Source organism: Agrobacterium leguminum (assembly GCF_015704895.1).
GTDB classification, from domain to species: Bacteria; Pseudomonadota; Alphaproteobacteria; order Rhizobiales; family Rhizobiaceae; genus Agrobacterium; species Agrobacterium leguminum.
In genome coordinates, this window is record NZ_JADQWB010000006.1 from 1 (window position 1) to 56,990 (window position 56,990).

Genomic DNA, 56,990 nt, shown 5'->3' on the forward strand with positions numbered 1-56,990 from the left:
CGGTGCGTCTGGCGCAGGGGTCGTCGGATCGCAACCACATCAACGACTGGGCGCGGCGTTTTTCCTATGTCTCGGGCCAGCGTGCGGGTGCCGACTGGAATTTCGAGACGCCGGGCATGGTGCCGGGTACGATGACGCCGTCGCTGGTGCAGATGCCGGATGCGACGAAGCGCGAGCTTTACGAATATCCGGCCCGCATCAAGACGGTGGAAGAGGCCGAGCGGGCGCAAAAACTGCGCACCCAGTCCATCGAAGCCGATCATGACCGGGTTTTCGGTTCGTCGACCGCGCGCATTCTGGAAGCCGGCCGCCGCTTCACGCCTTACGAGGTCGCCCATCCCGAACATGCCTATGAAGAGCATGTGATCATCAGGGCAAGCCACAGCATCGTCGACCTCTCCTATGAGACCAATGGCAACGAGCCGGAATACCGCAATCACTTCGAGGCAATCCCCGCCCGTGTGCCGCTGACGCCGCACCGGGCGACGAAACGCCCGCGTATCGAAGGCACGCAGGTGGCGATCGTCGCCGGCCCCGAGGGCGAAGAAATCCATCCTGACCAATATGGCCGCATCAAGCTGTGGTTCCCGTGGGACCGCAAGGCGAAGAAGGATGGCACGGATACGTGCTGGGTTCGTGTTGCGCAGAACTGGGCCGGCTCCACCTGGGGCGGCCAGATCATCCCGCGCATCGGCATGGAGGTGATGGTCGCCTTCGTCGACGGCGATCCGGACCGGCCGCTAGTGACCGGCGTCGTGCCGAACGCACGTCAGACCGTTCCTTATGATCTGCCGGCGAACAAGACGCGCAGCACATTCCGTACCAACACGCACAAGGGGTCCGGATTTAACGAATTGCGGTTTGAGGACGAGGCGGCCAAGGAGGAGGTATTTCTCCACGCCCAGAAGGATACGAATTTTGAAATTCTGAACGATTACTCCAAGCGTGTGGGACGCGATAAATCGGAACTCGTGGCCAACGACAAATCGACGGAAGTTGGTGGCGACCATGACGAGGTCATAGCGGGCAACATGTCGATTGCTGTCGGCGAAAATGCCTTGTCGAACCTTCTGAGGGACAAGACGAAGCTCGTCTTTGACAAGGTTGGAGCCGCATTGGGCAAACTCAAGATCCCGGACCCTTTCAATTTTGCAAAAGGAAATTTCCAGCTTTTCGTGGAGAAAAATCACTCGCAGGTCGTCGGTATTGGTTCTTCTGAGGTTGTCGGCGGGGCGAAGTCAACGGTCGTCGGACATACCTATCAAACGACGGTGGGTAAGTCTCACAGTGTCATCGTCCGGGGACGCTCCGACACAGATATCGGGCGTATCATGAACATCCGGGTGGGCGAACAATTGACGATCAAGGTGGGAGAGAACTCGATGCTGACGATGTCGCGCGAGGGGCATATCGTGATTCAAGGGAAGCATATTCATTTCCAAGCCGACCAGATTACACAGAACTGAGTGTAGGCCATGGCTGAGAAACCGTCAGGATTGCCGCCGTCTCGCATGCTGGGTGTGCCGTTTTCCGCATACGACGACGACAATGTCCTGGAGATGTTGAAAACCGACCTGTCGACATTCAAACGTCACCCGTTTTTTCCGGTGTCTCCGGGGATCACGCCGCCATTTCGCGCGGATGCTCCCCAGCAGTCGTTCAATTCCAATGGCGGATTATGCGAATATATACCCGCTGTGAACGAGACCGTGCTTTTCGGACGATCGTCCAGCGCAAACAAACTCCTTCCTCAAAAGGAGCGTGAGAACGAGAGCAAGGAAAGCGCCTGGAAATTCGGTGAACTAAGCAAGGACTACAAGGACGCTGGCGTCGGCAAGAAATATCAGCGTGGCGTCAGGGAGTATCTTGCTTCGGGCTATACACGCCGCAACCCGGACGGAAAGACCGACCATGACACCGACTGGCGCGGCAAATGGAAAGAACGGAATTTCCAGGTTGCTGAATATACCTGGTGGAAAGCCGACAAAAAACTGGCTGGAGACAGTTTTGGTGATCCGGCAAAGGATTGGGCTTCAGGAGAATACAAGCTCGGAGCACTGGAAGGTGACGGAAAGGCCGGATTTTCTGTCACCAAAGGCGGAATTGATGCCAAATTGAGCGCAAAAGCCAGTGCCGCCGCTGCCCAGGGCAAAGTCGAAGTTCTCAAGGATCAGGTCATCTCTGGAGCCGCAAAAGGCGCGGTGCTGAAAGGAGAGCTGGAGGGGGAGGTTGCTTTTGTCGGTAACCCTGAAGAGGTGACGGGGACCCTGAAACTTGCCGCCAAGGCAAATGTCATCGAGGGCTCGGTCAACGGAGAACTCTGCCTGACGCCAAGCCGTGTCGGCAATCCTGTCATCAAAGCGTGGAACTGGCTGTTCGAAGAGCACAACCAACTCATTGAGGACAAATGGGATATAGGTGTGTGCCTTGGCGGTGAGCTGCAGGGAGCCGTTGGCGCTCAGGCTGAGGCATCTGCGGAAGCAGGCGTGAAAAAGGGAAAGGCGCGTGCCGAGGTCGGCGCCAAACTTGGTTTCGGCCTGGGCGGCGGCGCTAAAGTGTCCGGCGGCTTGACGGGTCTCGATAAGGCAGCAGACCTCATCAAGGGATGGCCGGGAAAATGATACGGAGAACCGAACGTTGAAGCCTCTATTTCTGGTGCTGCGCCGAATGTCTTTTTCGGCGATGGTTTTAGTGACGACCGCAATTGGATTGGATGTTATGGCCGAAGATTATACGAGTCGTTTGACCCTCGACAGCACGGCGAAGGCATCGGAGCCATATAGCTTCCAGGAAGCCAAGGATCTTAACTTTCACTCGGTCAAGATCGATAAATTTATGTGGTTCAAAGAAAAGCGGGCACTGTCCGAATGGGATAAGTACGAAACCTTCGACAATGTGACCCTGCAGACGATCGGTTATGATCCTGCCAATCGCGATCATTTCGAAATCCAGATCATCACCGCCGAGATCAAACCGGAAAAGGTTGCGCGTGGGGTCGATTACGCCCGGCTCTTTGCGAAAGAGTGGGCACCTTCGGTCGCCGCGATGAAGGAATATGGTCGCGACGCTGGCGATGTGTTTGCCCTCGGGCCGGATAATGGGTTCAACCGCCGTGAGAGGGTCGCGGTTTGGCGCGAGGACAAGTCTCTGCTCATCGTGCGCGCTGGCTACGCAGAAGAGGAGGCCGCCCGCGTCGAACCCCAGATTGCGCAATTTTTCGGAGCTTTGAAGCTCGACAACGAGACGACTGACAGCATTGATGGCGCGATGCATCTGGAAAAGCTGCCGTCGAGCGGTGGCGCCGCCTACTCCGCACGCCTGCCGGACGGATGGAAAAAACTGACGCAGAACAGCGATCCCAATCCGTCCTATACGGGAGCGATATTCACAAATTCCAATGATCCGGACGGAAACGCGGCTGTATCCCTGTTCGTCTTTCCAACACCCAAGTCGGATATGTCGCCAACTGAGGATCAATTGCGTCAGCTTGCCGCGAAGGTGGTGGAAATCGAACTGCAAAATCTCATGCCGGAGGTCGGCTTTAAGCTGGACGAGGACGTCAGCTTCGTTCCCGGCGAAAAAGTTGGCGATGTGGATAAGGGCTTCATCGACATCGTTACTCTCCAGGGTAGCGAGCAAAAGATACGCGCCAGAACCGTATTAAGCTTCCGGAAGGGCGTTGTCGCCGCAGTAGCTTCGCTCACGGCGTTTCCCGCCACGCCAAAAGACGTTGCAACAATGATCCATACCGATTTCGTCACACGCACCATCGGGGAGGGTTTGGCGGATCAACTGAAATGAAATCTTTGGTCGATGGGGCGCCGCTCATTTTGGGATCGGCCTTCCACCTGGGTGAATTTAGAGGGAGTTCGCACGATATGAACCAGATACCTGATCGTAAAGCGCTTTTAGGGGACGCTCTTCCGTTGCCGGAGGATGCATGGGGGAAGCTTCTGAAGCTCGCGACGATGATCGAGTTCGATGGCTCCGGGACGCTGACGATCCGAAACGGCGAAGCCCGAATCTCATTGGGCTCTGACGGCGTGGTGAGGGTGGAAGGCAAGAAGATTATCCAGATGGCTCGCCAGAATATTGCGCTGGACGCTGCGTATATCGACCTGAACTGACCGGCATGTGGGCTGTCAGCAATAACACACCTTTCTCCGCGGACGGCTATTTCATTCGCGACCGCGATGGAAAGGAACATTGGTGTGTCGCCGTGCGCGGGCGGTTTCGCGCGCGTCCGGACGGTATGACGGATCTTCTTGAGCCGCAGCCCATCCGGCTCTCTCCAGCCTATCGCGATGCCGAGGCAAATGAGCTCTTCGCGGATGCTGATTTCGCGCCTTTCAGGCCTGCCGCAGATATTCTTGTCAATGGCTCAGCCGTTGCGCTTGACGAGAAGCCCATAGACCGTATCGATGTCACGGTTGCTGTGGGTACAATGACCAAGAAGGCCGCCGTCACGGGCGAAGCGCGCATGGTCAAAAAAAAGCGCGGCTGGGAGGTTGCCGAAAAAGAGCGGGCCTCACGCGTCGAACTGTCATGGAGGCGTTCGCTCGGCGGAAGCGATCTCTTTGTGGATGATGATGGGGCCGAGTGCGAAGCCAATCCAATTGGCCGGGGCTGGTCACGTCATTTCGAGCGCGCGCCGGAGGGCGCGGAGCTGGCTATGCCGCAGATTGCCGCTCCCGCCGATGTCTTTGATCCCGGTCGTCCGCTTTCGCAGCCGGTCGGGTTCGGTGCGATTCAGCCGGCCTGGGCAACGCGGCGTATTCATGCCGGCACCTATGATGAAGCGTGGATGAAACACAGGTCTCCGCTTTTGCCTTCCGATTTCTCGGAAAATTTCCACCAGACCGCGCCCGTCGATCAAATCTATTCCGGCGAGTTGCGTGGTGGCGAACCGGTGCGACTGGAAGGGCTTCATCCGGAAGGCGGTTACGCATTTCGTCTGCCACAATGTATCCTCGAAGCGGACACTCGGATCGCCGGCAAGACGCTGACGCACAGGTTCAGGCTTGTTCAGGTGGAAATCACTGGCGATGAGCGTCTCGTGGATCTGGTATGGAATGCCCATGTGCCCTGTGGCGGGCGCGATCAGGACGTTGAAGTCTCTTTCCTTCGACTGAGGCAAATGGCCGGGGTCGTCGCATGAGGGCGGCGGTTTCAATTCTGGCGGCCGGCCTGACATGTCCGGCGGGCAAAAATTTTGAAACGGCAATTGCCGCCTATTCGCGCGGCGAACGGTTCACCGAGAAGGACCGCAGCCTGGTGATGGCGGACGGGCGACCACCGACCCTTGCGCCGGTCTATCCGTTGACGGAAGAGCGGGACTATGTCGAACGGCTGCGAAAATTACTCGCCTGCGCGCTTGCCGATTGCGTTGCGCAATTGGCGAAGTTCGGACAGGAAAGCGCGGATTATGCGATGCTTCTGCTGCTGCCCTATTGGATGGAGGACGGACCTGTCGCTGAGGACTTTAATGCCCGGATCCGCCAATTCCCTCTGCCGCAGGTGACGAACCTCTTCGTTTCCTTTGGTGGGCAGGCTGAAAGCCTGCAGCTTGTTGGCAGGGATGGTCCGGAAATCGTGAGGAGAACGGGGAGAATTGTTCTTGTTGCAGTCGTAGACAGTTATATCCACTCAGACATGCTCGACAGTCTGGCTTATCACGGTGAACTGCTGACACGTGACAACCCCTACGGCATGGTTCCCGGCGAAGCTGCGGCCGTGTTCGCACTTGGGCCGGAAGATGACGCGCGGCTCGGTCGAATTGCGCGCCTTTCTACCATGGAAGAGCCTGAAAACCCGATTGATCCCGAGCGCGGATTGATGGGCCGCGCCCTTGCGAGCTGTTATGGGACGCTCCTCGAAGGAGGCTTTTCTCCTGATCGCTTCATTGTCGATCTCAATGGCGATCGCGTACGCGCTGAGGAATTTGGATATGCGATCACCACCAATGCTGCGCAAATGGCCGACCTGTCCGACAGGGCAGAAATCCCCGCGCTTCAACTGGGTGATCTTGGGGCCGCGAGCGGGCTTGTGATGGCGGCGCTTGCGCTTGGGCCTGCCCCTGGATCGCTCGTAGAAAAGACAGAGCCGGGGGGCGAGGAATTTCTCTACAGCCTTCTGTCCGCCAGTTCCCGCGACGGGCTGAGAGCGGCAACAATTGTGGAAAGCGTCCAGCGCGACATAAAAACCGGCAGGATAGATGCATGAAGGAAACAATCCGCATCAATGGGATTACGCTCTGCCACAAAAACTCGAATGGCTATGTCCGCTCGACCTTACCGGATGTTTGCCTGACCCCACCCAAGCCTGTGCCCGTGCCATATACGAATACCGCATTTGCCCGCGACCTTGCCGACGGGACCACCACGGTGTTTTCGCATGGCGGGGCGATGAATGGCGTGCGCGGCTCGCGGTTCGCCAAATCGATCGGCGATGAACCGGGTTCGTCCGGCGGGATCAAATCCGGTACGCATCTGCATGAGGCCACTTTCCTGTCCTGGTCTCCCAACGTGTTCATGCAAGGCCGCGCAGTGACGCGCCTTACCGACAAGATGCTCCTCAACAAGGGCAACAGCGTATCGGTCGGGGGTTACAAAACCGACCTGCCCGAAGGCCATCCCGAGCGCTATCTCTGCGAAGTGGGCTGCCGCTGCTATGCGCTGCATCGTCCGAGAAACAGCGTTACCGAGGGGCTTGAATGGGTCGATCAGGTTTTACCACGCGACGACGAGGCCAGCCCGGGGCGTTATCAGCGCTGTGTCGATGCAACGATCCAGGCGCAATATCCGAACACAGTCCTTGGCAGCAGCATGCCGGTCGGCGATCCGCGCACCAATTACGGCTATGTTTCCGAGCTTGGGTTCTGGGATCCCAACAACCCGAACAATCAGTTCCCGGACAAGCCGCCCGGCAATGTCATCCTGCAGGGAGAGGAACACGACATTCCAAAGGTTCCCCGCCGGGCGCCCTGGGGCGGCACGCGATGGTTCAATGTGCGTGGCTCCCGGTGGCTGGATGTGGTGAAAGTCGAAAACGGCCAGATGACCCACATGTATGACATGAAGTTTCCGGGGGACAAGTTTCCAAATGATCCCACGAAGAATGCTGCTTATGAGGCTATCGCATTGCGTCACAGGGCCAGATACAGGGAATTCGTGGTGCTGGATGAATGTGACAATTGCGAGGAATCCGTAAGGCAGCGCGAACAGGAACGTCAATGGGAGGCCGAAGAACGATGGCGACAGCTAAAAAAAGGCCTTGAGAATGGCCCGCCGATCTGGCTTCCGTTGCCAGGCCCCCGGCTTCCTGGCGGACGCCGACCTCCGATACCAAGCTGGTAAGGATAATGTTATGAATTTAAACGAACTCGTCGGCACGATGGCCATCCTCGAAGAGCGCGGTGAACTCGATAAATTGGACGAGATCGGTTTGCCACCGGGCAACGCGATTCAATGGCTGTTTGGCCTCACTGCTGGTTTCTATTTTGCAGGTGGTGAAACACCACGGATACGACGAGCCGCACTCGATCTCGCCGCGCGTTACTACGATGTGACGACAGGAAACACCAATCTGCTGACGGTCGGTGAACGTTCGCGCCGCCTGTCTTCGAGAGATGACATTGAGCGACATCTAGCACAAAGCAATTACCTTGATGAGAAGGAGACCGCAGGCTTTTATATAAGACACATGCCTGCCCAAGCTCTGCGGTCGACAGATCCGGTCCACGACTATTTGACGGCGCTTCTTCCGGGCATTGGGTACCGTGGCGGCAACGGGCACCTGATGTACCAGACGAGGTTGTCAGAACTATCGCGAGATCCAGTAGGTGTTGTGCGTTCCTTCGTTGACGCCTGCCGTGACCTTCAGGTCTTTTATGCCGTTTCGGGGATGTCGCTTTTCTTCTATTCCTATGCGGCAGGCGCAACCGAACGGGCCTATCCTCTGTTTCGCAGATTTCCGGGCCTCCTCTACGAAGATGGCATCCGTTTTGGGTTAATCATTTCGCAGCGCACTGATGTGATTCGTGACGTTAATTGGCTTACGGCCGTCAACGATGAGTTGCTCGCGCGCGTCGGTGGTCTTGAGAAGGCAAGAGAAGTACTCGGAGACGATATCGTCCTCCATCCCTACGAAGGGGGCGTCGTTTTCCAAGCGGGTGAACGGCCTGTGCTGGGTGACTTGAATAAGGGGCGGGTGCCGGCGGCCTATCGCGCGGTCAATGATTTCCTCAAGCCCCTGCGCTACGAGAACTGGGATTATCCTTATCTGCGAGCACCCTACGATGTCGATGAGATGGAGTATACGCAATGGTGGACACATCGATTTGACGATGTTGATCGTTAAGGTTGCTCAGTCTCGTGAAGTTACACGAACTCATCACTATAATGGCCACCCTCGAAGAGCGCGGTGAACTCGAAAAACTGGACGAAATCGGCCTGCCACCCGGCAATGCCATCCAATGGCTGTTTGGGCTGACATCCGGATTCTATTTTGCCGACGGAGAAACGCGTCAAATACGCCAATCTATGCTGGGTTTGGCACTGCGTTATTACGATCTGGTAGAGGGTAACACCAATTTATTGTCGTTGAATGAGCGGACACGCCGTATTTCAGCAGGAAAACAGATTGAGGAATATCTGTCGCAGGGCGAATATTACGACGAGAGGGAGACCGCGAGCTTCTATATCAGGCATATGCCAAAACAGGCGTTGCGTTCGACCGATCCGGTTCACGACTACTTTACTGCTCTTCTTCCTAGTGCCGGTTATCGCGGGGGAAATGGTCACCTCATGTGCCAGACGAGGCTATCGGCGCTGTCGCGCGATCCGGCAGGTGTGATCCGTTTCTTCGTTGACGCCTGCCGCGACTTGCGGGTTTTCTATGCCGTGTCGGGTTTGTCGCTCTTTTTCTATTCCTATGCGTCGGGCGCAACTGCAAAAGCCTATCCTCTGTTTCGCAGGTTTCCTGGGCTGCTTTACGAGGATGGCGCGCGTTTTGGATTGGCCATACGAGACCGGACGGACACTATCCGCGACGTGAACTGGCTGACAGCCATCAACGATGAACTGCTCTCGCGGGTTGGTGGTTTCGACAAGGCACGAGCGGCACTCGGCGAAGAAGTCATCCTTCATCCTTACGAGGGTGGTGTCGTTCTCCAGGCTGGTAAACGGCCTGTGCTCGGCGACCTGAACAAGGGGAGGGTGCCCGCAGCATATCGCGCGGTGAACGATTTCCTCAAACCCCTGCGTTACGAGAATTGGGAGCGCGCCTATCTAAGAGCACCATACGATGTCGATAAGATGGAGTACACCGAATGGTGGACACGCCGATTTGACGATGGCGAGCGCTAGGATGGCGTCTTGGATATAAACGAACTCATCGTCAGAATGGCGCTCCTCGAAGAGCGCGGTGAACTCGAAATACTGAACGAAATCGGCCCACCACCCGGCAATGCCATCCCGTGGTTGTTCGGGTTAACGGCCGGGTTCTATTTTGCGGATGGTGAAACACGGCATACACGCCAAGCCATGCTGGATCTGGCGCTACGCTACTACGACCTTGCGGAAGGCAACACAAATTTGTTGTCCTTTAACGAGCGCGTACGCCGCATCTCGTCACGGGAAGACGTTGCGCAAAGTCTGTCACAAGACGAGTATTTTGACAAAGGGGATACCGCGAGCTTCTATATCAGGCACATGCCAAAAAAGGCGCTGCGTTCCACCGATCCGGTTTACGACTACTTTACTGTCCTCCTTCCAAGCGCCGGCTACCGCGGCGGCAATGGGCGCTTAATTTATCAGACGCGGTTATCGGAATTATCACGCAACCCGACTGGCGTGGTTCGCCTCTTCGTTGACGCTTGCCGCAATCTCCGGGTTTTTTATGCCGTTTCAGGGATGTCGCTTTTTTTCTATTCCTATGTGGCGGGTGCAACTGAAAGAGCATATCCTCTGTTCCGTCGGTTTCCCGGCCTTCTTTACGAAGATAGCAGTAATTTCACTCTGGAAATATTGCGTCGCACCGATGTGATCCGTGACGTGAATTGGCTTACAGCCGTCAACGATGAGTTGCTCGCGCGCGTCGGTGGCATTGAGAAGGCAAGAGAAGTACTCGGAGACGATATCGTCCTCCATTCCTACGAGGGGGGCGTCGTTTTCCAGGCGGGTGAACGGCCCGTGCTGGGTGACTTGAATAAGGGCCACGTGCCTGCAGCATACCGAGCGGTCAACGATTTCCTCAAGCCCTTGCGCTACGAGAACTGGGACTATCCCTATCTACGGGCTCCCTACGATGTCGATGAGATGGAGTATACGCAATGGTGGACACATCGATTTGACGATGGTGAACGTTGAGTTTGTCCAGCCTCGTGAAGTTAAACGAAACTTATTGCCATCATTTCGTCTCGACGCTGCCTTCCGATGCAGCTGGCTGCGTCGCGACCGTTTTGGAAAATGCGGGATCGTCGTTATAAGGCGTGCTGCGGAAGAAGGCGGTTGAAAGGCGCTGGATCGCGGCGATCCGCTGGGGCCGTTCGTCGTCTCGCGCGCCTCATAACCAGGGATGTCGCCAAGAGCATGCCCTATCGATTAGGCGGGTGGAGTTGCCTGAGAATGACTTATCGCGGAGACGCGCATCCTACACGAATTTGCGCTTTCGACCGGTATCGATACCGACGGTTCTGCGTAACTTCCACGTAATTTTCGGTGTCCATACGTCTCCGCCTTGGTGCGTCGCAACGGTCGACGGGCGACCGTAGCGGCGATGGCTCGAAAGGACAGACATGAAAAAGATCATTTCAGGCGTACTCGTTTGCTTGACGCTGACAGCGTGCAGCCAGACGGAAAAGGGCGCCGGCATTGGTGCGGCGAGCGGCGCTATCATCGGTGGGTTGGCGAGCGGCACTTGGGAAGGCGCTGCAGTGGGAGCCGCCGCAGGCGGCGTGGGAGGGGCAGTGGTAGGCAACATCAGCGAACGTAACGACAGGAACCTCCGCGACCGCTGGGAACAACGGGACCGCCGCGACTACGGATGCAGATACCGGGATCATTACGGTCGCTGCCGATAAAGATTGCGGCCTGAGAGGCGCACGTCAAAGGCGAGATGGATATCGGACGGACTTCGGTTTCTCCGGTCTCCCACGTCCGCAGCAGTTTCATGATGTCCCACAACCTGACGGTCAGGACATCACGACTGTTGAGTTTATCTGAACCAGAGCCGTAGTTTTGCTGTAAAGACTATCGGGAATGATAGTCCGAGACTGGACTGATTAGGCCACTATGAAACTTCTACTTATCGAAGACGATCCGGAAATGACGGATGCGTTGAGGGTGGCCCTCTCGCAGCATGGCATCGTATTTGATGCTGTTGGAGATCTGGCGACGGCGCGGGAAGCAATCGCTATGGCGGATTATGATATTGTCCTTATCGACCGGCAACTGCCGGATGGTGATGGCAGTACCTTCCTCGCCGATTTGCACCGCACGGGTTCAAATACGCGATCGATCATCATCTCCGCTCTGAGATCGACCGACGAGCGAATTTCCGGCCTCAATGACGGCGCCGATGACTATTTGCCGAAGCCGTTCGAAATTCCCGAGCTGATTGCCAGAATGAGCGCTGTGCTGAGGCGGGTGCCGACAGCCGGCCCATTCGTCCTGTCGGCAGGAAACGTTACCTATGATCGGGTTTCATGCGATGTGCATGTCAACGGTGTCAGGCTTGCGCTCACCCGAAGGGAACTGCTCATCATCGAAACTCTTTTGAGAAACCGTGGTCGTACCGTGTTGCGCTCGTCCCTTGAGGGGCAGGTCTATTCCTTTGACGACGAAATCCAGTCGAACTCACTGGAGTCCAACATGTCTCGCCTGCGCCGAAAGCTTGGCGAAGCGGAGGCCGACATTGTTATCAAGAACATTCGTGGCATAGGCTACTACCTTCATGAGCAGAAATAGGATGACCAGCACATCCCTTCGCTGGCGATTTACTTTTGGTTTTATTGTCCTGCAGCTCTGCGCGGTCATCGCCTCGCTCAGCCTGGTTTTCTATCTCCTTTCTGGCCTCAAGCCCGATGTGGCGATCACGTCCATCTGGCTGTCTCAGGAAATCGCAGACTCGGTCCGTCTCGAGCCGAATGGCCGACCCCATCTGGTTCCGACGGCCGAGCTTAAAGAGATTATGGAGGAAGCGCCTGACCTGTGGTTCGTGGCAGACCTTGGAAAAGATATCGTCCTTGCACACGGCGCGCCTCCCGGGAAAATTGCCGACAACATGCCATTCCTGCGGGCGTTCAGAAGTGTCGAACTCCATGGTGACCTGAACGATCCGCTGAGTGTCGCCCGCATGGAGCGTTTCGACACAGAGGCCGGTGAGGCAACGATTTTTGCCGGCGGTGTTTCGATGTCCCAATATGGTGTGACCGTGCTGTTGGGGAACCTTGCCATCGGCGTACCGGCGCTGATCCTCGTCGCCATTTCCCTGATTGGCGTCCCGTTTGTCACACGCTGGGCTTTGCGGTCCTTCAGCGACCTGACCAGGCGTCTCGACAGGATCGATCTCGACACACGTGGCGCCCTGGTGGAAGAGCGGGGCCTGCCCACTGAGGTGCTTCGTCTGGTGCGCGACATCAACAGGGCGCTGCGTCGTCTCGATAGCGGCTTCGAGGCTACGGAGCGCTTCTTTGTCAACGCGGCCCATGAACTTCGAACGCCGATTGCTGTCCTGCAGGTGAGAATAGATACGCTTTCACCAGGTGCGGACAAGACACACCTGCAGACGGCCATCAAGCGACTTACAGCAATCGCGAACCAGCTTCTCGACACCGAGAAGTACCGGCAGAAGCCCCAGCAGAATGCACCTGTCGATCTCAACAGCATTGTGTCGAAGGTGGTCGCCGACCTCGCGCCCCTGGCGATCGCCGAAGGTTACGAGATTTCGTTCGATAGCGATGCGGAAAACCTGTTCGTTCCCGGGGATGCCGAAGCTCTGGAGCGTGCATTCGTCAATCTGGTTCGTAATGCAGTCCAGTACGGAGGCGGACGAGGACAGATATCGGTCAGTATTGAGGCTGACGGCAGCGTGACTGTCGCCGATCAGGGCTGCGGAATTGCCGGTGACAAGCAGTCGCGCATATTCGAGCCGTTCTACCGTGTCAGCCCTCACGGCTCAGGTGCGGGGCTGGGGCTCAGCATGGTCAACGAGATCGTCACCCGTCACGGCGGCTACGTTGAGCTTTCGTCCGCTCCAGGCAAGGGCAGCACATTTGCCGTACGCTGGCGCGAGAAGCGCGTTTTCCAGCAGCGGTAGGTCCGTCGCCTGCGCCAACAGGTCAAGGCGTTTTCATCCGTCGATGTTGGCTGAGCACGGTCGCGATCGCTTGATGTCGGGCGGGCAATCTTTGGGATGCCATCCACATTGCAAGCCCTCTTTGCCGATCGGTTGATCTTACAGCGCGTGCCAAACGGATCAGGCGCGACGACCGCTCTCCGTAATTTTCAGGTAACTCTCGTGACAGAGAAAGCCCGCAAATTTCAATAGCATGGGCCACGACTAAATGACACGACACATTACCCGCAAGCGTTTCATCCTGGCGGCGGCAACCCTTGTCGGTCTGCTGGTCGTCTGGCTGCTGTTTCTGCGTCCGCCGGCGAAGCCTGAACTGGTGACCGCGCAGGCGCGAACGGGTGACATTGAAGAGGTGGTGCTGGCGACCGGGGTTCTCGAACCGCTCGAGCTGGTGCGTGTCGGCGCCCAGGCCTCGGGTCGCGTTGAGCATCTGGCTGTCAAGATCGGTGATATCGTCGAGGCTGGCCAATTGGTGGCCGAGATCGATTCCCAGACCCGGCGCAACACCTTGCGGGACCGCGAGGCCGCTTTGGCCAATATCCGCGCCGTTCTCGCTGCGCGCAGGGCCGGTCTGGTGAAAGCCGAGAAGGATTTCGAGCGCGAGCGTGACCTGCTGGCAGGTGGTTCCACGCCGCGCGCCCAGTATGACGCCGCGGTTGCGATGCGAGACACCGCGCGGGCTGAGGTTCAGTCGCTGCATGCTCAGGTCGCCCAAGCGCAGGTCGCGCTGGAATCTGCGGGTATAGAACTGGACTATACGCGCATCACTGCCCCAATTGCCGGCACGGTGGTCGCGATCGTCACTGACGAAGGCCAAACCGTGAATGCCCTGCAGACCGCGCCGACCATCGTCATGATCGCCCGATTGGACACAATGACGGTGCGCGCGGATATCTCCGAGGCTGACGTCGTGCGTGTAGGGCGCGGCCTGCCGGTCTGGTTCAGCATTCTTGGCGATCCGAAGCGCCGTTTCGATGGGGAGTTGCGACAGGTGGAACCGGCCCCGGCCTCCATCGCCAACGAGAGCAACGCCGCCGCGAGCCGGATTGGCGCAACCAACGGCGCGGTCTATTACACCGGGCTGATCGACGTGGCGAATGCCGACGGGGTCCTGCGGCCCTCCATGACGGCGCAGGTGTCCATCGTTTTGAGCCGCGTCAGCGGCGCCGTGCTGGTTCCGCTCAGCGCAGTGGAAGGCGCGCTACGGGCCGGGGACACGGCGCGTGTCCGCGTATCGGACGCGATGGGCGAGGTCCAGATCCGGCAGGTCCAGGTCGGCATCGATAACGGCGCGGACATCCAGATCCTCAGCGGTCTTCAGGCAGGCGAGACCATCGTCCTGGGGGCATCCACGGATGAACGCACCGATGGCCAGGCTCAGCTGGCCGCGGCGAAGCGATAGGGCGCGCTATGACGGAACCACTGATCCGCGTACGTGGGGTATCCCGCGCTTTCCCCGCAGGCGACGAGATGGTGCGGGTGCTAAAAGACGTTGACCTCGACATCGAGGCCGGCGAGATGATGGCCATCATCGGCGCTTCTGGCTCCGGCAAGTCGACGCTGATGAACATCCTGGGCTGCCTCGATCGTCCGACGGACGGCAGCTACTGGATCGAAGGACGCGAGACCTCGAAGATGTCCGTGGACGAACTGGCGGCGCTGCGCCGTGAGCGTTTTGGTTTCATCTTCCAGCGCTATCATCTGCTTGGCGATCTCAGCGCGGCCAGCAACGTCGAGGTGCCGGCCATCTATGCCGGACGCAACCGATCCGACCGGCACAAGCGAGCGATCTCCTTGTTGACCCGGCTGGGCCTCGCCGAGCGGACGGGCAATATCCCGGGCAAGCTTTCGGGCGGCCAGCAGCAGCGGGTGTCGATCGCCCGCGCCCTGATGAATGGCGGCGAGATAATTCTGGCCGACGAACCGACCGGAGCGCTGGATACGCACAGTGGCGCCGAAGTCATGAAGATCCTGCGCGAGCTTCACGCCGAGGGGCACACCATCATCCTCGTCACTCACGACAAGAAGATCGCCGAACACGCGGATCGGGTCGTGGAGATCAGCGACGGCGTTGTCATTTCCGACGAGCGCAATATATCCAAGTCCGCCGCGACGGTCCGTCCTATCCGCGAGCACGCGCCGGGCGCTGGCTGGCGCGGCGCACTTGACCGGATGACTGAGGCCTTTCGTATGGCGGGCGCGGCAATCTGGGCACACAAGATGCGCTCGCTTCTGACCATGCTCGGCATCATCATCGGTATCGCCTCGGTGGCGGCTATCTCGGCACTGGGAGCCGGCTCGCAGCAACAAATCCTGAGCAGTATCAGTTCGCTCGGCACCAACACGATCGAGGTGCGGGCCGGCAAAGGCTTCGGCGATCTGGAAGCGGGCAAGATACGGACGCTGGTTCCCGCCGACGCAGAAGCGCTGGTGAACCAGCCCTATGTCGACAGCGTGACACCAACCGTCACGACGAGTGTAACTGTCAAGCGCGCCGCCGTGGCCGTCAATGCGTCAGTCACCGGAGTTGGCGCGGACTTCTTTCGTGTACGGGGCCTCGAGCTGGCGCATGGACAATTGTTCGACGCCCAGGATGTTACCGCCTACAGCCAGAATGTGGTGATCGATGCAAACGCCGCGCGAGACCTGTTTCCAGACCGGGTTAACCCGGTGGGGCAGGTCATCCTTCTGGGCACAATGCCGGCGAGGGTTGTGGGTGTGACGAAACGGGAAAACTCCTTCGGCCCGGCGGTTGATACATTGACGGTTTATGCGCCTTACACAACCGTCATGGGCCGCATGCTGGGTCGTCCGAATGTCGACGGCATAACGGTCCGTATCAGAGACGATGTCGACCCGGGCAATGTCGAAGCCGCAGTTTCCCGCCTTATCGAGCGTCGGCATGGCGCGAAAGACTTCTTCCTCACCAACTCGGCGACCATTCGCGAGACTATCGAGACCACCACGCAAACCCTGACGTTGCTGATTTCGTCAGTCGCCGTGATCTCGCTAATTGTCGGCGGCATCGGCGTGATGAATATCATGCTGGTGTCCGTGACCGAGCGCACCAAGGAGATCGGGGTTCGTGTGGCCGTCGGCGCGCGCCGCAGCGATATTCTCTCCCAGTTCCTGATCGAGGCCATTCTGGTCTGCCTTGTCGGCGGCTTCATGGGAGTGATGCTCGCCCTCGGGATCAGCGCTCTTTTCAATTTGCTGAGCCCCGACTTCAAAATGATCTTTTCTTCGGGCTCCATCATGGTGGCCTTCGCCTGCTCAACCCTGATCGGAATCGTCTTCGGCTTCCTTCCCGCTCGCAATGCGGCAAAGCTGGACCCGATAGAAGCCCTGGCGCGTGACTGATGACCCGCAAACATCTACTTGGTAGCCGTTGCGGTTCGCTTGTTATGATTGAGGCTGACGTAGTTTCACTAGGCCGATGGTCGCAAGGCTGCATCGAGCAGCTTGCGCCCATTGCCAGCGAGCCAGGACCTCAAAGTGAGAAGGTCGGGGTTAATTTCGCGCATGACTTTCAGATCGACGAGCTCGGCGAGCGGCCCGTCTACCAGGCTCTCTGCCATATGCGCGAGATCCGTGTTTGCAGCGAGAACGTCATCGGGAAACCGTTCATAGGTTATCGAGCGACCGGCTGCTTCGCTGAAAGCGACCTCAAGTTCATGCCCGGTCAGTCGATCGCTCGCGATCTTAAGTGTTGCGCCGCCAAAGCGTGACTTGTCGGCAAGCACGGCAGTGACAAACCTGCCGATGTCTTCCACGGCGGTAAGCTGAATGGAATGGTCGGGTCGGATCAGGGACACCAGCCGGCCCTCCTCCAGGCCGAAGCCAGGTCGCACCAGCATTTCCATGAAAATCATCGGCCGGATGATGGTCGTAGCCATGTCGAGCTGTCGAATATGGGCTTCGATACGAGGCTTGGCGTCGAAACGCGGAACGCCTGTCAGTTCATTCCCCACGCTGGCGCCTGAGGAATAAACAAAATGGTTGATGCCGGTTTCGGCAGCGATATCCGCAATCGATATACCATGACGGACTTCGTCTTCGGCAGCCAGACTGGCTGGCAGTACGCTAAAGACACCGTAAGCGTCTTTCATCGCTGTGCGGACTACTTTGGTCTCTTCAAATGAACCCTGCACAAGCTCGACACCTGAATTCCGCAATTGCAGCGATGCAGCTTTGGTGGAGTCCGGAACGAGTGCGCGAACAGGCCATCCCGCCTTCAACAAGGCTTTGGCGACAGATCCTCCCTGCCTTCCGGTAGCGCCGAAAACCAGAATGGGGTGCTTGCTATTGGTCACTTGAAACCCTCGCGTTAAACAAGGACCGTCTATATATACGAATGTAATTCTGCCGGAAGACGGCACATTTTTCAGCATCAGGCACAAGGATGATACCCTTGGAAGAACAGATCGATGCCGGCCCATCGCGCGGATCAGAAAACGACAGACACTTCAGACCCATTCCGTCAAACGGAGTCTGCAGCCTGCTGAGTGACAAATGGACTTTGCCGGTTCTTTGGCGTCTTTCTCTCGCGGAAGATCATCGGCTCCGCTTTTCGACATTGAGAAAAGAGGTCGGTGAGATCACCCAGCGCATGCTGACGCTCACGCTGCGTAATCTCGAGCGTGAGGGATTTGTTGTGCGTCACTATTTTCCCGAAGTGCCGCCGCGTGTCGAGTACGAACTGACGGAGATCGCCCATGGAGCTTTGCGCGCCCTTGAGGGATTTAACTTCTGGGTCCACGAAAATCTGGAAACCATCAGAGCACGCCGGCGCGCTTACAATCAGGCGGAGTTGTAAATCCAGGTGACCGAAATTGGCTGAGAAGGTCAGATGTCGGTCCAGGTTAGCAATGTTTGGCTACGCCCGCTTTCCTCAGCAGCTATTTCGTCCCCCGCGTCCAGGATTGGACGATCTGCTCGCGGTCCCAAATCAGTCATTCGAGCATGGCCAGATTGTTGGCTTGCCTATGAATCTTCCGCCATCGGACTTTTGTAATGACAGTGGCGTTGGTTCGGGTTCCTGCGTGGCTGCGAAATGATGGTTCGGAGGTGCGTATCTCTTCAAGAGCAACTCGATATTTCTTTTAGCCACTGCGGGTGAGCAAATGGCGGTCTCAGAGCATGGGAAGGCCATCGGTGTCTTTCGCGTGGTGCAGTTAGTACCTGTTCCTGCTGCTTTCCTCTGGATAACGCAACGTTCAACTTTTCTCTGGTTTTGGTTGCTGGCGAAGGGCGTTCCCCTTTGAAATGCCAGGAATGCCAATGCCGAATGTTGCCCTCTATGCTCGATACTCCACCGATCTCCAGAACTCACAGTCGATTGACCTCAACTCAACCTTTGCCGCCAGTTCGCGGAGCGTCGGGGGTGGAAAGTCGTCGGGTACTATCGCGATGAAGCAATCTCTGGCGCCAACATCCGCGGCAGGAATGGAAACGTGGGGAGGGATCCTTTACGGCTGTGCGGAGCATTACCGGCGAAAGACCTGTGGTAACGGCAAGACGGTCCAACGAAGGGTAATGGAAGTGGCGGTTAGGGATATTCTTGCCGAGACTGCCATGTTGATAACCACTCACGCGGACGCGTTGACTGACGACGAGCAGGTGAACGCCGATGAGCAGAGCCGCCAGATGCAACGGGATCGGTTGCAGCTTGAGAAGATTGACCGACGACTTCAAGGCCCGATGTCCGCTATTGAGATGGACTCTATACCGCAACCTTGAAGGTGCGCTTTCAGCAACTTGAAGATCGGCCGCGAGCTTACGAGCGAAATTACACGTCAGCGGTCGGATGCTGGCGCCATTATAGCGGGAACCTGGGTGGAAGTGGAATCAGCTGCAAGCTCTGATCACCAGATTAGAAACAAGCGACGCCGAATATGATGTCTTGCAGTTCAAGCAGTTGGTCGGAACCATTAACGTCATTCCCGGGGCAGCTCGCAGCGCTTGCAGGTTCTCGCCGGCGTGGCAGCTATTCAAGCCTACTGCCAAATGAGCGTGGCGGTACAGGTTCGAGTCTCAGCTGGCGGAAGAGGGGCGAGGACGCGCTACCGATAAGTAATTCGCCTCAATAGCGACACATATCCGTCGTCGTAAGTGCCGGGCAGCACCTTTGGGTGAGGGGTTAATTTCGTTTTCTCTCGATGAGTATTTGTCGCCAAGTTCCTACGCGGTGGTACGAAATAGACCACTATGGTCGCAGGTAGGAAGAGATTTTAGTGGAACATGGGGCGGTCGCGACGATCGCAAGTTAAGATGAAAGCAGGCCCCCGCAACCAAACATCACTACGCTATATCAAAGGGCTCCGAGGAAACTCGGAGCCCTTTTTGCAGTCGCTGTGGTTGCTCACAACATCAATCGCGCTACCTGCTGCCACGACCAACTCCATCTTCGGCATTGCCATCGATCCCAAAACCGTGATGATGCACAATCATTCCACTTCGGATAAAAACCGCCGTGACCGCTGATCCCTTGCATATACTCAAGACCGCCTATGGCTACGATGCATTCCGCGGAAGGCAGGCCGACATCATTTGGCATGTAATGGCGGGAAACAATGCCTTCGTTTTGATGCCGACGGGCCTTCGGACAGGTCCGATCTTTGCCAGTCGCACCGAGGGGCAGCTCTAGGATATGCCGGATCGAACTCTTTGCCTGACCGCCGTGTTTCTGATGATCGGCTGCTTCGCGTTGATTGCTTCTAAAGCGGTTGCTGCGCCAAAGCGGGACGATCAAGTCCGTACCGATGTCGGTGGATTCAAGCTTAATAGCGTCCTGGTTGAGACTGGTCGGAAGCCAGACTTGCCACCAATCGTCTTTATTCATGGCGCCAGCGCCAGCCTTTACGATCCGATGTTCTCGTTTCGGACAAAGCTGCAGGAACGGGCCAAGCTGTTGTTCGTCGATCGTCCGGGTCACGGCAATTCCGACGTCGGTGGTGAGCAGAACATTTTGCCCGACGGTCAAGCCGACTCCATTGCCGCCCTCATGCAGGAGCGAGGCATCAACCGCGCTATTATTGTCGGTCACTCCTTCGGGGGAGCAATTGCCGCGTCCTTCGCCGTTCGCCATCCGGATATGGTCTTAGGCCTCGTCTTCCTGTCTCCGGCGGTCTACCAATGGAATAGCGGGATCGCCTGGTACTACGAGGCCGCCAGCGCCCCGATCACAGGCACTCTATTCAGCACTCTTATCGTGCCACCTATCGGGCTTATGACGATCGATAATGCCACGAAAGGCGTCTTTGCTCCGAACCCGGTTCCCGCCGGCTACATCGACAAGACACGTGCCCTGCAAGCGTTGCGGCCGCTCGCATTTCGGCACAATGCGAGAGAGGTTGCGGCTTTGAGCGACTGGGCCAGAGCGGCTTCGGTGAATTACCACAAAATCAAAGTGCCTACGGTCATCATCACTGGTGATACTGATAGTATCGTCTCCCCTGAGGTCCACTCCCGTCATCTCGCCCGCGATATTCGTGGTGCTCGTCTGATCGTCGTGCACAATCTCGGGCACAAGTCGGATTTCGTCGCCAGCGATCTGGCAATCGCGGCGATCGAGACGGTTGCGGGCCGCAAGTCGGACCTCAACGCCGTAAAAAGGGATGTCGAGCAGAGGATAGCACGTGACGGCAAGGATTGATGTCTGGCAGCGGCGCTGCCAGTGGGGACTATCCGGCGTCTATGGTCTCGCGGGCATTCTGCATCTCGTCCTGCCCAAACCTTTCCTCGGTATCACGCCTGCCTGGGTTCCTGAGCCGGAGGCCGTTATTTTCCTGACCGGTCTGTGTGAGATTGCCGGTGCGGTCGGACTTCTGGTGCCACGGCTGCGGAAAGCCGCCGGTATTGGCCTGGCACTCTATGCAATCTGCGTATTCCCGGCCAATATTAAGCATGCCATCGACAGCCTTGGTGCAGCGACTGTTTCGCCATGGCAATGGTCCTACCATCTCATCCGATTGCCTTTGCAGCCTTACCTGGTGTGGTTGGCGCTCTTCGCGGGAAACATCGTCGTCTGGCCATTCAGGCGTGGCGAAAAATAACTTTGATATCGTCTGACGAAATTCGCAAAGTTTCATCGTCGCCGGATGCCTTGTGAAGGCCAGGGAAAGCATGGGCACGATCACGCTCACCGACGAAATGGGTGTGTTGCGCACGTGACGATCGCCGACGTCAAACAATCCAACGGCGTCATTTATGTCATCGACAAGGTTCTTCTGAGCAAGATGTGGTCCGGGGTCATTCCATCATCAGAAAGGCCGGCGACACTTGAGGGCCGGCCTTTCCAGTTTCATCGTTGAACGTCTGCCGAATTACATGTTCGGCAGAACGGCGATGTCTCGCACTTCGTTGTCGAGCCCTGTGATCGGGCCGACTTCGCTTGCCGCGCCGGTTGCGAGGTTAACCGTGTAGAGCGTCTTGGATGCGGCGAGATAGGCCACGTTCTTGCCGTCCGCCATGCCCTGAATATCAAAGGCATAGGCCGCAGGCTTACCTTTGAGGCCGAGCTTGCCGATTGCTTTCAGCGTGCCGTCATTCGGCTTGGTCTGCTGGATCAGCGCGCCGATCGTGGCATCGATATTATACATGGCGGTCTTTTCAGGCTTGCCGACGGAGTTGGTATAGGCAGCAGCGACGATGTTCGGGGTCTCGCCCTTGTGCATGTCGCCCTCCTCGAAGGCAAGCACACCGTCAACCGTTACAGCGCCAGTATCCGGGTGGACGCGATGGTTGGTCGTTCCGGTCATGAAGCGCAGCCGATCGGCCATAGGGTTGAAGTCGACCACGACAGGGGCTTGCGTCATGGTCAGCATCTTGTCCATCTTGGCAACATCGGTGGCGACGCCTGTTTCGAGATTGATCGAGACGATGCGATGATCCGGGGTGATGCCGATCACCGTCTTGTTGCCGGGGCGGAAGTCGATGCCGACAAGCTTGTCGACGCCAGTCACGTCCATCTTTTTCGTCACCGCCGGTTTCTCCGTATCGAAGATGACGAGCGTTCTGTCGCCGGTCAGGCCGAGGACGGGGGCCGCGAATGCGGTCGATGCCACTGCGATGGAAGCAGCGGAGGCAATCAGTGCGAAACGAATGATCTTCATGTCTTTCTCCCGTGTTGAACCGTTCGGAAGTCGTGTAGCGCTCGGCGCTCGGCTCTCGACGCTTCCTGAACTGAAGACACGCCAGCCATGCCGTTTGGATGCAGCCTGCGAAAAAATAATTTCGACTTGCATCCATTCGTCGATCCAGCGGGTATAGCTTTCAAAGCCGACAGTCTTCTTCGTCGGTGTTGGGAGAAGGTATTGATGCTGATGGGCTCTACGCCGGACGATCTCGATACGGCACTCGCTGCCTGCGCCAAGGGTGATCGCAACGCCCTGCGTTTGATCTTTGATCGGGAGGCGGAACGCCTGATCGCGGTCGCCGAGCGCATTGTCCGGCGTCGCGAGCTTGCCGAAGAGGTGGTGCAGGACGCCTTCATCCGGATTTGGACCCATGCGCATCAGTACAGGGCCGATCACGGCTCCGCCCGAGGCTGGATCTATGCCATCGTCCGCAACCGGGCACTTAATCTCCTGCGGGACGGAAAACGCGAGCATACAGTCGAGGAAGTGGAGGCCCTGCGCGAAAGCGATCAGGTGGATGAGGTCATGGCGGCGTGGCACAGGCTGGACCGCAATTCCCGGCTCTACGATTGCCTCGGCGGTCTCGATGAGCGCAAGCGGAGCGGCATTCTTATGGCCTATATCGGCGGCTACTCGCATGGCGAGATCGCCGGGAGGCTGCGCATTCCGCTCGGTACGACCAAATCCTGGATCAGGCGTGGCCTTGCAGCTCTCCGGGAGTGCATGGCATGATCTACGATCGCAAGGATATCCCTGCTATTGCCGATGAATATGTCCTGGGCCTGATAGAGGCCACGGATGCTGCGGAGCTTGAGGTTGTCATGGAAAGCGATGCTGAACTGCGTGCCGCAATTGCTGCCAGCCGCGAGCGCTTCCTGCCACTCGACATGAGCGTGGCACCTGCTACCGTCACCGAGCAGCTTTGGCAGCGCATCGAAGCGGCCTTGCCGCTCCAGGATCATACCGGCGTTATGCCTCTGATCTCAAATGCCAATGACAACCGCATGAACGGTTGGCGAATGGCCGCGATCTCGGCCGTCGCCGCCGCCTTTTTGCTCGCGATCGGTCTCGCTTACAGCCTGACCCGGACGGTGGAGCCGCTAGTCGTTGCGGTTCTAATCAATGATGCTGGGGAGGTGCAGGCCGTCATCGAGGATTTCGGCAACGCGCAGGCGACGATCCGTATACTGGCCGATTTCAACATCCCCGGGGATAAGACGATCCAGGTTTGGACCCTGCCGTCCAAAGACACAGGGCCCGTATCGCTTGGCCTGATCGACGGTGCGCGCTCGGCGCATCTGGCTGTTCCGGAATTGCCAACACCAAGGGGGGACCAGCTCTACGAGATCACCCTGGAAGACGCTGGCGGATCTCCAACCGGGCGTCCGACTGGACCGATCCTCGCTAAGGGCCTCGCGAAGTTGCTGCGATAACAATCGCGCCAGATATCTCCGTTTGGTGCTTGTATGGTAGCTTAATATTTTGATGATTTGAGTTATAGAAAGGATGGCTATAACTCATGTGACGTGTGTACTGGTCTGCTTACCAGGCAACCTCGTAGATATTGGCGGCATCCGATAGCGACATGGTACGCGGGTTGTTGACCAGCAGGCGGGTCTGATCCATCGCACTTTCGGCGAGCAGAGGAATTCCCTCCTTTGGAATTCCGACATGCCTCAGCTTTACGGGAAGATTAAGGCGCACTGGAAGCATCGTTAGTCCGTCGATGAAACCGGAGAGCCGTCCGTTCTGATCGGCAGGCTCAAGGTGAGGAAAGAGACACGGCGCCAGCTCCGCGTAGGCATCACCACACACCGTCGCGTTGAAGCGCAAGACGTGCGGCAGTACCAGACTGTTGGAAAGACCGTGGGGAACGCCGTAGCGGCCTCCGATCGGATAGGCGAGAGCATGAACGGCAGCGACAGGCGAATTAGCAAAGGCTTGCCCCGCCAACATTGCACCCAGCAGCATCGCCTGTCTGGCGGCAAGGTCGGTTCCATCCCCGACGGCGATCGCGATATTCGCTCCGAGAAGCCGCAGGGCTTCTTTGGCAAGGGCACGGGAAACGGGATTGTTGTTTGCACTGGCGGACGTGAAAGCCTCGATGGCGTGGACCATTGCGTCGATTCCCGTCGCCGCGGTCACGGCGGGAGGAAGTCCGATGGTCAGGTTCGCGTCGAGAAACGCCACGTCTGGCAGAAGTACGGGTGATACTACGCCCTTTTTCTGGTGTTCGCCCGTGGTGATGATCGAAATCGGCGTGACTTCCGATCCGGTACCGGCCGTTGTTGGCACGAGCGCCAGCGGCAGACGCTCCCCCGTCACCTTGCCAACGCCGTAGATAGTGTCGAGCGCTTCGCCGCTTTTGGCAATAAGCGCCACAAGCTTTGCGACATCGAGCGACGAGCCGCCGCCGATGCCCAGCACACCGGTTGCGCCAAACGTCACCGCCTGTGCCGCAGCCGTATGGATGATGGCTTCCGGTGGATCAGCGACAACGCCGGTGAAGATTGATGTTTCGGCGCCGGCTTCTGTAAGACTGGCAAGCGCCGGCTGAACGAGCCCTGCCTTGACGACCCCATCGTCCGAAATCACCATAACGCGCGGACCGAGCATGCTCCTAAGCTCCGAAAGCCTTGCGATACAGCCCGGTCCCGCAATGATCTGCGGGACGGTTGCGAATGTGAATGTGGACATCTTATCGGTCTCTCACTGATGCCATTTGACGAGAGGCTGATAGTGATGTGGCTGGCGCATGACGACAAGATCCTTTCGCCGGACGATGTTCGTGGGATAGGGCGTATCGAGATTGGTGGTGTTGACGGTCGCACCGGCAATCCCTTCCTCGTCCAGTATCACCGATTCCTGACGCGGAAAGGCAAAGGAGTCCGGCCCGAACACGGCACTCTTGCCCAGATATCCCCGTGGCTCATCAAGTACATTGGCGAAGGCGAAATAGACGTTGTTCTCGCCGCCGCGAACCCGCAGAGCGTGCCAATGAAAGGGGTCTGCTCCCTTCGGGATGGGATAGTTGTGCGGGATTTTTGTTCCCGCATGGCTGCCGGTGAAGGTACCGGCAATTGCTGAAGGGCAGGCCACCAGATCGCACCCCATAAGCGAGAGCGAACGAATGGCTTCCGGATATAGCGCGTCGTGGCCAATCGCCAGGCCCACTCGGCCGATGGCAAGATCGTATATTTTCCATTCGTCGCCCGCCGTTGCCCAACTGTCGGCGACGCCCAGATGCGTTTTGCGATAGCTTCCCACCAGCCCCTCGGGACCGGCGAGCACTGCTGTGTTATAGACTTTGTCTCCGTCCACCTCGGCAAATCCGGCGACGAGATAGAAGCCGAGCTTCATTGCCAGGCGCACGACGGCGGAGACCGTTGGGCCTGAAAGCGGTTCCGCCCGGGTGTGGGGAGCCTCAAGCCCGGTCAGCGACAGTTCCGGGAAAACCAGAATGTCCGGCGCTGTCGTCGCCTTTGCTTCTGTGGCCAGCGCGGTGATGCGGGCGATGTTGTCTGCGATCACGGAGGAGGGGGCGAACTGGGCAACGGCCGCGCGCGATTTGCGCCCGCGCGGGATGGGCTGATAGCCATAGAGGCGGAAGTAGTCGCCCGGATTCCAGGTGAAGCTATTGGTCATCATGTTCATGTAAAGCTCGGGCCGGCGCGATTTGAAGACCGGTTCGCTCAAGACTTCGCGGCGGCGTGCGCGGGCAAGATCGACCTCGCCATAGGCGATCCCGTCGCCTGTATCGATGGATGCGGCAACCGTTCCGTCGGGCTCGATCAGGCAGCTTCCCCCGGAAAACTGCACGGTTCTCTCCAGCCCCCACCGGTTGCTTTCGATAAGATAGCAGGCGTTTTCAAAGGCACGGTTGATCCAGTAGGGCGCCGGCGCGCGTTCCTGCAGCCAGTTGGATATGTGGCAGATGATGTCCGCACCGGCCAGAGCCTCCAGCCTTGCCGTCTCGAAGAAGTGCAGATCCATGCAGACCAGCATCGAAATCCGGCCGATCTCCGTTTCGAAGACCTCATGGACGATATCGCCATTGGCGGCCCATTTGGGCTCGGCGATATAGGGATGCGACTTGCGATGCCGACCGATAACGCCATCGGGACCGATCAGAACGGCGGTGTTGTAATAGAGATCGCTCGCCGGTTCGACTTCCGGCATGCCGATGACGATATAGCAGCGGTGTCTGCTGGCAATGGCCTGAAAAACATCGGTTGTCGGTCCGGGAATGGCTTCCACGAAAGGCTTTACTTCGGCCCTGTCAAACCAGCAATAACCTGTCGTGCCCATTTCCGGCGTGACGATCAGGCGTGCACCTGCTTCTGCCGCTTCTTCGCAAAGGGCGGCCAGCCGCGCGATATTGCGCGCCTTTTCGAACATGGTCGGCTCGAACTGGATGGCGGCAGCGGTGTAGCTCTGTGTCGATGTCATGATGGTCCCCATTTTCTTTACCAAGGATTTCAGTCCGTTTCAGACAGCCATATGCCGATGAACAAGTGCATCGGAGAGCGTGTCGATGGCGCCCGCCGCGACCACGGTTCCCTTCTCCAGCATGGCGAACTGGTGAGATGCGTGCCGCGCAAATGCGACGTTTTGCTCAACGAGAATGATCGTCATGCCGATCTCGCGATTGAGCCGTATAATGATCTTTTCGATCTCCTCGACGATGGAGGGCTGAATGCCTTCGTTTGGCTCATCGAGAAGCAGCACTTTCGGATCTGCGGCCAGCGCACGTGCGATGGCGAGTTGCTGTTGCTGGCCGCCTGAAAGCACGCCACCCGGTCGATCGAGATTGGCCATCAGATACGGAAAAAGTTCGGGCACCAGCGCTGGAATTTCGCGTTTGCGATCGGCACGCGCAAAAGCGCCCATCAGGATGTTTTCGCGTATGGTAAAATCGGGAATGATCTCCCTGCCCTGGGGGACATAGGCGATCCCCGCCCGTGCTCTCATATGCGTCGGGGCGGCGGCGATATCTTTTCCCTGCAGATGCATTTCACCCGTCACCCGGTCGGTCAGCGCCATCAGGGTTTTCAAAAGGGTCGTCTTGCCGGTGCCGTTGCGGCCGAGGATGCTCGTCACCTTGCCGGCCGGTACATCGAGGGTGATGCCGTGCAAGATGTGGCTGCGGCCGTAATAGCTGTGCACGTCTTTCAATGTCAGCATCAGGATATTCCTTTCGAGCCGAGATAGGCTTCCCGGACTCTCGGATTGCGCTCTATATCCCCGACGCTTCCTTCGGCCAGAACCTCTCCCAGATGAAGGACGGTGATGCGCTCGGCGATTTCACGAACGAACCCCATATCGTGTTCGACGACGAGGATCGTATGTCGGCCCTTGAGATTGTTGATGATCTGCGCCGTCTTGCGGGTTTCGGCCTGGGTCATTCCGGCTGTTGGTTCATCCAGCAAAACCACCTTCGGGTCCTGCACGATGAGCATGCCCAGTTCCAGCCATTGCGTCTGGCCATGACTGAGATAGGCGGCCGTCGTCTGCTGTTCCGTTTCAAGCGCTGTGAGAGCAAGAACGTCATCGACGCGCCTCGCTTCCGCCCGCGAAAATCCGAAACGGAGATTTGCAAGCACCGATGGATTGCGGCAATTGGCCACCTCCAGATTTTGCCGCACGGTGAGATCGCGAAAAATGCTCGGAATCTGGAATTTTCTGCCGATTCCGGCGCGTGCGATCTTATGTTCGGGCCAATTTGTGATGTCGGTGTCGTAGACGAAGACCTTGCCCTGCGTACTGCGCGTCTTGCCGCTGACCAGATCCATCAGGGTCGTCTTGCCGGCGCCGTTCGCGCCAAGCAACACACGCAACTCACCATCGCAGACGGTGATGCTGACTTTGTTTACAGCTCTGAACCCGCCGAAATCGACACCGAGACCGTCGAGGGTCAATGCGATTGCACTCATATCACGATGCCTCGCTCTGTTGTTGCAATGATGAAGACGCCGCACCCGGTTTGAGCCTGCGGATAAGCTGTCGCAGCACATCATGCGCGACGCCGCCGAGACCACGCGGCATGAACAGGACGACCAGCACAAAGATGAGACCGATGATTGCTTTCCATGCTTCGACAAGCGCTTCGGTCTCGCTGACCTGAGCTTCGATCATGTTGATCAGGATCGCGCCGATGCAGGCGCCGAGCAGGGAGGAACGGCCGCCGACGGCCGCCCAGACGACCATCGTCACCGAGAAGGATAGATCCATGAAGGTCGGAGAGGCGAACTCCGCAACGACCACATAGAGCATACCGGCAACGCCGGCGATCCCGGCTGAAATGGCAAAGAAGAACACCTGGTAGAGCGAGACGTCGAAACCGAGATAGCGGGCGCGAACATGATCGTCACGGATCGCTTGCAGGATCATGCCCGCGCGGGTTTCCACGACAAGACGGGCGGCGATGAGTGACAGCGACAGGCATACGGCGCACAGATAATAGGTCGCCCTGCTGTAGGGATCGAACTCTATGCCGCCGATCGTCAGCCAGCCAAGATCTGTCAGGCCGTTAAAACCGTTTGTCACCGGTTGAGCATCGACCACGACGAGACGTACGAGCAGAACAAGCGCCAGAGTGATGATCGAGACGAATACGCCGGAAATACGCTTGCGGAAAACCAGCATGCCGAGCGCGCCGGCGATCGCCACGGGAAGCACGAGGCCGAGTACGAGACCAACAGACTGGCTTTGAAACGGAAGCCAGAGGAAAGAGCCCTTGTTGATACAGCACAGTTCCGTGGGTGCACCGGGTTCGGCGTTCCAGAGCATGAAATCAGGAACGGGCTTGTCGGAGCCCTGTTGCAGACTGGTCAGGCTCGACAGTTTAAGAGACATGGCGAGCATGTAGGCGCCGAGACCGAAAAACAGTCCCTGGCCAAGGTTGAGAATGCCGGCATATCCCCATGTCAACGCGATGGCGACGCCCAGCATGCCGTAGACAAGATATTTTGAAATACGGTTCAGCCAGAATTCGTCACCGAAAACGGGCGCCGCAAAAAGTAATGCTATGAAAATGACGTAGGCGGCGATCTGGAATTTTCGTTGGATACTCATGTCAGCGCCCCTTGAACGAAAACAGCCCGCTGGGCTTGACGAGAATGACAAGGATGACGACGCCGAAAACAACCGCGCGCGCCAGAATGTCGTTCGTGCCGATGGCCACCAGCGCATTGACCTCCCCCAGTAACCCCGAAGACAGGATGGTGCCGAACAGGCTGCCGACGCCGCCCGTGACCACGACCATGAAGCCGTCAACGACCATCGTCGTGCCCATGTCCGGGAAAACGGTCTTAAAGCCGGACATCATGACGCCGGCGACGCCCGCAAGACCGGACCCAAAGGCGAAAGTCATGGCGTTGACGCGTTTCACGTCGATACCGCAGGCTGCGGCCATTTTCGGATTGCGGATGATCGCGCGAACCTGCATGCCTGCCGTCGTCCGATAGAGAATGAACCACGTCACCAGCGTCAGCGCGGCGGTAACCGCGATGATGAAAGCGCGGTAAGCATTGATCTCCGCGCCCGCCAGGCTGAATGTACCCTGCAGATACGAAGGCACGCCGACGTTTTGCAGGCCGGCTCCAAGGCCTTCGATATGAATGCCGAAAAAGGACAGGCCGAGTTCGAGCCTCACGGCCTGCTGCAGAAGGATGGCGATGCCCCAGGTAGCGAGAAGCGTATCCAGCAAACGACCATAAAGTCGCCGCACGACCAGCCGTTCGATCATCAGGCCGAGCAACGCGGTCACGATGAACGCCAGCGGTATCGCGAGCAGCAGGCTTGTCTTGAGCCATATGCCGGAGAGGACGGCGACATAGGCGCCGATCATGACCATTTCGCCATGGGCCATGTTGATGACGCCCATGGCGCCGTAGGTTATGGCGAGACCGAGCGCCACCAGAAGAAGGATGGAGCCGAGACTGAGGCCGATAAAAAGAATGTCGAGCATGAAGCCACCGTTCGTGAGAAGGGCGGGTCGGATTTTCCTGCTTCGTGCCAATCCGAAAGCGGATTGGCGTCGCGCAGAAGAAAAGCGCAGATCCGCCTTGCCGAGACATGGTCCCGCCAGGCATGGCTGGCGGGACAACGCGGAGGATGGGTCAGCCCTTGAGTTTTGCTGCGTCGAGACCCTTGGCGGTGCAGAACAGGTTGCTCTCCGTTTCGCCATAAGCCGAATAGGGAAGCGGCTTGATCGGTGCCGGATAGGCGTTGACCACCTTGCTCTGGCCGTCCGGCTGCCACTGTCCGATGCGTGGCGTCAGCCAGCAATGCAGGTTGTCGGGGTCGGTCGTCACCTTGCCGCCGGGCGCGTCATAGGTCTGGCCGCGAATGCCGGCCCGGATCGCGTCGGCTGACAGATCGCCGGACTTCTCAACTGCCTGCTTCCACAGAAACACCTGAAAATAGGCGGCCTCCAGTGAATGGTATGTCACGGCCTTGGGATCGTTGACGAAGGTTCTGAAACGGTCGATGAAGCTTTTGTTCGCCGGCGTTTCAATCGACATGAAATATGGGAAAGAGGTGTAGCTGCCTGCCGCGTATTCAGCCCCCATGGCCGCGATCTCGATTTCGGAAGTTACTGTCGCGCAGATTGGGATAACGTCCTGCGAAAGGCCCTGGTTCTTGAATTCGCGGTAAAAGGCGATGATCGAATCGCCGACCACGTTGGAAAGAACCACGTCCGCTCCCGATTCCTTGATCTTGCTGACCATCACGGCCCATTCCGAGTGGCCGAGTTCCAGATATTCGTCCGCTACCCATTCCGCGCCGGCTGCCTCGATCAGTTTTTTGGAAACCTTGGCCATCTCGCGCGGATAGACGTAGTTCGAGCCGACGATGAAGAACTTCTTCTTGCCCAGTTTCTCGACGATCCAGGGAATGTAGTTGGAGAGCTGCTGGTTCGGAACGGCGCCGGAATAGACGACGTTGCGCGAGCACTCGAAGCCTTCATAATGCGTCTGATAGAACAGCATCGCGCCGCGCCGTTCGAAGATCGGCAGCACGGCCTTGCGGCTGGCGGATGTGTGGCAGCCGAATACGGTTGAAATCTTGTCCTTGAGGATCAGCTTCGAAGCTTTCTCGCTGAAGATCTTCGGATCGGAGGCTCCGTCTTCAACGACAACCTCGACCGGACGGCCGAGAACGCCGCCGGCCGCATTGATCTCGGCCACGGCCATCATGACACCGTTGGCGAGAAGTTTTTCGGCGACGGAAAGCCCACCCGTCTGGGAGTAGAGCGCACCGACCTTGATTGCGTCGGCTGCAAAGGCCCGGCCGCCCAGCGCCGGCAGGGTGAGTGCGGCGGAAGCGGTGGCTGCGGTTTTCAGAAATTCACGTCTGTTGAACACCATCTTGGTTCCCCTTTTTTGATTGGCGCACGCAGTGGCACTGCCCGGTTCAACAGCCAGGCTTTCATGCCGACAAAATGTTGGAAGGCTGACGACACTGTCAGCAGACAACAAAAAACCCGCTAGGCCTGTCACAGCCTGCGGGCACCTTTGCCATCACAGCATCACGGCCTCGCCGCGTGCAACAGCGGCACATGGCTTCGCAAAACGAAGGGATGTGCCGGAGGTGTTCCTTTGAAACACATGAAAAACTAATCATGTTTTTGGGGACGGCGCAAGAGCTGTTCGGCATTGATAATCGAATTGGCGATTTCATCGATCGGTACGCGCCGGGCCATCGCCTGCTCCCGCATTTCGCGATACGCCTCGTTTTCGCTGGTGCCGCGATTGGCCATCAAAATCGCCTTGGCGCGGGCGAGCTTCTGGTCTCCCAATACCTTGCGTTTATATTTGCGCGCTTCCTTCACGAGCTTTTGGCGCTCCAGCCACAGGCTGCGGGCGATGGCGAGATTGGTCAGCAGACCGAACGGCTTGATCGGTCTCTCGACAATGGCGAGCGCTCCGCTTTCCAGAACGATCTGCAGCGTCGAGGGATTTTCGTAACCGACGATGGCGAGCATGGTCGGAGCGGGGTTTGGAAAACACTTCAGCAGACGTTCGATTTCCGGTCGCGCCTCGTCTTCCATGGCAAGAAAGACGACGTCTGTGCCATGCGGCAATTCGGCAGGCACCGGCCAGAGGCAACTAACCGTGCAGCCGATACGGCGCAGGTGATCGACGAGGAACTCTCCCTCCGATGTCCGGGGATGAATGACCAGGACCTTGAGATCCCGCAAATCTCTGAGAAGGGCGAATGACATCGTCGCTCCTTCTCAGACCCGGACGCGATGCGGGAAAGTTTGCGTCAGATCCGGGCGATATTCGCGCATGAACGGATCGGGCGCCACCCGCAGTGACGGATCATAGACAATATCGTAGCCGCCCTGCGCATTCACCTTTGCCACTCTTGGCCACAGATGCGTGTGGTTTGTCAGCCGGTCTATCTTCACCGCGCCCTGTGGAGCATCGTATTCGACCTCATAGAGTGCCGGCAGAAGCTGCTCAAGCCCGTCGCCGCCGGCAAGCTTTAAAGCCGCCGCATAGAGATATACCTGAAAATAAGCCGCTTCGGCTGGCGCAGTTGGCAGCATCTGCTGGCCGTACCGTTGTTGATACGCCGAAACGAAGGCGCGGGCGCGGGGGGTGTCGAGAGAAGCGAAAAAGGGAGCAGCGGTTATGTGCCCTTCCGCCACCTCCGGGCGCATGCGTATCACGTCGGCCTCGCTTGTCGATTGACTGGCGATCGGCATCTTCTGTGCATTGAAGCCCGCTTCCTTGAACGCCGTGTAGAAAGGAATGATACCGTTGCCAACGATCGTTGAATAAATAACGTCCGGCTGCGCTGCTCGAATGTGTCGGATGATCTTGGCGACGTCCTCGTCTTTGAGGTTCAGCGGAACATATATCTCGTCCAGGACCTGTCCCCCCACCTGAAGAAAAAGGTCGCTGATCGTCCGGTTCGATTCATAAGGATAGACGTAATTCGACCCCACAAGAAAAACCCGCTTTCCATAGTGCTTGGTAAGGAAATCGACCAATTGGACGGAGTTCTGATTGGGAGCTGCACCTGTGTAGATGCAATGCCTGGAGTATTCGAACCCCTCGTACAAAGTCGGGTAAAACAGCAAAGCATCACGGGCCTCAATGACGGGAAGAGCGGCTTTGCGGGTGCTCGACATGTGGCAGCCGAAAACGACACGGACCCGATCTTCGTCGCAAAGTTTGACCGCAAGCTCCCTATAGAGACTGGGAGTTGATTGCGGATCGTAGGCCACGGGCTCTATCTCTCGGCCGAGCACGCCACCGGCTGCGTTGATTTCATCGATCGCCAGCAAGGTCGCAGCTCTCTGGGTTGTTTCCACGGCTCCGGTCACGCCCGTTTCGGAGAACAGCACACCGACCCGCCAGCTTTCTGAATGCATCATCGCCCACCAAAAAATAAAAAAAGCCCCCGCCCGTTTCCGGTCGAGAGCTACCCTGCTCATGGAATATCAGCGGCTCATTTTGAGCCTGTTAGTCCATGATGTCAGTTTCTTTATCCGGTGACAATAGCGGAACGAAGGGTCGTTATGACTATGTCGGTTCGAGCGTGTTCAAAATTTCAGTTTTTAGTTGATGGTATCGCTTCCCACGCAGCCGATGTTCAGGGATGGATAAAGCGCGCTCACCGCATCGACATCCGCCTTCAATTCACGGATCATCCATTCCTTGACCTGCGTGACGATTGGTCGGGCGGGTTTGGTTCGCAGCCGGATAAGATGGCAGCGCCGGCCGGTGACCATCAAGTGTTCGCTTGCTGGAACCAGTGTCCGCGTCCGTAGCCAATGGGCGACGACGTTGAGCCAGCCAAGCGCCACGCCCTGGCCCAGGAGAGCAGCCTGCACGACGATGGCGTAATCGGAGAAGATCATCGAATTCTGCGGGTCACTACCGCTGGCCGGTGTGAACAGCGTCGACCAGTTGGGCTGCGCATCGCTTAAATTGATCGTCGTATCCGGCACGCGATCAATATCATTGCCGGAAATGGCATGGCTTTCCCTGTAACCCGGACTGCAGATCGGCAGCAGGATTTCGGGCATGACGAAAGCTGCCTCGTGATGCCTGTCCGGTCCATCGACGAAGCGCATCCCAAGATCGACGTCATTGACCGGCCCCGACAGGGCGCCCATCATGAGCTGAAACCGAAGATCGACATTGGGAAATTCCCTTTTGAATTCGGCCATTCTAGGCATCATCCAGTGCGTGGTGAAGCCGGTCGAGACGGAAAGGGACACGGTTTCGATACCGGTTCGGCGATCCTCGATTTCCCGCAGGGCGCTTTCTATTCCGGCGAAGCCTCTTGCGATCGCATCGAACAGCAGCTGGCCGGGTTCCGTCAGCATCACGCCACCGGGCTGCCGAAGAAACAATGTCGTATCAAGATGTTCCTCCAGCCGGGACATCATGCGGCTCACAGCCGCCGGCGTCACGTTCAATTCGTCTGCTGCCCTCGAAAAGCTGCCGCAGCGTGCAGCCGCCTCGAAAGTAAAGAGGCCATTCATGGAGGGCAGGGAACGGCGAAGGAATGTCATTACATTTTGTAACATCGCATAGATTTTTTTTCAATTGCTTATCCGCCTTTTGTTTGGTCTCTTTGCTGTCAACGAAGGCGAGAGACCTTCCATGAATTGAGGGGAACGCGACAGATTGGTTTCAGGCCGGCGCTGGGCGTCACAGGCTGAAAATCTGCTCTTCGTTCCGCAAAAACGCGCTGCCATACGTCGGAGCACCACCGAACGTACTGGGATTTTTTAGTGGAATCATATGATTGAGCAGCCAAATACAGAGCGGGTAGGCGTTTCCATCAAAGAGGCGGTCAAGTGCTACGGAACGTTTCGTGCGCTGGACGATGTCAATCTCGATGTCGCTCCCGGCGAATTCGTTTCCATTCTCGGGCCTTCGGGGTCAGGCAAGACCACGTTGCTGGGAATTCTCGGCGGCTTTGTCCAGCCGACATCGGGGTCAATTTGGTTAGGCGATCGGGATATTACATTTGAGCCGCCGCATAAGCGGGATATCGGTATCGTCTTTCAGAACTACGCGTTGTTTCCGCATATGAGTGTAGGCGAAAACATTACCTTTCCGCTACGGGCGCGGCGGCTACCGAAGGCGAGCTGGCCGGCGAAACTCAAGGCTGCGCTCGAGATGGTCGAACTCACCGGCTATGAGAACAGGCGTATCCACGAATTGTCGGGCGGCCAACGTCAGCGCGTGGCGCTGGCGCGCGCCATGATCTTTGAGCCGGGCCTCATTCTCATGGACGAGCCGCTTTCGGCGCTCGACAAGCAGCTGCGCGAGACCATGCAGATCGAACTCAAACGGCTGCATAAGCGGCTCGGCGCCACGATCGTCTATGTGACGCATGATCAGCGCGAGGCGCTGACGATGAGCGACCGCGTGGCGATCATGCACAGGGGACGTCTGGTGCAGGTCGATACGCCGGAGCGCCTGCATGACCGTCCCGTCAACGCCTTTGTCGCCCGCTTCATAGGCGAGGCGACCCTGCTTGCGGTTCGGCGCGAAAGCGAAACGGCGGTGCGGCTGGGAGACCGGCTGCTGTACACGGCGCATCGCGTGCCGGAAGGCGAAAACCTGCATCTCGTGGTTCATTCGGAAAAACTTGTGGTGGTGGATGGCGCTCAAGCCGATGGCGGCAACAGGCTGACAGGCACCGTCACGGATACGCTTTATCAGGGCGAAAGCATTCGGGTTTTCGTGCGGCTGGACAGCGGCGACGATCTGAGTTTCCGGCTTCCCAGCAACCATGCCGGCCGCGCGCTCATGAAGTCGCCGGGTGAGGCGATCGCGCTTTCACTCCACCCCGAAGACACGGTGATCGTTCCCGAAGCGGGTTGAGACATTCTATTCCATGCAGTCAACAAGGATAAAGACTATGCAGCTTACGCAATTCAAGGTCATGACCTTCGATGTGGTCGGCACTTTGATCGATTTCGAAACGGGTGTGCTCAATGCGGTGCGTGCGCTCGGCGGCGAAAAGGCGGCCAGGGCCACCGACGACGAGATTTTCGAACCGTACAAGCGCGGCCGCGACAAGTTCTATGGACGGTCTTCCTTCGCCATGAAAGACGTCTATCTTTCTCTCGCCAACGAACTCGGTTTCAACAATGATGACGCCACGGCGGAAGCCTTCCAGCTTGCCGTGCTGCGCTGGCCGGCCTTCGCAGATTCCGTGGAAGCGCTCGCCCGCCTGCGCAAGAACTTCCGTCTTGTCGCCATGACGAATGCCGACCGTACGGCATTTTCCGCCTATTCCGATACGCTTGGCAATCCATTTCACGACAGCGTCACCTGCGATGAGGCCGGGTGTGCCAAGCCCAATCCGCAGTTTTTCGCCTTCAACAAGGGGCGTCAGTCGGCTTTCGGTTTCAAGCAGTCGGAAATCCTGCATGTCGCCCAGAGCCAGCATCACGATATCGGCGTGGCCCGCGAACTTGGCTACACGACCTGCTGGATCGAGCGTCGCCAGGGCCAGCAGGGGTTCGGCGGCACGCCGGCTCCGAAGGTGGTGACCAGGCCCGACTTCCACTTCTCCTCGCTCAAGCAACTGGCCGATGCGGTGGACGCGGAGCTTGCCGCCGGCGTCAAGACGGCAACGGCAGCCTGAAAGCGAGAGAGCCGTACCGATGGCCGCACGTCCCCCTTTTCCCGATATCAAATCCCTCTGGCAGGAGACGGCTTCGAGCCGTCCTGCCTTCGACCGGCTCTCGGGTGATCGTCGGTTCGATGTCGCGATCATCGGCGGCGGCTATACGGGCCTTTCCGCGGCGCGCTATCTGGCCCGCCACGGCCTGTCTCCGGTGGTGCTGGAGGCAAGTCGGATCGGCTGGGGCGCGAGCGGCCGCAATGGTGGCGTGGTGTCGGGCAAGTTCCGGCTTTCCTTCTCCGACATCGCCGCCCGCTACGGGCTGGAGACGGCGCGGCGCATGCATGATCTCGGTATCGAGGCCATCGATCATGTCGGCGAACTGATAGACGATTATGCAATCGCCGCTGCCGATTATCGCCCAACCGGTTCGCTGCGCTGTGCCCACAATCAACTGTCGCTCGATGGCCTGAAAAAAGAAGTCGAGTGGCTGCGTGGATCGCTTGGCGACCACGCCTGCACCATTCTCTCTCCGGAGGAAATGGGAGCGGAGACGGGCTCACGCGATTTTGTCGGCGGCATGCTCAATACCCATGGCGGCGTCATTCACCCCTTGAATTTCGTTTTGGGCATGGCGGCCGGATTGAGTGCCGCAGGCATCGCGATCCACGAGAAGACGCCGGTGGCGGCATTCAGGCGAGATGGCGCCAGCATCGTTCTTGAAACGCCTGACGGTGTCGTTTCGGCGCGCCAAGTGGTGATCGCCACCAATTCCTATTCCGATCTGACGCCGGCCACGTCGGTGGTCCGCAAGTCCATCATTCCCTTCCGCTCCGCGATGATTGCGACCGAGCCACTGACCGGCAGACCGGGTGCTTCCCTCCTGTCGCAGGGACGCAGCTATACCGAGACGCGGCGCATGATGCGTTGGTTCCGCAAGGCTGGAGACCGTGTGATGTATGGCGGGCGCGGCGCCTTCGGCAAGGCGGATTCCGAAAGCGCGTTTGCGGCACTGCACAAGGCCATGGTGCGGCAGTTTCCAGAACTCGCAGCCGTATCTGTCACCCATCGTTGGTCCGGCCTCGTGGCCATGACGATGGACAGCATTCCACATCTGGGCCGGCTGGACGACCGGGTCGTCTATGCAGTCGGCTATAATGGAACCGGGGTGGCCATGGCCTCCAACATGGGCCGCTACGTTGCGGCCATGGTTGCCGGGCAAAGCCCCGATCTCGGGCTCTTGACCGCGGAGCCGCTCAAACCCGTGCCTTTTTATCCCATCAGGGAGCCAGCCGTCCGGCTCGTCGCCGGCTGGTATCAGTTCCTCGATGCAATCGGGCGCTAAGACCCGACAGTCGCATGCCAACAGGGGCGACAGCGCCTCGCCATAAAGAGGAGAACGACGAATGAAATACAGATTTTCCATGCTCGTGCTTTCCGCATCCGCCGCCGTCTTTTCGGCTGGCCTGGCGTCGGCGGAACAGGTCACCTTCGTTTCACAGGGCGGCGCCTATCAGGAGGCGCAGACCAAGGCGATCCTCGATCCCGTCGCCAAGCTGCTCGGCATCACTGTCAATCAGGACAGCGCGCCCGATGCCTGGCCGGTGATCAAGACTCAGTCCGCATCCGGCAAGATCGTCTGGGACGTCATCGACACGCCGGCGAAGGATTGCATACGCGGCGGGGAACAGGGAATGATCGAGAAACTCGATTTTTCCAAAATACCCAATGCGGAAAAGATGCCGGCCGAATACAAGAGCCCCTATTCGGTCGCCTATGAATTCTACTCGAGCGTGCTTGCCTACAACAAGGACAAGTTCGGCGGCAACCCGCCCAAGAGCTGGGCGGATTTCTGGGATGTGAAGAAATTTCCGGGCACGCGGGCGCTTCGTAACCATCCCCTGGCGACACTGGAGGCCGCTTTGCTTGCAGATGGCGTGCCAGTGGACAAACTTTATCCGCTCGATGTCGACAGAGCCTTCAAGAAGCTCGAAGAGATCAAACCCTATGTCACGGTGTGGTGGACCTCCGGCGCCCAGTCGGCGCAGCTTCTGGCCGATGGTGAAGTCGACATGGAGATGGCCTGGAACGGCCGCGTTGCTGCGGTGGTGAAGGAGGGCGCGCCGATCGGTTATTCGTTCAATGAAGGTTTCCTTCAGTATACGTCACTCTGCATTCTCAAGGGCGCGCCGAACCTTGAAACGGCTGTCAAGTTCGTCAATGCGGCGCTGACCCCTGAAATCCAGGCGAATTTCCCGGCCTATATCGATTACGGTCCAGGCAATCCTGAAGCGTACAAGACCGGCAAGATTTCGCCGGAACGCGCTGCCGAAATGCCGAGTTCGCCGAACAATGCCGCACTTCAGGTGCTGGTGTCGGATGAGTGGTGGAGTTCGCCGGCCGGTGAGGAGGCGCAAAAACGCTGGGCGCAGTTCATCCAGAAATAATCATCGGCCTGTGGAGGGTCACTGATGGCACAGTCGAAACGAAATCCGTCGGCGCTGCATGAGCAGCGTGAGCAACGGCTCATGCTGATGCTGCTGGCGCCAGCCCTTGCGGTCGTCGTCGTTCTGCTGGTCCTGCCGCTTCTGTGGCTGGGCTGGCAGTCGATCCGACAGGATGGCGGCTTTACGCTCGCTCACTATCAGCGGTTCCTGACGGATTCCGTCTACTGGATGACCTTCCTTCAGACCTTCCGCATTGCGGCGGTCGTCACGCTGATGACCGTCCTCCTCGGCTATCCCGTCGCCTATGTGGCGGCGGGCCTGCCCCAGCGCTGGAGCGTGCTTGTTCTCGCCATGGTGCTGCTGCCTTTCTGGACATCCGTTCTGGTGCGCGCCTATGCCTGGCTCATCCTGCTGCAGCGCAACGGTATCATCAATTCGGCGCTGACGGGATCGGGCCTGATCGATGCGCCGCTCCGGCTGGTCAACAACGAATTCGGCACGGTCATGGCGACGATCCACATCCTGCTGCCCTTCATGGTGCTGCCGCTCTATGCGACGATGAAGAAAATACCCACGGAACTGACCATGGCCGGCGCCAGCCTCGGCGGCTCACCCATGCATGTATTCTGGCGGGTTTTCCTGCCGCTGTCGCTGCCGGGCATGATCGCCGGCATGGTGCTGGTCTTCGTGCTCACCCTTGGTTTTTATATCACGCCGGAACTGCTGGGCGGCGGGCGCACCTACATGGTCTCCATGCTCGTTTCGCGCAACATCGAGGTTTATAACGAATGGGGCGCGGCCTCGTCGATCAGCGTCGTCCTGCTTGTCTGCGTTTTTCTGGTTTTCCGGCTGGCGAGCCTCATCATTCCGTTCGAACGCATCATGGGAACGAGGTGACGCATGAGCCTGTCGAAAATCCTTCTCTACGGTTTTGTGGCCCTCGTTCTCGCCTGGCTGATGATCCCCATCCTGATCATCCTGCCAATGTCCTTTTCCGGCGCGCGCTTCCTTGCTTTCCCGCCGCCATCCTGGTCGCTGCGCTGGTATGAGGCTTATCTTGGCAGCGCCGCCTGGATGCAGGCAACGCGTGTAAGCCTGATCGTCGCCGTCTCCAGCGCCGTCATCGCCACCATTCTCGGGACTGCGGCGGCCTATGCGCTCAACCTCACGCAATCGCGGCTGGTGCGCAGCCTGCAGGCGCTGCTGCTTCTGCCGCTGATCGTGCCGATCGTCATCACCGCCGTCGGTGTCTTCCTGGTTTACGCTCAGATCGGGCTTCTTGCCTCGCTGACCGGGCTGATCCTCGCCAATGTCATGCTGGGCCTGCCCTATGTCGTCACCTCGGTCCTGGTCGGGCTGCGCAAGTTCGACCACACGCAGGAGATGGTGTCGCGTAGCCTCGGCATGAACCGCTGGCGGACCTTCTTCATCGTCACCCTGCCGCAAATCCGCCCGAGCGTCATTTCCGGTCTGCTCTTCGCCTTCATCTCCGCCATCGATGAAACCGTGGTTTCGCTGTTCATTTCCGGCGGCGAATATCAGACGCTTACCAAGCGCATGTTCACAGCGCTGCGCGACGAGATCGATCCGACCATCGCCTCGATCAGCTCCCTGCTGACGGCGATCTCGTTCATCCTGCTGATGCTGGCGGCGATCAACGCCCGCAACACCGAATATTCGCAGGGACGGGCGACATGATCGTCGATCACCTGATCCTCGGCGGCGGATCGGCGGGCTGCGTCCTGGCCGCCCGCCTTTCCGCAGATCCGCTGCGGACGGTCGTTCTGGTCGAGGCCGGGCGCAATATTTCGGCGGACGATATCCCGGATGAGGTGCGCAGCCGTTATCCCGGCCGTGCCTATCTCGATACGCGCAATATCTGGTCGCAGCTCACGGCGTTGATGGGCCATGCCCGTTCCAACGCGGCGCCCCGTCCACCGCGTCGCTACGAGCAGGCGCGGCTTCTGGGCGGAGGCTCGGCGATCAATGCGCTGATGGCCAATCGGGGTGCGCCGGCCGACTATGCCGAGTGGCAGGCGCTTGGGGCGGACGGCTGGGGCTGGGACGATTGCCTGCCCTATTTTCTGAAGATCGAAGCCGACAGGGATTTCTTCGGCCCGCTTCACGGCACGACCGGGCCGCTGACGATCCGGCGCATATCCGACGACAGGATTTCACCCTTCGTCGACCGAGTCATGAAAACGCTGGACCGCCGCGGCTATCCGACAAGGCCGGATCAGAACGGACCCTGGGAAGACGGCGTCTTTCGCGGCGCCATCGCCGTCAGCGATAGCGGGGAGCGCTTGCCGACCTCGCTTGCCTATCTGACGCCGGACGTGCGCAAACGTTCTAATCTCAGGATCATCACCGAAAGCGTCGCGGACCGCATCCTGTTCGATGGTCGTCTGGCCACGGGTGCGAGATTGGCGGGTGCTACGGCGGAGACGATCCATGCGGCGGAAGTGATCGTCTCGGCCGGCGCCATTCACACGCCCGCATTGCTGATGCGCTCCGGTATCGGCCCCGTCGGTGACATCGCCGCCGTGGGGGGCAATGTCGTGGCCGGACGCAGCGGCGTCGGGCGCAATCTGATGGAGCATCCTTCGATCGCCGTCGCTGCCTATCTGCCGCCGCAGATGCGGGTGCGTGACAGGGGAGAACACCACGAACAGGCAATCTGGCGTTTCTCGTCCGGTCTCGACGGCGCGCCGCAGGGTGACATGCATGCCGCCATTCTGTCGCGATCCGGCTGGCATTCCATCGGTTTGCGGTTGGGCAGCCTGTTCTTCTGGGTTAACAAGTCCTATTCGCGCGGCTTTGTGAAGCTTGTTTCGCTTGACCCCCATGTGGAGCCCGAGGTCGACTTCAGAATGCTGAGCGACGAGCGTGATCTGAGGCGGCTCAAGCTTGCGCTGCGGCTGGGAGCGGAGGCTCTGTCCGATCCTTTCATGGCGGGGCACAGCGGCACTGTTTTTCCATCGAGCTATTCGCCCCGGGTGGCGAAGGTCGCTGCACCGGGGACATGGAACGCGTTGCAACGGGGTCTTTTCTCGGGTCTTCTGGATGTGGCGGGCCCGCTGCGCCCCGCATTGGTGCATTCGGCGATAACACTTGGCACGACCATGCGGGGGCTGCTTGAGGACGACAATGCGTTGACGGAATTCGTCCGCCGCCATGTGGGCGGCACATGGCATCCGTCGGGAACGTGCCGCATGGGATCGGCTGACGATCCCATGGCGGTGGCGTCGTCCACGGGCCGCGTGCACGGCGTGGAAGGATTGAGGGTCTGCGACGCATCGCTGATGCCGTCGATCCCTTGCGCCAATACCAACATTCCCACAATCATGATCGCGGAGCGGGTCGCCGACTTCATCCTGGCCGGCCGCTGAGATCATTGGAGACGGATATGGACAACTATCTCAAATTCTATATCGACGGCGCCTGGGTCGATCCTCTCGGCGGCCAGCGTCTATCCGTCGTCGACCCCGCCACCGAAGAGCCTTTCGCGGAGATAGCCATGGGATCGGCGGCGGATGCCGAGCGCGCCATCGCCGCCGCGCGCCGCGCCTTTGCTTCCTTTTCGCAGACGACGCGGGAAGAGCGCCTCGGCCTGCTTGAGCGCATTCTTGAGATATTGAAACGTCGGCAGGACGAGATCGGCGACGTGATCTCTCATGAGATGGGCGCTCCACGAAAAATGTCGCGGGATGAGCAGGCGGGTATCGGCGTGGCACATTTCGAGCAGACGATCCGCGCCATGCGTGATTTTCCGTTCGAATACATGCAGGGTACGACCTGCATCGTCCATGAGCCGATCGGTGTCGTCGGCATGATCACGCCGTGGAACTGGCCGATCAACCAGATCGCCTGCAAGGTGGCCCCGGCGCTCGCCACCGGCTGCACCATGGTGCTGAAACCCTCGGAAATCGCGCCGCTCAACGCCATACTTTTCGCAGAAATCCTGCACGAAGCCGGTGTTCCCAAGGGCGTGTTCAACCTCGTCAACGGCGACGGCCCAACCGTGGGCACGGTGCTGGCGAGCCATCCCGATATCGACATGGTTTCCTTCACCGGCTCGACACGCGCCGGCATTTCGGTCGCACAGGCGGCGGCCCCGACGGTGAAGCGCGTGCATCAGGAACTGGGCGGCAAATCGCCCAATATAGTGCTCCGAAGCGCTGACCTCGACGCTGCCGTGCGCGCCGGCGTGAGCAGGTGCTTTGCCAATTCCGGCCAGTCCTGCAATGCGCCGACCCGTCTTCTCGTCCCTGCGGAGCAAATGGACCGGGTGATTGGCATCGCCCGTGCGGCGGCGGAATCGGTCCGTGTCGGTACACCCGGCGATGCCGAAACGGATATCGGGCCGGTTGCCAGCAAAACGCAATTCGACAAGATCCAGAGCCTCATCCGCAAGGGAATGGAGGAAGGGGCGGAGCTCGTTGCCGGCGGGCTCGACCGGCCAGCGCATCTGAACAGCGGCTATTATATACGGCCGACAGTCTTTGCGCGCGTTACGAACGACATGACGATCGCGCGTGAAGAGATTTTCGGGCCTGTGCTTGCCATTCTCGGTTATGGCAGCGAGGACGAGGCGGCGGATATCGCCAACGACACGCCCTATGGGCTGGCATCCTATATTCAGGGCGCACCCGAGGAGGCGCGTGCCTTCGCACGACGGCTCAGAACCGGCATAGTGCGCCTCAACAGCTCCGCCTGGGATGGGGCCGCGCCCTTCGGCGGCTACAAGCAGTCGGGCAACGGTCGGGAATATGGCAAGTTCGGTCTGCACGAGTTCACCGAAATCAAGGGCATCGTCGGCTTCGGAGACTGACCGTTACGACCCATCTCGTATCGTGACGCGTTCATCGGGACTCGCCTCGAAATCGGGAAGCGTTAGACCTTCATCCCCATCGCGCCGTGCCGACGGCGATAACAGGGCCGGTTGCCTGACCAGTCGGCGAGCCGCCGAAAGGTTCGACACTGATCGCGAAGGTGGTGCCTTCGGTGATGCTGTTGCGCATGTCTGCGGGGATTATAAGATCGCCATTCGTGCCGGGCTGGAAGACGCCGAGCGAGCGGGTCTTGCCGCCTTCCATCACCAGCCACAGTTCCAGCGATTTTTCGTCGGTCTTGCCGGTTGCGACAGGCACAATGCGCATCCGTCCGGATTCCGCATCGTAGGAGGCGAGGAGATTAACCTGGCTGTCGGTCGTTGCAAGTTCGGCCACCAGCGGGGTGGCGCCCCGCCATTTTTCGGGGAAGGCGGCGTAAACGATGGCCGCCACGGCGGCTGCGCTGGTGGCAACCGAGATCCAGCGCCAGAAGGACGCGGAATTCCAGAGGCTGCCATTGGTATTGACGGTCCTGCTGCCGAACAGGCGTTCTTCGATACGCGCAAGAACAGTGGCGCTCGGTGCCTGCTCCTGGTAATCGGCATTGAAGTCGGAAAATTCCGCCTCCCAACGCTGCACCAGCTGTGCGAAGGCCTCATCGTCCTGCATGCGTCGTTCCAGTTCACGACGCTTTTCGAGCGGCAGGACGCCCAGAACATATTCACCGGCGAGGATGTCGTCGCGCGAATGCTTGCCGCCGCTCTGTTCGCCCGTCGTCATCGCTGCATGCACTCTCTGAGTTTGAGAAGACTGCGTCGCAGCCAGGTTCTGACCGTGTTGAGCGGCACGCGCAATTCTTCGGCGAGTTCGAGATAGCTCAAGCCCTCGACATAGGCCCGGCGGACCGCCTGTGCGTGTACGGTCTCAAGCTCGCGCATGCAGTCTTCGATCCTGCGGCCTTCATCGGCGAGAACGATCTGCTGCTCAGGATCGCGGGCGCTCTCGTCGGCAAGATCGTAGGCTTCCTCAATGTCGTCGGTTATGGGCTTGCGCGCGCGGATCGTGTCTATTGCATGGTTGCGGGCAATGGCGGCAAGCCATGTGGCGGGTTTGCCGGCGCTGGCGGCAAATGTTCGCGCCCGCTGCCATACCTTGATATAGATTTCCTGCAGCGCCTCCTCGGCTTCCGTTCTGTCACGCAGAATTTTCAGGCAGATCGCGAAAAGCTTCGGACTGGTTGCCTGATAAAGCGAGACGAATGCTGAACGATCACCCATGCCGACGCGGTTGATAAGGCCTGCGATCTCTGTGCCCTGCATTCGAACCTTCCTTGCTGCGCCTCCTTTATAGGGTCGTCTTTCGCAGGAAGACAAGAGATGCATGCTCATGCTGCGAACCTGGCAACGACTGGGCCGCAGGGTTATCGCACTTAAGCGGCCGGTAAGAAGGGATGTCGTCATCATAAATCCGTCGGATTTTCCAGCGCGCCGATCAGCCGCACCGTGATGAGATAGCCGATTGTAGCCGCTGCCGCGGAGACGAAGGTTCCCCATAGAAGATCGGCGACGGTCAGGGTCGTGGACCAGCTTTTCAACGTCGCCTGATTGGTCAGGTCGTAAGTGGCATAGGCCATGAAGCCGACCACTGCGCCATAAAGCAGCGCGGTCGTCCATTCCCCCGTCTGAAAGGCCGGGCGAACTGCAAGAAAAGTGAGGCCGGCGGCATAGATGAGGTAAAAGACAACCGCCGGAGCAAGCCGGAAGTTTTCTACCAGAAGATCGCCGATGGCCGGGCGGTAAAGACGTGACGCCATCGTGCTCAACCAGATGAAATCAATCACCAGAAAGGCGACGAGGGTAAAAAGGTAGGCTGCGAAATAGGTTTTCATTGGTGGTTTCCTTTGAAGGGCCTCGATAAGGAAGCGACGATGTGGGTCGAAGCAACGTGGAGATGTGGCTAGTCGATCCTTGTCCAGTTTATGCCCTTGCACAGCAGACCGGCGACGATACAGCCTTTCGTGGTCATGCCGGTGCCGTTTATTGTCACTGTTATCCTGTAGGATTTATCCCGCTGGGGGTCGAAAGCGGTGCCGGAATAGCTGCCTGCCTCTGTCTGCTTTATGTCCATGATCAGCCGGTCCCCGGCCTTTTCCTTCGGAGTGCCCGGCTTGATCCAGGTGTTTGTGGCACAGATATTTTCACCGCAGGGCGCGATCAGTACTTTCGCCTTGCCGTCTCCGCGCGCCCAGTTGCCGTCGATATCGGCCGCCGTCGCGTTGGACGCGACCAGCAGTGGCCATAGGACGGAAGCAACCGTCAATCCGTTGATCATCATTGTCTCTCTCCGCAGTTTGGTCCCGCCTTATCTGTGTTCGATCGTATAGAAGCCGACGTTTATGCTCCCCTCGGCAAAGCCTGCCTCGCAATAGCAAAGGTAATAATCCCAAAGCCGTCGAAAGCGGTCATCGAAGCCGAGCAGGGAAATCGTCTGCCACCGCGCATGAAAACGCTGGCGCCATTCGGCGAGCGTGAGCGCGTAGGACTGGCCGAAAAGTTCCTTATCGGTGAGCTTCAGGCCGGTTTTGCCGACCGCCTTTTCGAGCGCGGCATTTGAGGGCAGAAAGCCGCCGGGAAAGACGTATTTCTGGATGAAATCCGCCTTACGCCGATATGTATCGAAGCGGCTTTCTTCAATCGAAATGATTTGCAGCACCGCACTGCCGCCCGGTTTCAGGCATCTTTTCAGCGTTTCGAAATAGCTCGGCCAATAGGCCTCGCCGACTGCTTCGAACATTTCGACGGAGACAATCCTGTCGAATTGGCCGTTCAAGTCGCGGTAATCCTGCAGCCTCAGATCGATGCGGTCTGTACTGTCGGCTTTTTCCGCTGCATTTTTTGCCCATTTTAACTGGGAGGGGGAGAGAGTGATGCCGGTGACGGTGGCTTTGGCCTGCGTGGCAAGGTGAATGGCGAGTGCGCCCCAGCCGCAGCCGATCTCCAATATGTTTTCGCCGCCGCTCAATTTCAGTTTATCGACGATACGTTCCAGTTTTTTCAGTTGGGCGGCCTCGAGCGTAGACGCCATGTCGTCGAAAATCGCCGACGAATACAGCATAGAGGGATCAAGCCACTGCCGGTAAAACTCGTTGCCGAGATCATAATGCGCTTCGATATTGCGGCGGCTGCCGCGTCTGGTATTGGCATTCAACCCGTGCGTAGTGCGGTTGAGAAGGCGCATCGGCAGGCTGCCGCGCATTGACCTTGCGAACGCCTCGCGATTTTGGGCCGCAAAGCGGATCAGCGCCGTCAGATCTGGTGTGGTCCAGTCACCTTCGATGAAACCCTCGGCAAAGCCGATGTCGCCGTTCAGCAGCATCCGCCGGATCGCGCGCCAGCTATGCAGGACAAGGATTGCCTCGCTGCCATTCGTTGCGCCGGATTTTTCAATGACGCCGCCGCCGGGAAGAATGATATGTAATCGTCCCCTGTCGATATTGCTCAACAGCCGGTTGATGAGCCACATGCCTGGGCTGAAGCGGTCGCTCAGGCGCGTATTCTTCGCCGATAATTCCGTGAGATTGTCAAACGGGGTCATGAATTTTGGCCTCGATTTGCGACGATGAAGGATGATGGAAGGAGACTGGACCGGCAGGCGGCAGCGGCCGTTTTCTGAGCTGCACGCCTTTCAGCCAAATTTTCAGGGCCTCCCAATGAATGCCCAGAATGACCTTGAGCGTCAGGAGGGGAATTGCGAAGAAAGCTTTCAGAAGCGCACCGTCCGTCAATTCGACACGCCGGGCCAGATGCCGCGCCGTCAGGATCAGGCCGTCATTGTCGAAAGTATCGATGACGATTTTCAGCCTGTCGCCGGGCGGGGCGACGCGGAAAACATAGCGGAGATCCATGTCCATGAATGGAGAGACATAAAAAGCCTTGTCGCATCGCTGGACGATCTCGGTCGATTTGCCGGCTTCCACCGGGATCAGGTATGAGTGTCTCTCGCCAAACGTGTTGTCCACCTCCCAGAGGATAGCTTTGAGCGACAAGTCGCGCCCGTAGCAGAAGAAGACACTGAGTGGGTTGAAGGCCCAGCCGAGTACGCGCGGCATGGTGAGCAGACGTATCGGCCCTCCGTCCACTGCCATGCCTGCCGCCGTCATGGCTGCCTCGATCTGCTGGCGCAGCCCGATGGCGCTGCGGTTGCCGCGGTCCCTGCTGTGAAACGAGAACAGGTTGAACCGGTCTACGGAGAAAAATCGCAATTTCCGGTCGAGCACGTTCAACTCATCGAGGTCGAGGAGCAGCGAATAAATCCGGTAGGCGAGCTTATGGGTTTTCGGCTTGAAACGCGCATGCGTTACATGGCCGGGAAAAAGCGCCGAGGTGAGGGGAGGCGTCATGCCATCGCCTCCATGATTTCCGTGTCTGTCGCAATCGTCGCCAAATCCAGGCGGATGATCCGGTTGTTGTCGTCAGCAACCTTCCATGGACGGGATACGCCGCCAAGATCTTCGGCGACGGCAAGGCCGGCCTGAAGACCATCTTCATGAAAACCGGATCCGAAATAAGCGCCGCAGAACCAGGTGTTTCGCAGACCCTGCAAGGCCCATAGCTCCTGACGCATCTGTTCGGTGCCAGCGTCAAAAACCGGATGGTGATAGGTTTCCTCGGCGATGATTTTTCCTTGATCCGGTTCCCGCGCCGGATTCAGCGTTACGAAAATGTCCGGGATTTCGCCCAGCGGCTGAAGCCTGTTCATCCAGTAGGTAATGCTCGGCAGGCTCGTTTTAATGCGCGTGTCGGCCACATAGTTCCAGCTTGACCAGGCAGCGCGGCGGCGCGGCATGAAACGGCTGTCGGTGTGAAGCACGGCGCGGTTTTGGGTGTAGCCAAACGCGCCAAGAATGCGCCGTTCGGCGCGTGTTGCGTCCGCGAGCATGTCGAGCGCCTGATCCGCATGGGTTGCTATTACCACGTCATCGAAGCGCATGGCTTTGCCGTCCGCAGTGGTGATTTCGACGCCGTCCGGCAGGCGGTGGATGCGCTTAACCGGCGTCGAGAGGAGAATTCGATCCGCAAACGGTGCCGTGATGCGTTTCACATATTCGCGCGAGCCACCGACGACTGTGCGCCAGACCGGCCGATTGCGCAGCAACAGCAGGCCGTGATTGCGGCAGAATTTGATGAAATGCGCCGCCGGATAACGACCGACCTCCATGGCCGGCGTGGACCAGATGGCCGCAGCCATGGGGTAAAGATGATCGTCGCGGAACGCTGAACCATACCGGTTGCGGGAGAGATATTCGTCGAGAGACAGATCGCCCATCAAATGCAGGTCGCGTGGGGCATTGCGGTAAAAGCGCAAAAGGTCCGCAAGCATCGCCCAGAAACGTGGCCTCAGGATGTTGGACTTCTGGGCCAGCAGGCCAGGGCCCGTTCCGCCGGAATATTCGAAACCGCCATCATTCAGAGAAACGGCGAAAGACATGTTCGAAGCTGCGGTCGCCACGCCCAGTTGCTGGAAAAGCGCGGTGAGATTGGGATAGGTCTGCTCGTTATAGACAATGAATCCGGTATCGACATGGACTTGTCCATGGTCCGTGCTGAACGTCACCGTATTGGTATGGCCTCCGATGCGGTTAGCCGCTTCGAAAACAGTTACATCGTGTCGTTGCGACAAAAGCCAGGCCGCTGACAAACCTGAAATTCCCGTTCCGACGACGGCGATGCGGCGGCTTTGTTCCTTTTTCGCTTCGGTATCTACCATTTTTCCTCGCTATAGCACTGCCAATCCAGTCTTGGGGACTGCGACATGTACGAGGAGGCCGCCCGATCAGTTTCACCGGCGCATCGATTTTTTGAAATTTTGTCCGGCGCCTGAAACTATTTTGCGGGTCCGCTCGTATTTGCCATCACGAAACCCGACCTCAAACCATTCAAAATGGCGAGCGAATTAGTGATGTTTTCTGTAGTCGTGACGCTTGCCATTCTCATGTCGCTTCTGATGGCGGGCGCTTGGGCGTTGCAGAGAGCAACCGGTTCAAGCGGCTGGATCGACGCGGTCTGGGCTGCGAGTGTCGGGCTTGGCGGAATTTTCGCTGTTGTTTTCGCCGTGGGAGACGGCTGGCGGCGCGGTGCTACACTTTTCCTGGTCGTTGTCTGGTCCCTGCGGCTTGCCGGCCATATCGGCATGCGCACGCAAGGAGGCGGGGAAGATCCCCGCTATGCAAAGCTTATGGAGCAATGGGGGAGCGCTGCCGCCCTGCGGCTGTTCATCTTCCTGCAGATACAGGCAATCGCCGCTTTCGTGCTTGTTCTTGCGGTCTATCTTGCGGCAAGCAACACCCATGTGTTTCCGCGTATGGTTGACGTTATCGCCATGGTGGTTGCCCTTGGCGCGCTGGCAGGCGAAGCGCTCTCCGACGCCCAGCTCTGGAAATTCAGAAAGACCGCAGCGGCAAAAAACAGTGTCTGCGAAACCGGGCTGTGGCGTTATTCCCGCCATCCCAACTATTTTTTCGAATGGCTTTTCTGGTGCGGTTTTCCGCTGCTGGCCATTCAGGGGCAGGCCTTGTCATGGGTATCGCTCGCCGCACCGGCGATGATGTACTGGCTGCTTGTCCATGTCTCCGGCATTCCGCCGCTTGAAGACCATATGCTCCAATCGCGCGGGGAAAAATTCCGCGCCCTTCAACAACGCGTCAACGCCTTTTTTCCGGGGCCGCGCAAGAACGAGGACAGGCCATGAACATGCTCGCACTCGCCATCAACGCCGCCGAGCGCGCGCCGCTCAGCGACAGCGTGACGCTCGCCGGAATAGATATGCTCTGCGCACGGACGAAGCGGCGGCTTGCCGCCATTACAGCGGATGCGGAAGAGGCTTTCGCGGCGGATATGGTGAAGTTTCCCGTCGCCAGCCATACCGACGATGCAAACAAACAGCATTATGAAGTGCCCGCGGCATTTTTTGCGCTCGTTCTGGGAGAGCAGCGCAAATATTCCTGCTGTTATTATGACGATGCCACGACGACGCTGGATGAAGCTGAAAATATTGCTTTGGCCAAGACCTCGGCCCATGCCGGCCTTGAGGACGGCATGGATATCCTGGAACTCGGCTGCGGATGGGGTTCGTTATCCCTCTATATGGCCGGCCGTTTCCCAAATGCGCGCATCACGTCAGTCTCGAACTCCGTGTCGCAGCGCGAATATATAATCGGTCGTGCCCGAGAACGGGGTTTTTCAAACCTTTCTGTAGTGACGGCCGATATGAATGATTTCACGACGGGCGATCGTTTCGACCGTGTCGTATCCGTGGAAATGTTCGAGCATATGTCGAATTGGCGCGTGTTGTTCGAGCGTGTTCACTCGTGGCTGAAGCCGGACGGCAGGTTTTTCATGCATGTGTTTAACCACCGCGACCGATCCTATCGTTTCGACCACAACAATCCTGCCGACTGGATCGCCCGGCACTTCTTCACCGGCGGCATCATGCCGGCCTTCGACCTTCCCCATCGCTTTAGTCAGCTTTTCGCCGTCGAGCGGGAGTGGCGCTGGTCAGGGTCGCACTATCGTCGGACAGCGCTCGATTGGCTCGAAAATTTCGACAAAAAAATTGACCGTATCCGGCCCATTCTGCAGCAAACCTATGGTGCCGACGCCCGGCTGTGGGAAAGGCGATGGCGATTGTTCTTCCTGGCGACCGCGGGGCTTTTCGGGCATGAGGGCGGTGACGTTTGGGGTGTGGGGCACTACTTTTTTAAGAGGGTTTAGTGTTGGCGCCACACAATCGGCGTCGGCACGTTCTAAAAACCGCGCTCGAAACGTTTGCCAAAACGAACGTTTACATCCCCGCAATAATGAATAGGCTGGCCGCATCTTTTGAGCATGTCAAACGTTCTTGCAGAGAGAGCGGCTGGAGAAAGTCATGAGTTCAGTTACGCCGAAACTGGATAGTTGCGGCGCCTAGCCCATCCATATCCCCGACGCCATTCAGGAGCATGGGGCTCTTCTTGTCGTGTCTGCTAGGGAGCGTTTCGTGGTGCAGTTTCTTTCCATTCGGTTCCTTCCCGGAAAGCTACTATTATTCGGACGCCGACCTGGTCGTGCCAAACGCCGCCGCGACGCGTGCCATGGCGCTCAAGATGGCAGTTGTCACGACCCTACCGGAGGAACTTTTCCTGCTCCAAACCATGGGTGCGTGAGACGGTGCGCGGTTGGATGTCTAATTCTGGACTGTGGTTGTCGCGCAAGCAGCGTCGGACGTTTCGTCAGCCGTGGCTGCGACGTGAAGCCTATGGCGATATGCTGACCGATATTAAGGAGCGTCAGGACCAGCACGCCAAGCCGACGATAAAGAGTAACAGCGACAAGAATGGCTACGTCAAGCATGCCCGTAGGCCGGGCCGGCGGACGGATATCATGAGCGATTCAACGGTGATTGCAGAACGAAAGAAGGCGCTGTTGCCACTCGATACTGCCGAATAGCGCATCGATAAATTGTCTCAAAGCTGAAGCCGAAGGGGTGTATCTACCACCCGCCCCGATCTGACAAGTCTCCGTGGATTCAGGCCCCCGCAACCAAACATCCAAAACTCCCGGAGCAAACGCGCCGGGAGTTTTTTTGTTGTCACGTGGAATTTCGGGCGATCATTTTACCGGGCAAGGTGACTGTTTCGGCTTCAATGGCTCCGGTGATCATTCCGATGATGGCCTCGATCATTTCGTGGCGAGGTTGTTCATATGTGGTGAGACCGTATGCGGGGGAACCTCCGAGTTCATAATTGTCGAATCCGACGATGGCCATGTCTTCAGGCACTCTCAGGCCGAAGTTCCCGCGAATTTCATCCATGGCGCCGAAAGCCAGGATATCGTTCTCACACATAAGGATGTCGACGCGTTCGGAAGGTGCAGTTCGCGACAGATATTCGCGGGCGGAGGCTGCTCCCGCTGCGGCGCTGTATTTTTCGGCAGACAGGAGCTCGATCTCGCCGACGCCCTTTTCCGCCCAGAAATCTGTAAAGTGCTGCCGGCGTCTGAGCGCCGTCGAAAGCGCCGTCGCGCCGCTCATGAAGCCGGGCTTTCGATATCCCCGTTCGTATAAATGATTGACGATGTCTCTCAGCGCCAGCTCGGCGTCGCATACGACGGCGGGCACGCCGTCGATCTGGCTATCGCGTGCCAGAACGAACATGGGCGGCATTCCGTGGCCGAGCTGACGGTCTGTCAACGTTTCATCGCGAAATGCGGTGCCAAAAAGAATGATGGCGTCAACCTGACGCTGGTCGGCATGCAGCAGGGCGTGCACGTGATCGAAGTGGCTATTGATGTTGATGAGCATGGCAACGAGGCCGGCGGCCTGCAGACGCTCCGTCAGCGTTTCAAGAAACGGCAGTTTCTGGGGATTGGCGAAATCATCGACGAAGACGGCGACCTGATGGGTCAGATTGGTGGCAAGGCTCCGGGCAAGAAGATTTGGCGAGTAATTCAGGGCAGCCGCCGATTCCAGCACGCGCCGTTTGCTTTCCTCGGTAATCGACGCACCGGGTGTGAAAGCCCGGATAACGGTCCATTTCGATACGCCGGCTGCGGTCGCCACCTCTTTCGCCGTCGCTCTCCTGGTAGTTTCCCGCTTGCGCATAGTGCCTCCGACCAAAATGGAACGAACATTCCATTTCGGATTCCGATGAAATGAACGCTTGCTTTTAACCCATTCGCGGCTATGATGCACCTGCTTGCACCCGGTAGCAAGATATTTGCACCCGGTAGCATTTACATTTTACCGGCTTGAGGAGTGGGCCGGTACAAGGAGGAGGAACCACATGAAATCTATTCTCAGGAAACTCGCCCATGGCGCACTCGTCGCCGGAATAGCCGTGTCATGCTCTGCGACGGCCAGAGCGCAGGATCAGGTGACCATCATCGCGGTCACCCACGGTCAGGCGTCCGATCCTTTCTGGTCTATCGTCAAAAATGGCATGATGCAGGCGGGCAAGGACAGCAATGTCCGGGTCGATTATCGCGCGCCCGAAACCTTCGACATGGTCGCGATGGGTCAACTCATCGATGCGGCTGCAAACCAGACCCCGGCGGGGATAGTGATTTCCAATCCGGACCCAGATGCCCTTGGTCCAGCGATTGAAAAAGCAGTTGCCGCGGGCATTCCGGTCATCTCGATGAATTCCGGCATCTCGGCCACGGAAAAGCTCGGCATCAGGCTGCATGTCGGTCAGGATGAACTGCCTGCCGGCGTCAAGGTTGGGGAGAAGCTGAAGTCTCTCGGTTTGAAGCATGTTCTTTGCGTCAACCAGGAGGTGGGCAATGCGGCTCTGGACCAGCGCTGCGCCGGAACGGAAAAGGGTTTTGCAGGCGGCAAGGTAACGGTGTTACCGACGACAGCCGACCCGGCGGAAATCGAAGCCAAGATTCAGGCGGCGCTCACCTCAGATCCGTCGGTGGATGTTGTTCTCGGCCTTTCTGCGCCGCTGGTCGGCGAACGCGCGGTGGCGGTCGTCGAAAAGTTGGGTGTCGGCGACAAGGTCAAGGTTGCATCCTACGATCTGTCGGCGGGTTTTCTGAAGGCGGTTGCGGACGGGAAGGCACTCTTTGCGGTTGATCAGCAACCCTTCCTGCAAGGTTATCTACCGGTGACATTTCTTGCGCTGAACGCACGTTACGGCACCATTCCGGCGGGCAACGTCGCCTCCGGCCCAAGTTTCGTCGAGAAGGACACGGCGGCCGCAGTCATCGAAAAATCCTCCCAGGGCATCCGCTAGGCCGGATGGAAGCGTGGCTCCCGCCAGAGCGGGAGCCACCCCGAATGCAACCTTTGCCTCGATGCGCGACCATTTCGGCCGAATGCCGTTGCGCGCAAAGACGACACCCAATCTGAGGAACAAACCCATGACGCTGGCCAACGAACAGAACGGGTCCCCGACCCGATCCGACGAGCGGCTAAAAAAGGTTTCGATGATGACCGCTCTCCTGCGTCGTCCGGAACTCGGCGCTGTCGCCGGGCTGGTGCTTGTCACCATCTTCTTTTTCTTCACCGCCAATCCGGCCATGTTCACGCTGGCCGGTGTGGTCAATTTCATGGCCCCGGCTGCCCAGCTCGGCATTCTTGCCATCGGCGCCGCTTTATTGATGATCGGCGGTGAATTTGATCTGTCGATCGGATCGATGGTCGCCTTTGCCGGTCTCGTATTTGGCACGGCGCTGGTGGTTCTCAATCTCCCGCTCAGTGTGGCGATCCTGATTGCGCTCGGATTTGCCGTGGTCATCGGCGTCACGAATGCCCAGCTCACGATGCGAACGGGTCTTCCCTCGTTCATCGTCACGCTTGCATTCCTCTTCATTCTGCGTGGCCTCACGCTGGTTGGCCTCAAATGGGCAAGCGGCGGAGCGACACAGCTTCGTGGCATGAAGGAAGCCGCCGCCGACAGCCCGCTTGCCCCGATTTTTTCCGGCGACGCCTTTACCGGCCTGTTCTCCTGGCTCGGCAGCCGGGGCATCATCGAGACATTTCCAAATGGAACACCGAAGGTCCCCGGCATTCCGGTGGAGATCCTGTGGTTCGTCCTGATCGCCCTGCTTGCTACCTGGGTGCTTCTGCGGACGCGTTTCGGCAACTGGATCTTTGCCGCCGGCGGTGACCCGCGTGCGGCGCGCAAGTCGGGCGTGCCAGTGGCGCGCGTGAAGACCACCCTGTTCATCATAACGGCCATGTGCGCCACACTCGTAGCGATCCTCACCGTGCTGGATGCCGGCTCCACGGATGCCCGCCGTGGGTTTCAGAAGGAATTCGAGGCCATTATCGCGGCCGTCATCGGCGGCTGCCTTCTGACAGGCGGTTACGGTTCGGCGATCGGCGCGTTCTTCGGCTCGATTGTCTTTGGCATGGTGCTGATCGGTCTTACCTACACGTCGATAGATCAGGATTGGTATCTCGTGTTCCTCGGCGGCATGCTGCTAACGGCCGTCATTTTCAACAATGTGATCCGCAAACGCGTCACGGGAGAACGCTGATGAGCACATCTCAGACGCCAATCGTCGAGGTAAGGAACCTCGTCAAATATTTCGGCTCCATCATCGCGCTCAACGGCGTATCGCTGAGTGTCAATGCCGGCGAGGTTCTCTGCCTTCTCGGAGACAATGGCGCCGGCAAGTCCACCCTCATCAATACCCTGTCCGGCGTGTTCAAGCCGACATCGGGAGAATTCCTCGTCGAAGGCCAGCCACGCATATTCGACGGTCCGCGGAATGCGCTCGATGCCGGCATCGCGACCGTCTATCAGGATCTTGCGATGATCCCCCTGATGTCGGTGACGCGGAACTTTTTCATGGGCCGCGAACCTCTGAAGGGTTTCGGTCCCTTCAAGAGCATGGACATGGATTTTGCCGACAGGGTCACGCGTGAGGAGATGCGCAAGATCGGTATCGATGTGCGCGAGCCGGATCAGGCGGTGGGCACCCTGTCGGGCGGTGAACGGCAATGCGTCGCCATCGCGCGCGCTGTCTATTTCGGGGCGAAGGTGCTCATCCTCGATGAGCCGACGTCGGCGCTCGGCGTCGCGCAGACCTCGATGGTTCTCAAATATATCAACCAGGTCCGCA

General features: G+C 58.5%; 55 protein-coding genes and 2 pseudogenes (1 of these 57 running past the window's edge). 37 read left to right on the plus strand and 20 right to left on the minus strand.

Annotated elements, in window-relative coordinates; genetic code table 11:
* The 15 genes from tssI to I3J13_RS10975 form a co-directional block, all read left to right on the plus strand.
* Positions 1-1,466: type VI secretion system tip protein TssI/VgrG (gene tssI / locus I3J13_RS10905; RefSeq protein WP_196378788.1), on the plus strand; the 1,466-nt coding region annotated here is incomplete at its 5' end.
* Between the two features lie 9 nt (positions 1,467-1,475).
* Positions 1,476-2,621, plus strand: a complete 1,146-nt coding sequence (locus I3J13_RS10910) for a hypothetical protein (RefSeq protein WP_196378789.1) — start codon at positions 1,476-1,478, stop codon at positions 2,619-2,621.
* A gap of 16 nt (positions 2,622-2,637) precedes the next feature.
* On the plus strand, positions 2,638-3,801 hold the full coding sequence (locus I3J13_RS10915) for a hypothetical protein (protein ID WP_196378790.1): 1,164 nt from the start codon (positions 2,638-2,640) through the stop codon (positions 3,799-3,801).
* Positions 3,798-4,127, plus strand: coding sequence for a hypothetical protein (locus I3J13_RS10920; RefSeq protein ID WP_080853974.1), 330 nt, complete (start codon positions 3,798-3,800; stop codon positions 4,125-4,127). Before I3J13_RS10915 ends, I3J13_RS10920 begins: the two co-directional genes overlap by 4 nt.
* A gap of 5 nt (positions 4,128-4,132) precedes the next feature.
* Positions 4,133-5,158, plus strand: a complete 1,026-nt coding sequence (locus I3J13_RS10925) for a DUF2169 family type VI secretion system accessory protein (protein WP_196378791.1) — start codon at positions 4,133-4,135, stop codon at positions 5,156-5,158.
* Positions 5,155-6,222 (plus strand): hypothetical protein, encoded by a 1,068-nt coding sequence (locus tag I3J13_RS10930; RefSeq protein ID WP_196378792.1) that lies wholly within the window; start codon positions 5,155-5,157, stop codon positions 6,220-6,222. The genes I3J13_RS10925 and I3J13_RS10930 overlap by 4 nt, the downstream gene beginning before the upstream one ends.
* Complete coding sequence (locus tag I3J13_RS10935; RefSeq protein ID WP_196378793.1) at positions 6,219-7,355, plus strand: DUF4150 domain-containing protein; 1,137 nt, start codon at positions 6,219-6,221, stop codon at positions 7,353-7,355. The genes I3J13_RS10930 and I3J13_RS10935 overlap by 4 nt, the downstream gene beginning before the upstream one ends.
* Positions 7,356-7,365: 10 nt before the next feature.
* Positions 7,366-8,358, plus strand: a complete 993-nt coding sequence (locus I3J13_RS10940; protein ID WP_196378794.1) for a type VI immunity family protein — start codon at positions 7,366-7,368, stop codon at positions 8,356-8,358.
* A gap of 41 nt (positions 8,359-8,399) precedes the next feature.
* Positions 8,400-9,365: a type VI immunity family protein gene (locus I3J13_RS10945; protein ID WP_206696167.1), complete on the plus strand. Its 966-nt coding sequence runs from the start codon at positions 8,400-8,402 to the stop codon at positions 9,363-9,365.
* Between the two features lie 9 nt (positions 9,366-9,374).
* Complete coding sequence (locus I3J13_RS10950) at positions 9,375-10,367, plus strand: type VI immunity family protein (protein ID WP_196378796.1); 993 nt, start codon at positions 9,375-9,377, stop codon at positions 10,365-10,367.
* A gap of 428 nt (positions 10,368-10,795) precedes the next feature.
* A complete protein-coding gene (locus I3J13_RS10955; RefSeq protein ID WP_196378797.1) occupies positions 10,796-11,080 on the plus strand; it encodes a YMGG-like glycine zipper-containing protein in 285 nt (94 codons plus the stop codon).
* A 211-nt stretch (positions 11,081-11,291) separates the two neighbouring features.
* On the plus strand, positions 11,292-11,966 hold the full coding sequence (locus I3J13_RS10960; protein WP_196378798.1) for a response regulator transcription factor: 675 nt from the start codon (positions 11,292-11,294) through the stop codon (positions 11,964-11,966).
* Between the two features lies 1 nt (position 11,967).
* Positions 11,968-13,317, plus strand: coding sequence for a sensor histidine kinase (locus I3J13_RS10965; RefSeq protein ID WP_196378799.1), 1,350 nt, complete (start codon positions 11,968-11,970; stop codon positions 13,315-13,317).
* Between the two features lie 247 nt (positions 13,318-13,564).
* Positions 13,565-14,758 carry an efflux RND transporter periplasmic adaptor subunit gene (locus tag I3J13_RS10970; RefSeq protein ID WP_196378800.1) on the plus strand — a complete coding sequence of 398 codons (1,194 nt, stop codon included), beginning with the start codon at positions 13,565-13,567 and terminating at the stop codon, positions 14,756-14,758.
* Between the two features lie 8 nt (positions 14,759-14,766).
* Complete coding sequence (locus tag I3J13_RS10975; RefSeq protein WP_196378801.1) at positions 14,767-16,716, plus strand: MacB family efflux pump subunit; 1,950 nt, start codon at positions 14,767-14,769, stop codon at positions 16,714-16,716.
* A gap of 68 nt (positions 16,717-16,784) precedes the next feature.
* Here I3J13_RS10975 and I3J13_RS10980 read toward each other — a convergent pair whose 3' ends face one another.
* The gene (locus I3J13_RS10980; RefSeq protein WP_196378802.1) at positions 16,785-17,669 is read right to left on the minus strand and encodes an NmrA/HSCARG family protein; all 885 of its coding nucleotides are present in this window, start codon (positions 17,667-17,669) and stop codon (positions 16,785-16,787) included.
* 89 nt (positions 17,670-17,758) lie between these two features.
* Here I3J13_RS10980 and I3J13_RS10985 point away from each other — a divergent pair, with 89 nt between their 5' ends.
* The 6 genes and pseudogenes from I3J13_RS10985 to I3J13_RS11010 all read left to right on the plus strand — a co-directional run.
* Positions 17,759-18,172 (plus strand): winged helix-turn-helix transcriptional regulator, encoded by a 414-nt coding sequence (locus tag I3J13_RS10985; protein WP_196378803.1) that lies wholly within the window; start codon positions 17,759-17,761, stop codon positions 18,170-18,172.
* A gap of 464 nt (positions 18,173-18,636) precedes the next feature.
* Positions 18,637-19,095: a hypothetical protein gene (locus I3J13_RS10990; protein ID WP_196378804.1), complete on the plus strand. Its 459-nt coding sequence runs from the start codon at positions 18,637-18,639 to the stop codon at positions 19,093-19,095.
* 531 nt (positions 19,096-19,626) lie between these two features.
* Positions 19,627-19,839 (plus strand): hypothetical protein, encoded by a 213-nt coding sequence (locus I3J13_RS10995; RefSeq protein WP_196378805.1) that lies wholly within the window; start codon positions 19,627-19,629, stop codon positions 19,837-19,839.
* A gap of 166 nt (positions 19,840-20,005) precedes the next feature.
* A complete protein-coding gene (locus I3J13_RS11000; protein WP_196378806.1) occupies positions 20,006-21,010 on the plus strand; it encodes an alpha/beta fold hydrolase in 1,005 nt (334 codons plus the stop codon).
* A complete protein-coding gene (locus I3J13_RS11005) occupies positions 20,994-21,410 on the plus strand; it encodes a DoxX family protein (protein ID WP_080854015.1) in 417 nt (138 codons plus the stop codon). Before I3J13_RS11000 ends, I3J13_RS11005 begins: the two co-directional genes overlap by 17 nt.
* A 37-nt stretch (positions 21,411-21,447) precedes the next feature.
* Positions 21,448-21,596 (plus strand): annotated as a pseudogene (locus tag I3J13_RS11010) (fasciclin domain-containing protein); the annotation flags it as partial.
* Positions 21,597-21,680: 84 nt separating this feature from the next.
* On the opposite strand, the gene I3J13_RS11015 reads toward I3J13_RS11010, so the two are convergent.
* On the minus strand, positions 21,681-22,469 hold the full coding sequence (locus I3J13_RS11015) for a DUF4394 domain-containing protein (RefSeq protein ID WP_196378807.1): 789 nt from the start codon (positions 22,467-22,469) through the stop codon (positions 21,681-21,683).
* Positions 22,470-22,679: 210 nt separating this feature from the next.
* On the opposite strand from I3J13_RS11015, the gene I3J13_RS11020 reads away from it, so the two are divergent.
* Together I3J13_RS11020 and I3J13_RS11025 are read left to right on the plus strand one after the other, a co-directional pair.
* Positions 22,680-23,225: a sigma-70 family RNA polymerase sigma factor gene (locus tag I3J13_RS11020; protein WP_196378965.1), complete on the plus strand. Its 546-nt coding sequence runs from the start codon at positions 22,680-22,682 to the stop codon at positions 23,223-23,225.
* On the plus strand, positions 23,222-23,926 hold the full coding sequence (locus I3J13_RS11025; RefSeq protein WP_196378808.1) for an anti-sigma factor: 705 nt from the start codon (positions 23,222-23,224) through the stop codon (positions 23,924-23,926). The genes I3J13_RS11020 and I3J13_RS11025 overlap by 4 nt, the downstream gene beginning before the upstream one ends.
* A 109-nt stretch (positions 23,927-24,035) precedes the next feature.
* On the opposite strand, the gene I3J13_RS11030 is transcribed toward I3J13_RS11025, so the two are convergent.
* The 10 genes from I3J13_RS11030 to I3J13_RS11075 form a co-directional block, all read right to left on the minus strand.
* The gene (locus I3J13_RS11030; protein ID WP_196378809.1) at positions 24,036-25,190 is read right to left on the minus strand and encodes an iron-containing alcohol dehydrogenase; all 1,155 of its coding nucleotides are present in this window, start codon (positions 25,188-25,190) and stop codon (positions 24,036-24,038) included.
* Positions 25,191-25,202: 12 nt separating this feature from the next.
* A complete protein-coding gene (locus tag I3J13_RS11035; RefSeq protein WP_196378810.1) occupies positions 25,203-26,954 on the minus strand; it encodes a nitrilase-related carbon-nitrogen hydrolase in 1,752 nt (583 codons plus the stop codon).
* Positions 26,955-26,981: 27 nt separating this feature from the next.
* Complete coding sequence (gene urtE / locus I3J13_RS11040) at positions 26,982-27,677, minus strand: urea ABC transporter ATP-binding subunit UrtE (RefSeq protein ID WP_020812776.1); 696 nt, start codon at positions 27,675-27,677, stop codon at positions 26,982-26,984.
* Positions 27,677-28,426, minus strand: coding sequence for an urea ABC transporter ATP-binding protein UrtD (gene urtD, locus I3J13_RS11045; RefSeq protein WP_196378811.1), 750 nt, complete (start codon positions 28,424-28,426; stop codon positions 27,677-27,679). Before urtD ends, urtE begins: the two co-directional genes overlap by 1 nt.
* A gap of 1 nt (position 28,427) precedes the next feature.
* Complete coding sequence (urtC, locus tag I3J13_RS11050; protein WP_196378812.1) at positions 28,428-29,567, minus strand: urea ABC transporter permease subunit UrtC; 1,140 nt, start codon at positions 29,565-29,567, stop codon at positions 28,428-28,430.
* A 1-nt stretch (position 29,568) separates the two neighbouring features.
* Entirely contained in the window at positions 29,569-30,462 is an 894-nt protein-coding gene (urtB, locus tag I3J13_RS11055) for an urea ABC transporter permease subunit UrtB (protein WP_196378813.1), read from the minus strand.
* A 151-nt stretch (positions 30,463-30,613) separates the two neighbouring features.
* A complete protein-coding gene (locus I3J13_RS11060) occupies positions 30,614-31,864 on the minus strand; it encodes a transporter substrate-binding domain-containing protein (protein ID WP_196378814.1) in 1,251 nt (416 codons plus the stop codon).
* A gap of 248 nt (positions 31,865-32,112) precedes the next feature.
* Entirely contained in the window at positions 32,113-32,721 is a 609-nt protein-coding gene (locus I3J13_RS11065) for an ANTAR domain-containing response regulator (RefSeq protein WP_059755232.1), read from the minus strand.
* 12 nt (positions 32,722-32,733) lie between these two features.
* Positions 32,734-33,885 (minus strand): transporter substrate-binding domain-containing protein, encoded by a 1,152-nt coding sequence (locus tag I3J13_RS11070; protein WP_196378966.1) that lies wholly within the window; start codon positions 33,883-33,885, stop codon positions 32,734-32,736.
* Between the two features lie 183 nt (positions 33,886-34,068).
* Positions 34,069-35,031, minus strand: a complete 963-nt coding sequence (locus I3J13_RS11075) for a LysR family transcriptional regulator (protein WP_004433115.1) — start codon at positions 35,029-35,031, stop codon at positions 34,069-34,071.
* Between the two features lie 232 nt (positions 35,032-35,263).
* Here I3J13_RS11075 and I3J13_RS11080 point away from each other — a divergent pair, with 232 nt between their 5' ends.
* From I3J13_RS11080 to I3J13_RS11115, 8 genes are all read left to right on the plus strand, one after another.
* On the plus strand, positions 35,264-36,355 hold the full coding sequence (locus I3J13_RS11080) for an ABC transporter ATP-binding protein (protein WP_196378815.1): 1,092 nt from the start codon (positions 35,264-35,266) through the stop codon (positions 36,353-36,355).
* Between the two features lie 37 nt (positions 36,356-36,392).
* Positions 36,393-37,124 (plus strand): HAD-IA family hydrolase, encoded by a 732-nt coding sequence (locus I3J13_RS11085; protein WP_059755226.1) that lies wholly within the window; start codon positions 36,393-36,395, stop codon positions 37,122-37,124.
* A 19-nt stretch (positions 37,125-37,143) separates the two neighbouring features.
* The gene (locus I3J13_RS11090; protein ID WP_196378816.1) at positions 37,144-38,448 is read left to right on the plus strand and encodes an NAD(P)/FAD-dependent oxidoreductase; all 1,305 of its coding nucleotides are present in this window, start codon (positions 37,144-37,146) and stop codon (positions 38,446-38,448) included.
* A gap of 61 nt (positions 38,449-38,509) precedes the next feature.
* Positions 38,510-39,550, plus strand: a complete 1,041-nt coding sequence (locus I3J13_RS11095) for an ABC transporter substrate-binding protein (protein ID WP_196378817.1) — start codon at positions 38,510-38,512, stop codon at positions 39,548-39,550.
* A gap of 24 nt (positions 39,551-39,574) precedes the next feature.
* Positions 39,575-40,447, plus strand: coding sequence for an ABC transporter permease (locus I3J13_RS11100; protein ID WP_065656712.1), 873 nt, complete (start codon positions 39,575-39,577; stop codon positions 40,445-40,447).
* Between the two features lie 3 nt (positions 40,448-40,450).
* Positions 40,451-41,248 carry an ABC transporter permease gene (locus tag I3J13_RS11105; protein ID WP_196378818.1) on the plus strand — a complete coding sequence of 266 codons (798 nt, stop codon included), beginning with the start codon at positions 40,451-40,453 and terminating at the stop codon, positions 41,246-41,248.
* A complete protein-coding gene (locus I3J13_RS11110) occupies positions 41,245-42,939 on the plus strand; it encodes a GMC family oxidoreductase (protein WP_196378819.1) in 1,695 nt (564 codons plus the stop codon). Before I3J13_RS11105 ends, I3J13_RS11110 begins: the two co-directional genes overlap by 4 nt.
* A 17-nt stretch (positions 42,940-42,956) precedes the next feature.
* Entirely contained in the window at positions 42,957-44,381 is a 1,425-nt protein-coding gene (locus I3J13_RS11115; RefSeq protein WP_196378820.1) for an aldehyde dehydrogenase family protein, read from the plus strand.
* 70 nt (positions 44,382-44,451) lie between these two features.
* Here the strand turns inward: I3J13_RS11115 and I3J13_RS11120 are convergent, their stop codons facing one another.
* The 7 genes from I3J13_RS11120 to I3J13_RS11150 form a co-directional block, all read right to left on the minus strand.
* Positions 44,452-45,162, minus strand: coding sequence for an anti-sigma factor (locus tag I3J13_RS11120; protein ID WP_196378821.1), 711 nt, complete (start codon positions 45,160-45,162; stop codon positions 44,452-44,454).
* Positions 45,159-45,701, minus strand: coding sequence for a sigma-70 family RNA polymerase sigma factor (locus tag I3J13_RS11125; protein ID WP_031234430.1), 543 nt, complete (start codon positions 45,699-45,701; stop codon positions 45,159-45,161). The genes I3J13_RS11120 and I3J13_RS11125 overlap by 4 nt, the downstream gene beginning before the upstream one ends.
* Before the next feature lie 140 nt (positions 45,702-45,841).
* Positions 45,842-46,270: a DUF2177 family protein gene (locus tag I3J13_RS11130; RefSeq protein WP_196378822.1), complete on the minus strand. Its 429-nt coding sequence runs from the start codon at positions 46,268-46,270 to the stop codon at positions 45,842-45,844.
* Between the two features lie 68 nt (positions 46,271-46,338).
* Entirely contained in the window at positions 46,339-46,716 is a 378-nt protein-coding gene (locus I3J13_RS11135) for a DUF2147 domain-containing protein (RefSeq protein ID WP_059755206.1), read from the minus strand.
* Positions 46,717-46,743: 27 nt separating this feature from the next.
* Positions 46,744-47,976 (minus strand): SAM-dependent methyltransferase, encoded by a 1,233-nt coding sequence (locus I3J13_RS11140; RefSeq protein ID WP_196378823.1) that lies wholly within the window; start codon positions 47,974-47,976, stop codon positions 46,744-46,746.
* Entirely contained in the window at positions 47,963-48,781 is an 819-nt protein-coding gene (locus tag I3J13_RS11145) for a DUF1365 domain-containing protein (protein ID WP_196378824.1), read from the minus strand. Before I3J13_RS11145 ends, I3J13_RS11140 begins: the two co-directional genes overlap by 14 nt.
* Complete coding sequence (locus I3J13_RS11150) at positions 48,778-50,148, minus strand: NAD(P)/FAD-dependent oxidoreductase (RefSeq protein WP_196378825.1); 1,371 nt, start codon at positions 50,146-50,148, stop codon at positions 48,778-48,780. Before I3J13_RS11150 ends, I3J13_RS11145 begins: the two co-directional genes overlap by 4 nt.
* Before the next feature lie 192 nt (positions 50,149-50,340).
* Between I3J13_RS11150 and I3J13_RS11155 the strand changes: the two genes are divergently transcribed.
* From I3J13_RS11155 to I3J13_RS11165, 3 genes and pseudogenes are all read left to right on the plus strand, one after another.
* Positions 50,341-51,129 (plus strand): DUF1295 domain-containing protein, encoded by a 789-nt coding sequence (locus I3J13_RS11155; RefSeq protein ID WP_196378826.1) that lies wholly within the window; start codon positions 50,341-50,343, stop codon positions 51,127-51,129.
* Complete coding sequence (locus tag I3J13_RS11160; RefSeq protein ID WP_196378827.1) at positions 51,126-52,151, plus strand: SAM-dependent methyltransferase; 1,026 nt, start codon at positions 51,126-51,128, stop codon at positions 52,149-52,151. The genes I3J13_RS11155 and I3J13_RS11160 overlap by 4 nt, the downstream gene beginning before the upstream one ends.
* 525 nt (positions 52,152-52,676) lie before the next feature.
* Positions 52,677-52,865 (plus strand): annotated as a pseudogene (locus I3J13_RS11165) (ISNCY family transposase); the annotation flags it as partial.
* Positions 52,866-53,007: 142 nt separating this feature from the next.
* Here the strand turns inward: I3J13_RS11165 and I3J13_RS11170 are convergent.
* Complete coding sequence (locus I3J13_RS11170; protein WP_196378829.1) at positions 53,008-54,018, minus strand: LacI family DNA-binding transcriptional regulator; 1,011 nt, start codon at positions 54,016-54,018, stop codon at positions 53,008-53,010.
* 181 nt (positions 54,019-54,199) lie between these two features.
* On the opposite strand from I3J13_RS11170, the gene I3J13_RS11175 reads away from it, so the two are divergent.
* The 3 genes from I3J13_RS11175 to I3J13_RS11185 all read left to right on the plus strand — a co-directional run.
* Positions 54,200-55,153: a sugar ABC transporter substrate-binding protein gene (locus I3J13_RS11175; RefSeq protein ID WP_196378830.1), complete on the plus strand. Its 954-nt coding sequence runs from the start codon at positions 54,200-54,202 to the stop codon at positions 55,151-55,153.
* Positions 55,154-55,280: 127 nt separating this feature from the next.
* Positions 55,281-56,402 carry an ABC transporter permease gene (locus I3J13_RS11180; protein ID WP_196378831.1) on the plus strand — a complete coding sequence of 374 codons (1,122 nt, stop codon included), beginning with the start codon at positions 55,281-55,283 and terminating at the stop codon, positions 56,400-56,402.
* Positions 56,402-56,990, plus strand: the 5' portion of a protein-coding gene (locus I3J13_RS11185; protein ID WP_003523955.1) for an ATP-binding cassette domain-containing protein. The gene runs 200 nt beyond the window's last position; only the first 589 of its 789 coding nucleotides appear in the window; the start codon lies at positions 56,402-56,404; its stop codon lies off the right edge, out of view. The genes I3J13_RS11180 and I3J13_RS11185 overlap by 1 nt, the downstream gene beginning before the upstream one ends.

Excerpts from the sequence above, each read along its gene's own strand:
- I3J13_RS10910 (WP_196378789.1), top strand. The coding sequence starts at position 1,476 with ATGGCTGAGAAACCGTCAGGATTGCCGCCGTCTCGCATGCTGGGTGTG.
- I3J13_RS10920 (WP_080853974.1), top strand. The coding sequence starts at position 3,798 with ATGAAATCTTTGGTCGATGGGGCGCCGCTCATTTTGGGATCGGCCTTC.
- I3J13_RS10925 (WP_196378791.1), top strand. The coding sequence starts at position 4,133 with ATGTGGGCTGTCAGCAATAACACACCTTTCTCCGCGGACGGCTATTTC.
- I3J13_RS10930 (WP_196378792.1), top strand. The coding sequence starts at position 5,155 with ATGAGGGCGGCGGTTTCAATTCTGGCGGCCGGCCTGACATGTCCGGCG.
- I3J13_RS10935 (WP_196378793.1), top strand. The coding sequence starts at position 6,219 with ATGAAGGAAACAATCCGCATCAATGGGATTACGCTCTGCCACAAAAAC.
- I3J13_RS10940 (WP_196378794.1), top strand. The coding sequence starts at position 7,366 with ATGAATTTAAACGAACTCGTCGGCACGATGGCCATCCTCGAAGAGCGC.
- I3J13_RS10945 (WP_206696167.1), top strand. The coding sequence starts at position 8,400 with ATGGCCACCCTCGAAGAGCGCGGTGAACTCGAAAAACTGGACGAAATC.
- I3J13_RS10955 (WP_196378797.1), top strand. The coding sequence starts at position 10,796 with ATGAAAAAGATCATTTCAGGCGTACTCGTTTGCTTGACGCTGACAGCG.
- I3J13_RS10960 (WP_196378798.1), top strand. The coding sequence starts at position 11,292 with ATGAAACTTCTACTTATCGAAGACGATCCGGAAATGACGGATGCGTTG.
- I3J13_RS10965 (WP_196378799.1), top strand. The coding sequence starts at position 11,968 with ATGACCAGCACATCCCTTCGCTGGCGATTTACTTTTGGTTTTATTGTC.
- I3J13_RS10970 (WP_196378800.1), top strand. The coding sequence starts at position 13,565 with ATGACACGACACATTACCCGCAAGCGTTTCATCCTGGCGGCGGCAACC.
- I3J13_RS10975 (WP_196378801.1), top strand. The coding sequence starts at position 14,767 with ATGACGGAACCACTGATCCGCGTACGTGGGGTATCCCGCGCTTTCCCC.
- I3J13_RS10985 (WP_196378803.1), top strand. The coding sequence starts at position 17,759 with ATGATACCCTTGGAAGAACAGATCGATGCCGGCCCATCGCGCGGATCA.
- I3J13_RS10990 (WP_196378804.1), top strand. The coding sequence starts at position 18,637 with ATGCCGAATGTTGCCCTCTATGCTCGATACTCCACCGATCTCCAGAAC.
- I3J13_RS10995 (WP_196378805.1), top strand. The coding sequence starts at position 19,627 with ATGAAAGCAGGCCCCCGCAACCAAACATCACTACGCTATATCAAAGGG.
- I3J13_RS11000 (WP_196378806.1), top strand. The coding sequence starts at position 20,006 with ATGCCGGATCGAACTCTTTGCCTGACCGCCGTGTTTCTGATGATCGGC.
- I3J13_RS11015 (WP_196378807.1), bottom strand. The coding sequence starts at position 22,469 with ATGAAGATCATTCGTTTCGCACTGATTGCCTCCGCTGCTTCCATCGCA.
- I3J13_RS11020 (WP_196378965.1), top strand. The coding sequence starts at position 22,680 with ATGGGCTCTACGCCGGACGATCTCGATACGGCACTCGCTGCCTGCGCC.
- I3J13_RS11025 (WP_196378808.1), top strand. The coding sequence starts at position 23,222 with ATGATCTACGATCGCAAGGATATCCCTGCTATTGCCGATGAATATGTC.
- I3J13_RS11030 (WP_196378809.1), bottom strand. The coding sequence starts at position 25,190 with ATGTCCACATTCACATTCGCAACCGTCCCGCAGATCATTGCGGGACCG.
- I3J13_RS11035 (WP_196378810.1), bottom strand. The coding sequence starts at position 26,954 with ATGGGGACCATCATGACATCGACACAGAGCTACACCGCTGCCGCCATC.
- urtE (WP_020812776.1), bottom strand. The coding sequence starts at position 27,677 with ATGCTGACATTGAAAGACGTGCACAGCTATTACGGCCGCAGCCACATC.
- urtD (WP_196378811.1), bottom strand. The coding sequence starts at position 28,426 with ATGAGTGCAATCGCATTGACCCTCGACGGTCTCGGTGTCGATTTCGGC.
- urtC (WP_196378812.1), bottom strand. The coding sequence starts at position 29,567 with ATGAGTATCCAACGAAAATTCCAGATCGCCGCCTACGTCATTTTCATA.
- urtB (WP_196378813.1), bottom strand. The coding sequence starts at position 30,462 with ATGCTCGACATTCTTTTTATCGGCCTCAGTCTCGGCTCCATCCTTCTT.
- I3J13_RS11060 (WP_196378814.1), bottom strand. The coding sequence starts at position 31,864 with ATGGTGTTCAACAGACGTGAATTTCTGAAAACCGCAGCCACCGCTTCC.
- I3J13_RS11065 (WP_059755232.1), bottom strand. The coding sequence starts at position 32,721 with ATGTCATTCGCCCTTCTCAGAGATTTGCGGGATCTCAAGGTCCTGGTC.
- I3J13_RS11070 (WP_196378966.1), bottom strand. The coding sequence starts at position 33,885 with ATGATGCATTCAGAAAGCTGGCGGGTCGGTGTGCTGTTCTCCGAAACG.
- I3J13_RS11075 (WP_004433115.1), bottom strand. The coding sequence starts at position 35,031 with ATGACATTCCTTCGCCGTTCCCTGCCCTCCATGAATGGCCTCTTTACT.
- I3J13_RS11080 (WP_196378815.1), top strand. The coding sequence starts at position 35,264 with ATGATTGAGCAGCCAAATACAGAGCGGGTAGGCGTTTCCATCAAAGAG.
- I3J13_RS11085 (WP_059755226.1), top strand. The coding sequence starts at position 36,393 with ATGCAGCTTACGCAATTCAAGGTCATGACCTTCGATGTGGTCGGCACT.
- I3J13_RS11090 (WP_196378816.1), top strand. The coding sequence starts at position 37,144 with ATGGCCGCACGTCCCCCTTTTCCCGATATCAAATCCCTCTGGCAGGAG.
- I3J13_RS11095 (WP_196378817.1), top strand. The coding sequence starts at position 38,510 with ATGAAATACAGATTTTCCATGCTCGTGCTTTCCGCATCCGCCGCCGTC.
- I3J13_RS11100 (WP_065656712.1), top strand. The coding sequence starts at position 39,575 with ATGGCACAGTCGAAACGAAATCCGTCGGCGCTGCATGAGCAGCGTGAG.
- I3J13_RS11105 (WP_196378818.1), top strand. The coding sequence starts at position 40,451 with ATGAGCCTGTCGAAAATCCTTCTCTACGGTTTTGTGGCCCTCGTTCTC.
- I3J13_RS11110 (WP_196378819.1), top strand. The coding sequence starts at position 41,245 with ATGATCGTCGATCACCTGATCCTCGGCGGCGGATCGGCGGGCTGCGTC.
- I3J13_RS11115 (WP_196378820.1), top strand. The coding sequence starts at position 42,957 with ATGGACAACTATCTCAAATTCTATATCGACGGCGCCTGGGTCGATCCT.
- I3J13_RS11120 (WP_196378821.1), bottom strand. The coding sequence starts at position 45,162 with ATGACGACGGGCGAACAGAGCGGCGGCAAGCATTCGCGCGACGACATC.
- I3J13_RS11125 (WP_031234430.1), bottom strand. The coding sequence starts at position 45,701 with ATGCAGGGCACAGAGATCGCAGGCCTTATCAACCGCGTCGGCATGGGT.
- I3J13_RS11130 (WP_196378822.1), bottom strand. The coding sequence starts at position 46,270 with ATGAAAACCTATTTCGCAGCCTACCTTTTTACCCTCGTCGCCTTTCTG.
- I3J13_RS11135 (WP_059755206.1), bottom strand. The coding sequence starts at position 46,716 with ATGATGATCAACGGATTGACGGTTGCTTCCGTCCTATGGCCACTGCTG.
- I3J13_RS11140 (WP_196378823.1), bottom strand. The coding sequence starts at position 47,976 with ATGACCCCGTTTGACAATCTCACGGAATTATCGGCGAAGAATACGCGC.
- I3J13_RS11145 (WP_196378824.1), bottom strand. The coding sequence starts at position 48,781 with ATGACGCCTCCCCTCACCTCGGCGCTTTTTCCCGGCCATGTAACGCAT.
- I3J13_RS11150 (WP_196378825.1), bottom strand. The coding sequence starts at position 50,148 with ATGGTAGATACCGAAGCGAAAAAGGAACAAAGCCGCCGCATCGCCGTC.
- I3J13_RS11155 (WP_196378826.1), top strand. The coding sequence starts at position 50,341 with ATGTTTTCTGTAGTCGTGACGCTTGCCATTCTCATGTCGCTTCTGATG.
- I3J13_RS11160 (WP_196378827.1), top strand. The coding sequence starts at position 51,126 with ATGAACATGCTCGCACTCGCCATCAACGCCGCCGAGCGCGCGCCGCTC.
- I3J13_RS11170 (WP_196378829.1), bottom strand. The coding sequence starts at position 54,018 with ATGCGCAAGCGGGAAACTACCAGGAGAGCGACGGCGAAAGAGGTGGCG.
- I3J13_RS11175 (WP_196378830.1), top strand. The coding sequence starts at position 54,200 with ATGAAATCTATTCTCAGGAAACTCGCCCATGGCGCACTCGTCGCCGGA.
- I3J13_RS11180 (WP_196378831.1), top strand. The coding sequence starts at position 55,281 with ATGACGCTGGCCAACGAACAGAACGGGTCCCCGACCCGATCCGACGAG.